This is a genomic window from Nocardia sp. NPDC004068 (assembly GCF_042874315.1).
In the GTDB taxonomy this organism is placed as follows: domain Bacteria; phylum Actinomycetota; class Actinomycetes; order Mycobacteriales; family Mycobacteriaceae; genus Nocardia.
In genome coordinates, this window is the sequence record NZ_JBIAMW010000004.1 from 220,752 (window position 1) to 278,422 (window position 57,671).

General features: G+C 72.0%; 18 protein-coding genes and 1 pseudogene (1 of these 19 only partly in view). 13 read left to right on the plus strand and 6 right to left on the minus strand.

Going from position 1 to position 57,671, the window contains the following annotated elements; translation table 11 throughout:
* Positions 1 to 228: 228 nt before the first annotated feature.
* The 6 genes and pseudogenes from rpsL to ACFYTQ_RS12075 form a co-directional block, all read left to right on the plus strand.
* Complete coding sequence (gene rpsL / locus ACFYTQ_RS12050; protein ID WP_011211612.1) at positions 229 to 603, plus strand: 30S ribosomal protein S12; 375 nt, start codon at positions 229 to 231, stop codon at positions 601 to 603.
* Position 604: 1 nt separating this feature from the next.
* Entirely contained in the window at positions 605 to 1,075 is a 471-nt protein-coding gene (gene rpsG, locus ACFYTQ_RS12055) for a 30S ribosomal protein S7 (RefSeq protein WP_062514302.1), read from the plus strand.
* Between the two features lie 179 nt (positions 1,076 to 1,254).
* Positions 1,255 to 3,357 carry an elongation factor G gene (gene fusA, locus ACFYTQ_RS12060; protein WP_387359668.1) on the plus strand — a complete coding sequence of 701 codons (2,103 nt, stop codon included), beginning with the start codon at positions 1,255 to 1,257 and terminating at the stop codon, positions 3,355 to 3,357.
* 98 nt (positions 3,358 to 3,455) lie between these two features.
* On the plus strand, positions 3,456 to 4,646 hold the full coding sequence (gene tuf / locus ACFYTQ_RS12065) for an elongation factor Tu (RefSeq protein WP_387359670.1): 1,191 nt from the start codon (positions 3,456 to 3,458) through the stop codon (positions 4,644 to 4,646).
* A 75-nt stretch (positions 4,647 to 4,721) separates the two neighbouring features.
* A complete protein-coding gene (locus ACFYTQ_RS12070; RefSeq protein WP_387359672.1) occupies positions 4,722 to 4,940 on the plus strand; it encodes a DUF433 domain-containing protein in 219 nt (72 codons plus the stop codon).
* A pseudogene (locus ACFYTQ_RS12075) lies at positions 4,937 to 5,095 on the plus strand (DUF5615 family PIN-like protein); the annotation flags it as partial. The gene ACFYTQ_RS12070 and the pseudogene ACFYTQ_RS12075, both read left to right, overlap by 4 nt.
* A gap of 203 nt (positions 5,096 to 5,298) precedes the next feature.
* Here ACFYTQ_RS12075 and ACFYTQ_RS12080 read toward each other — a convergent pair.
* The 4 genes from ACFYTQ_RS12080 to ACFYTQ_RS12095 form a co-directional block, all read right to left on the minus strand.
* Positions 5,299 to 6,156: a hypothetical protein gene (locus ACFYTQ_RS12080; RefSeq protein ID WP_387360204.1), complete on the minus strand. Its 858-nt coding sequence runs from the start codon at positions 6,154 to 6,156 to the stop codon at positions 5,299 to 5,301.
* Positions 6,157 to 6,253: 97 nt separating this feature from the next.
* Positions 6,254 to 7,477 (minus strand): lipase family protein, encoded by a 1,224-nt coding sequence (locus ACFYTQ_RS12085; protein WP_387359674.1) that lies wholly within the window; start codon positions 7,475 to 7,477, stop codon positions 6,254 to 6,256.
* A gap of 118 nt (positions 7,478 to 7,595) precedes the next feature.
* On the minus strand, positions 7,596 to 8,219 hold the full coding sequence (locus ACFYTQ_RS12090) for a TetR/AcrR family transcriptional regulator (protein WP_387359676.1): 624 nt from the start codon (positions 8,217 to 8,219) through the stop codon (positions 7,596 to 7,598).
* Positions 8,220 to 8,224: 5 nt separating this feature from the next.
* Complete coding sequence (locus ACFYTQ_RS12095) at positions 8,225 to 8,572, minus strand: SPW repeat protein (RefSeq protein WP_387359679.1); 348 nt, start codon at positions 8,570 to 8,572, stop codon at positions 8,225 to 8,227.
* 156 nt (positions 8,573 to 8,728) lie between these two features.
* Here ACFYTQ_RS12095 and ACFYTQ_RS12100 point away from each other — a divergent pair, with 156 nt between their 5' ends.
* The 3 genes from ACFYTQ_RS12100 to ACFYTQ_RS12110 are packed head-to-tail and all read left to right on the plus strand — an operon-like array spanning position 8,729 to position 11,458.
* On the plus strand, positions 8,729 to 9,916 hold the full coding sequence (locus ACFYTQ_RS12100) for an NAD(P)/FAD-dependent oxidoreductase (protein WP_387359681.1): 1,188 nt from the start codon (positions 8,729 to 8,731) through the stop codon (positions 9,914 to 9,916).
* Between the two features lie 26 nt (positions 9,917 to 9,942).
* Positions 9,943 to 10,722, plus strand: coding sequence for a glutamate racemase (locus ACFYTQ_RS12105; RefSeq protein ID WP_387359683.1), 780 nt, complete (start codon positions 9,943 to 9,945; stop codon positions 10,720 to 10,722).
* Positions 10,703 to 11,458, plus strand: coding sequence for a DNA alkylation repair protein (locus ACFYTQ_RS12110; RefSeq protein WP_387359685.1), 756 nt, complete (start codon positions 10,703 to 10,705; stop codon positions 11,456 to 11,458). The genes ACFYTQ_RS12105 and ACFYTQ_RS12110 overlap by 20 nt, the downstream gene beginning before the upstream one ends.
* A gap of 36 nt (positions 11,459 to 11,494) precedes the next feature.
* Here ACFYTQ_RS12110 and ACFYTQ_RS12115 read toward each other — a convergent pair whose 3' ends face one another.
* The gene (locus tag ACFYTQ_RS12115; RefSeq protein ID WP_387359687.1) at positions 11,495 to 12,550 is read right to left on the minus strand and encodes a 2Fe-2S iron-sulfur cluster-binding protein; all 1,056 of its coding nucleotides are present in this window, start codon (positions 12,548 to 12,550) and stop codon (positions 11,495 to 11,497) included.
* Positions 12,551 to 12,596: 46 nt separating this feature from the next.
* Positions 12,597 to 13,217, minus strand: coding sequence for a mycofactocin system transcriptional regulator MftR2 (mftR2, locus tag ACFYTQ_RS12120; RefSeq protein ID WP_387359689.1), 621 nt, complete (start codon positions 13,215 to 13,217; stop codon positions 12,597 to 12,599).
* Positions 13,218 to 13,590: 373 nt separating this feature from the next.
* Here mftR2 and mftF point away from each other — a divergent pair, with 373 nt between their 5' ends.
* The 4 genes from mftF to ACFYTQ_RS12140 all read left to right on the plus strand — a co-directional run.
* Positions 13,591 to 14,988, plus strand: a complete 1,398-nt coding sequence (gene mftF / locus ACFYTQ_RS12125; protein WP_387359691.1) for a mycofactocin biosynthesis glycosyltransferase MftF — start codon at positions 13,591 to 13,593, stop codon at positions 14,986 to 14,988.
* 116 nt (positions 14,989 to 15,104) lie between these two features.
* A complete protein-coding gene (locus ACFYTQ_RS12130) occupies positions 15,105 to 16,475 on the plus strand; it encodes a GAF domain-containing protein (RefSeq protein WP_387359693.1) in 1,371 nt (456 codons plus the stop codon).
* Positions 16,476 to 16,731: 256 nt separating this feature from the next.
* Complete coding sequence (locus tag ACFYTQ_RS12135; protein WP_387359695.1) at positions 16,732 to 34,077, plus strand: non-ribosomal peptide synthase/polyketide synthase; 17,346 nt, start codon at positions 16,732 to 16,734, stop codon at positions 34,075 to 34,077.
* Positions 34,077 to 57,671, plus strand: partial view of a non-ribosomal peptide synthase/polyketide synthase gene (locus tag ACFYTQ_RS12140; RefSeq protein WP_387359697.1) — the 5' portion only. Its footprint extends 1,395 nt past the window's final position; 23,595 of the gene's 24,990 nt are visible here — the first part of the coding sequence; the start codon lies at positions 34,077 to 34,079; its stop codon lies beyond the right edge, outside the window. Before ACFYTQ_RS12135 ends, ACFYTQ_RS12140 begins: the two co-directional genes overlap by 1 nt.

Here is a 57,671-nt window from a genome sequence, read left to right on the forward strand (position 1 = left end):
TATCGTGGATCGCTGTGCCCGGAAGCATGCGGGCAAGCTTGTGTGCAGGACGTAAGCCAGCGAGAGCGGCCGACCGTTTCAGCGTGCCCGAAATGACCGGTACGCGCTGCGCGCGACACGCCCGACCTCGGGGCGCGAGGAACGCGACTCGGGCCAATGGGTGAAGGCTCGAAAACACAGACATGAAGAGTTCCAGACACCTGGTTACTGAATAAGGAAAGCCGGTATATGCCAACCATCAACCAGCTGGTCCGCAAGGGTCGCCGCGACAAGGTCGCGAAGACGAAGACCGCGGCCCTGAAGGGGAGCCCGCAGCGTCGTGGCGTGTGCACCCGCGTGTACACCACGACCCCGAAGAAGCCGAACTCCGCGCTGCGCAAGGTCGCGCGTGTTCGCCTGACCAGCCAGGTCGAGGTCACGGCCTACATCCCCGGCGAGGGCCACAACCTGCAGGAGCACTCGATGGTGCTCGTCCGCGGCGGTCGTGTGAAGGACCTCCCCGGTGTGCGCTACAAGATCATCCGCGGCTCGCTCGACACGCAGGGCGTGAAGAACCGCAAGCAGGCCCGCAGCCGCTACGGCGCCAAGAAGGAGAAGAGCTGATATGCCGCGCAAGGGCCCCGCACCCAAGCGTCCCCTGATCAACGATCCGGTCTACGGTTCGCCGCTGGTCACCCAGCTGGTCAACAAGGTGCTGCTGGACGGCAAGAAGTCGATCGCCGAGCGCATCGTCTACGGCGCGCTCGAGCAGGCGCGCGAGAAGACGGGCACCGATCCGGTCGTGACCCTCAAGCGCGCGCTGGACAACGTCAAGCCCGCCCTCGAGGTCAAGCCCCGGCGTGTCGGTGGCGCCACCTACCAGGTTCCGGTCGAGGTCCGTCCCGGCCGCGCCAACACCCTGGCCATGCGCTGGCTGGTGAACTTCTCCCGGCAGCGTCGCGAGAAGACCATGGTCGAGCGTCTCGCCAACGAGCTGCTGGACGCCAGCAACGGTCTGGGCGCTTCGGTGAAGCGTCGCGAGGACACCCACAAGATGGCCGAGTCCAACCGGGCGTTCGCGCACTACCGCTGGTGATTGGTCACCCGGCCCGCCGGTGAAGGAACGGCGCCGGGAGGCGAGTCACAGTCGGGCGTGGCACTTCTGGGCCACGCCCGACGTTGAAAAAGTGATGGCCTCGAGCTTCGCAAACGGAGCCAGGGTCGTTCCCGTCAATCCCAACTAGCTGACAACAGAGCAGAGCGGGGAAGATTTCCGTGGCACAGGACGTGCTCACCGACCTCAACAAGGTCCGCAACATCGGCATCATGGCCCACATCGATGCCGGTAAGACCACGACAACCGAACGCATCCTCTTCTACACCGGCATCACCTACAAGATCGGTGAGGTCCACGACGGCGCGGCCACGATGGACTGGATGGCTCAGGAGCAGGAGCGCGGCATCACGATCACGTCGGCCGCGACGACCTGCTTCTGGAAAGACAACCAGATCAACATCATCGACACGCCGGGACACGTCGACTTCACGGTCGAGGTGGAGCGGTCGCTGCGCGTGCTCGACGGCGCGGTCGCGGTCTTCGACGGCAAAGAGGGCGTTGAGCCGCAGTCCGAGCAGGTCTGGCGGCAGGCCGACAAGTACGACGTCCCGCGCATCTGCTTCGTCAACAAGATGGACAAGCTGGGCGCCGACTTCTACTTCACGGTCCAGACCATCAAGGACCGGCTGGGTGCCAAGCCGCTGGTCGTGCAGCTGCCCATCGGCGCCGAGGACACCTTCGAGGGCATCGTCGACCTGGTCGAGAACAACGCCAAGGTGTGGCGTGGCGAGACCAAGCTCGGTGAGCAGTACGAGGTCGTCGAGATCCCCGAGGATCTGAAGGAGCGCGCCGAGCAGTACCGCCAGGAGCTGCTCGAGACCGTCGCGGAGTCCGACGAGGAACTGCTCGAGAAGTTCCTCGGCGGCGAGGAGCTCTCGATCGAGGAGATCAAGGGCGCGATCCGCAAGCTGACCGTCAACTCGGAGCTCTACCCCGTGCTCTGTGGCTCGGCGTTCAAGAACAAGGGCGTGCAGCCCATGCTCGACGCCGTGATCGACTACCTGCCCAACCCGCTGGACGACGGCGGCACCGACGGCCACGTCCCGGGCAAGGAAGAGGAGATCATCCACCGCGACGCCGACGTCACCGCGCCCTTCGCGGCGCTGGCGTTCAAGATCGCGACGCACCCGTTCTTCGGCAAGCTGACCTACGTCCGCGTGTACTCGGGCAAGGTCGACTCCGGCGCCCAGGTCATCAACTCGACCAAGGGCAAGAAGGAGCGTCTGGGCAAGCTGTTCCAGATGCACTCCAACAAGGAGAACCCGGTCGGCGAGGCGCAGGCGGGCCACATCTACGCGGTCATCGGCCTCAAGGACACCACCACGGGCGACACCCTGTGCGATCCGCAGAATCAGATCGTGCTGGAGTCGATGACCTTCCCGGATCCGGTCATCGAGGTGGCCATCGAGCCGAAGACGAAGGCCGACCAGGAGAAGCTGGGCACCGCCATCCAGAAGTTCGCGGAGGAGGACCCCACCTTCAACGTGAAGCTGGATCAGGAGACCGGCCAGACCGTCATCGGCGGCATGGGCGAGCTCCAGCTCGACATCTACGTCGACCGCATGAAGCGCGAGTTCAAGGTCGAGGCCAACATCGGCAAGCCGCAGGTGGCCTACCGCGAGACCATCACCAAGCCGGTCGAGAAGTTCGAGTACACCCACAAGAAGCAGACCGGTGGCTCGGGCCAGTTCGCGCGCGTCATCATCGCCCTCGAGCCGTTCGTCGGCGAGGACGGCGCGACCTACGAGTTCGAGAACAAGGTCACCGGTGGCCGCGTGCCCAAGGAGTACATCCCCTCGGTGGACGCGGGCATCCAGGACGCCATGCAGTACGGTGTCCTCGCCGGCTACCCCCTGGTGAACCTGAAGGCCGCGCTGCTGGACGGCGCCTACCACGAGGTCGACTCCTCGGAGATGGCGTTCAAGATCGCCGGCGCGCAGGCCCTCAAGGAAGCGGCCCGCAAGGCCGGTCCGGTGATCCTCGAGCCGCTCATGGCCGTCGAGGTCACCACGCCCGAGGACTACATGGGCGAAGTGATCGGCGACCTGAACTCCCGCCGTGGTCAGATCCAGGCCATGGAGGAACGCAGTGGTGCCCGTGTCGTCAAGGCGCTGGTTCCGCTCTCGGAGATGTTCGGCTACATCGGTGATCTGCGGTCGAAGACCCAGGGCCGGGCGAACTTCTCCATGGTGTTCGATTCGTACGCGGAGGTTCCGGCCAACGTGTCGAAGGAGATCATCGCCAAGGCGACCGGCGAATAATCCGGGCGCGCTGTACGACCCAATCCCCGCGTACGCGGGGGTGATCCCACAACCGCACTGCTGCTTAGCAAGCACCAACAAGTCCAGGAGGACATCAAGTGGCGAAGGCGAAGTTCGAGCGGACGAAGCCCCACGTCAACATCGGCACCATCGGTCACGTCGACCACGGCAAGACCACGCTGACCGCGGCGATCACCAAGGTGCTGGCTGACAAGTACCCGGACCTGAACGCGGCCTTCGCGTTCGACCAGATCGACAAGGCTCCGGAGGAGAAGGCTCGTGGTATCACGATCAACATCTCCCACGTCGAGTACCAGACCGAGAAGCGGCACTACGCCCACGTCGACGCCCCGGGCCACGCCGACTACATCAAGAACATGATCACCGGTGCGGCCCAGATGGACGGCGCCATCCTGGTCGTGGCGGCCACCGACGGCCCGATGCCGCAGACCCGTGAGCACGTGCTGCTCGCCCGTCAGGTCGGCGTGCCCTACATCCTGGTCGCGCTGAACAAGTCGGACATGGTCGACGACGAGGAGATCCTCGAGCTCGTCGAGATGGAGGTCCGCGAGCTGCTGGCCTCGCAGGAGTTCGATGAGGACGCCCCCGTCGTGCGCGTCTCCGGCCTGAAGGCGCTGGAGGGCGACGAGAAGTGGGCCGAGTCGATCCTCGAGCTCATGAACGCCGTCGACGAGTCGATCCCGGACCCGGTCCGTGAGACCGACAAGCCGTTCCTGATGCCGATCGAGGACGTCTTCACGATCACCGGTCGTGGCACCGTCGTCACCGGTCGTATCGAGCGTGGCGTGATCAACGTCAACGAGGAAGTCGAGATCACCGGCATCCGCGAGAAGACCCAGAAGACCACCGTCACCGGTGTCGAGATGTTCCGCAAGCTGCTCGACCAGGGCCAGGCCGGCGACAACGTCGGTCTGCTGCTGCGCGGCCTCAAGCGTGAGGACGTGGAGCGCGGCCAGGTCGTCATCAAGCCGGGCACCACGACCCCGCACACGGAGTTCGAGGGCCAGGCGTACATCCTGTCGAAGGACGAGGGCGGCCGCCACACCCCGTTCTTCAACAACTACCGCCCGCAGTTCTACTTCCGCACCACCGACGTGACCGGCGTCGTGACCCTCCCCGAGGGCACCGAGATGGTCATGCCGGGCGACAACACCGAGATGAGCGTCAAGCTCATCCAGCCCGTCGCCATGGAAGAGGGCCTGCGCTTCGCCATCCGCGAGGGCGGCCGCACCGTCGGCGCCGGCCGGGTCACCAAGATCATCAAGTGATCTAGCGATTCCCGAAAGGGCCGCTCCCCCAGGGGAGCGGCCCTTTTTCGCGGCCCGCCCCGATATGCTGAAGCAATGTCCCGGATCACCTTCGACCCCGACCAGTTGGGCGGTCGCCCCTGCATCCGCAACCTGCGCATCAGGGTCAAGGACATCCTCGAACTTCTCGCGGCGGGTGAATCCGAGGACTCGATCCTCGAGGACTACCCCTACCTGGAACGCGAGGACATCCGCGCCTGCCTCGCCTTCGCGGCGGCCGAAGCGGATCACCCCATCCTGCGGACCGCCTCTTGAACTTCGTCGTCGACGCGCAACTCCCGCCCGCGCTCGCTCGCGCCCTCACCAACGAAGGCCACGATGCCGTCCATGTCTGCGACATCGAGATGACCGCGGCCACCGATCACGCCGTCTGGGCGGAGGCCGTACGGCGAGACGCCGTGATCATCACCAAGGACGAGGATTCGTCCTCATCGGGCGAACTCGCGGCGAGGCGTCGGCGCCTGCGGTGGTGTGGATCAGGATCGGCAACTGCTCTCGAAAGGCGTTGCTGGACGCTTTTCTCCCAATCGTCCCCACTGTGGTCGAGATGCTTCTGGCAGGGGAGAAACTCATCGAGGTTCGCTGACGTCCGCCCGGCGAATCCGCTTGTAGGTCAGCGCTTCTCACTTGCCGCCAGCAGTGCCCGCGCGAAATCCCGCATCTGCTCCGCCCCGCCGAACCACGCCGAGACCAGGTCGACGGCGGTCGAGCGGGTGTGCCGGGCGGCCCGGACGAACTCCGACAGCACCGCCTCACCCGATTCCGCCTTGGCCGCAACGGTTTCCAGGTTGTGGCTGGCCAGCAGCAGGCGCATCACCAGGTGGATGTCGACGGTGGCGGGGGAGTTGTCGAGCGGGTTCGCCTCCCGTTCGGCGGCCGCGCGGCGGGCGGCGCGGGGCTGGGTGGGGCGAGGGGTTTCCGGGGGCTGGGGCGAGGTCTCCGGCGCGGCGCGGCGGGTCGGTTCCGCGGCGGGGCGGTAGGAGTTCTCCTCCAGACGCCGGGCCAGTTCCGTGGCGGAGCGGTAGCCGTTCTCCTCGGCGCGGTGGCCGCTCTCCGAGCGCGGCGGCGAGTCGGGCATGCGGTGGCCGCTCTCGGAACGCGGTTGCGAATCGGGCATGCGGTGGCCGCCGTCCGAGCGCGGCTGCGAATCGGACACGCGGTGCCCGCTCTCCGAGCGCGTCGAATCGGGCCGGGCCGCAGGGCTTTCCGGGACCGGTGGGCTGGGTTCCGGCCGGGCCGTGGGGGTTTCGGGCCGGGGGGTGGCGCCCGTCGGCCATGGCGAACCCATATCGGGCTGGGTCCACTGCACACCGCTGTCGTGACCGAGGGTGGTCCGGCCCGTCGGATTGTCGTAGCCGGTCAGTCCGCTCGACGATGCCGGGGTGCTGTCGTTCACCGGATTGGTGAGGCGATATCCCTCCGGCCGCGAACGATTGGGCTCGCCGAAGGCGGCGAAATCGGCATCGGTCATAGTGGCCCATGCTAAGCCAGGGCGTCCCGTCGCGCCGGAGGGCATTGGAGTGAGTCCGATCGCGCCAGCGATTTGTCACTGACACCGGCCCGCCGAATCAGCAGTCGCTGGGCGCGGGCTCACCCCGGAAACGCGCGTCGAGCCAGCTCACCATGGCGGGCATCCCGAGCACCGCCGCCGACAGATGCTCCGGCGACGGCGTCAGCTGGGAGTGCAGCCGAACCCCTGCCGCGCAGTACCGCCGATCGGTGTCGACGATGGCGTCCACCGGAATGAGCGGGTCGGTGGGCGAATGCCATTCGAAGATCGGCATGGTCGGCACCCCGTCGAACAGCTGGAGGCTGTTGTCCTCCACCACCTTCCACGCCTCCGGATCGTCCACCAGCGAGGTGCTCGCCGCGTAGTCGAGCACACTGTGCCCGGCCCCGATGCCCAGGATCTCGTTGACGCACCCGTTGGCCATGGCGTCGCGCGCCGCCACCCCGCGCCCGTTCAGATAGTCGCTGATCGGCAGCCGCTCCGGATACTCCCGCTCGAGCCCGATCGCCGCGGCCATCGCCAGCCCGAACGCCGGATGCGGATTGGTCCACAGCGCCCGCACCATCGTCTCCAGATTCATCGGCACCCCGCCGAGCGCCGCGCCCGCGATCTCGAGTTCCGGCGCGTAGGTCGGCTGCAACGCCGCCGCCCACGCCGTCGCCATCCCGCCCCCGGAGTATCCGGCCATGGTCACCGGACTGCGCCCCAGCGTGAGTTCCGGCACCCGCCGCACCGCCCGGATCCCGTCCAGGGTGATCTGCCCGCCCAGACGTGCCGCGCCGTAGGCGAATTGGGGCCCGAGATGATCCGGCAGCGCGATGCTCCAGCCGCGCAGCAACAGCGCGTTGAGCGCGGGCGCCTCCCGCACCGCCTTGTCGGGATCCCCGGTGTAGAGCACGTGCGACACCGCGCACTGCGTCCCCAGCCCGTTGATGATGTGCTGATACGACAGCAGCGGCGCGTCGGCCACATGCGTGAACGGCGTCAGCACGGTCGTGGTCGCCGCGATCGGATCGCCGTGCGAATTCGTGGACCGGAACTTGACCAACGTGACCGAGGTCCCCGGAAAGGCGGGCACCGGCGGCATCGCCCGCACCGCCAGCACGTCACCCGCCGCGTGCGCGGCCAGGTCCGGCGGCGCGGCGTAGAAGGGGTCGGGATCGGGCACGGGATAGATCGGCTGCGCCCCGGCGGGCACGGCCCCGAACAGGCCGAGCAGCACGCCGGTCGTCACGCCCAGGAACCGGCCGATACGGCCGACAACCGAACCCCTACAGGTCACGTCCAAAACCTCCCGGCAATCGATCAGTTACGAAACGGGCCGGTGGGTATTCAAATGGACCGCGCGCCTCCCCGGGCGGACGCGCCGAACCGGAAGCGAAATGGTTATCGAAGAAATTTCAGCCGAGCTGGGTCATCCCCGCCGCGACCACCCGCGAGATGTTGCGGATCTCCTCGGCCGTCGGCAGCGTCAGCCCGTCCAGGGCGTGCAGCCGATCGGTCGTGGCGACGGCCAGTACGGCCGAGACCCACGCCCCCGCGCAGGCGCGCAACGTCCCGTCCCGCACCGGGCCGGGCGCGCTCGCCGCCAGCACCCGCGAGGTGACGTCGAGCAGCTGATCGCGCATGCGCCGCAACTGTTTTCGCACATCGGGATGGGTATCGGCCTCGCGCCACATGATCACCCGCAGCACCGACGAGTGATGATCCCGAAGATTCAGCGCCGCATCGAGATTCACCAGGCTGCCCGCCGGATCGCCCGGCGTGACGAGGTTTTCGATGTCCTGCACCGGCGGGGCCGGGACGCGCTCGGCCATCAGCGCCGACAGGATGGACTCCTTGGTGGGGAAGTAGTAGAACACCAACCCCTTGGGCACGCCCGCGGTGGCCGCGATGGCCGCCGTCGCCGTGGCGTCGAAACCATGTGTGGCGAACAGGCTTTCGGCGGCGTCCAGAATGAGTTGCCGGGCGTCGCCGTCCACCTCGCGGCTGCGGCGGCGCCCGGCCCGGCGGGGCCCGGCCACGTGCGTCAGTGGGCCGTGTGCATGCGCCCCGTCACCTGTGGCAGCGCCGCCACCGCGACCACCACGGTCAGCACTCCCACGATCCACGCCGTCCACGAGGCGCCATTGTAGGCGTGGAAGTCCATCACCCACGGGGAGATGAACAGCAGGACGCCGAGCGCGCCCATCGCGTAGTCGAGGCCGGTCATCGCCGGACGCGACAGCAGCGCCAGACCGGTCAGCGCGATGAGTATGCCCAGCACGATGAGCGTCCACATGCCTCGGTCGTTGTGGTCCACCCAGATGGGGGACAGTGCGGTGAAGACGCCCAGCACGACTGCGATGTAGTCCTGTGCGCGGCTATCGGTGAACATCGGGTGCCTCCTCGATGGGCAGGAAATATGTCCTTCCTTCGGTATATCTCTGATTGACCGCCCGATCAATACCTGATCGGCAACAATCGCCGTCGGCTATCACCGTGTCGGGCATCACGATAGAAATTAGAACGCGTTCTACAATATCGTGGGCTGATGACCACCGATGCGCGTCCGATCGTGATCGTGGGCGCGGGCCTGGCGGGCCTGCGCACCGCGGAGGAACTGCGGCGCGCCGGATACCCCGGCGGGCTGGTGCTGGTCGGCGACGAGCCGCGGCTGCCCTACGATCGCCCCCCGCTGTCCAAGCAGTTCGTGCGCGGCGAGACCGACGACACCACCCTGCGCCCGGCGGAGTTCTTCACCGAGAACGCGATCGAACTGCGCCTCGGCGTCCCCGCCGCGCGGGTGGACACCGCCGCGCGCCGGGTGTGGCTGTCCGACGGCTCCGCCCTCGACTACGACCAGCTCGTTCTCGCGACGGGCCTGCGCCCCAAGCGAATTCCCGGTCTGCCGGACGCGGCGGGCGTGCACGTGCTGCGCCGCCACGAGGACGCGGCCGCGCTGCGCGCCGAGACGGCCCGCGCGACAAGGGCTCTGGTGGTCGGCGCGGGCTTCATCGGCTGCGAACTCACCGCCAGCTTCCGCGCCCTCGGCCTCGAGGTCGTGCTGGTCGAACCCCAGCCCACCCCGCTGGCGGCCGCGCTGGGCGAGCGGGTGGGCGGACTCGTCGGGCGGCTGCACCGCGAGCAGGGCGTGGACCTGCGCTGCGGGGTGGGCCTGGATTCGCTACGCGTACAGGACGGTTCGGCCCGCGGCGCGATCCTGAGCGACGGCGGCGCGGTCGACGCCGATCTGGTGGTGATCGGCGTCGGCTCGGTCCCCGTCACCGAGTGGCTCGCCGATTCGGGCATCCCGCTGGCCGCCCCGGCCGCGGGCGGTGGCGTCCTCGCCGACGAGGTCGGCCGCACCGCCGTGCCGGGCGTGTGGGCGGTCGGCGACGTCGCGGCCTGGCGGCACGCCACCGGCGCCCATCGCCGCGTCGAACACTGGACCAATGCCGGGGAACAGGCGCAACTGCTGGCCGCCGCCCTGCTCGGCGCGGAACCGCCCGCCGCCGCGCGCGTCCCGTACGTGTGGAGCGATCAGTACGACCTGAAGATCCAGGTGCTCGGCACGCCCGCGGCCGCCGACGCGGTGGAGATCGTCGAGGACGACGGCCGCAAGTTCGTGGCGCACTACCACGCCGACGGCGTGCTCACCGCGGTCATCGGCGCGGGACGTTCCGGTCAGGTCATGAAGATGCGCGCGCGGCTCGCCAGCGCCACCCCCGTCGGCCGATAGCGCGGGCCGCTAATACAGTTGGGCGTGTGATCGTCTCGCTCATCGACTCGGGACTGGGCCTGTTGCCCACGGGGGCGTGGCTGCGCACGCTGCGGCCGGATCTGGATCTGCTGCTGCAAACCGATCCCGACGGCGCGCCGTGGGGACCGAAACCCGAGTCGTGGGTGGTCGATCGGGTGCTCGAGGCCGCGCGCCGGGCGCTGCGACTGGGCGCGGAAGTGCTCGTGCTGCCGTGCAATACGGCCAGCGTGACCGCGCTGGAACATGTCCGCGCGGAGGTGGGCCCGGAGGTCCCGGTGATCGGCACGGTCCCGGCTATCAAACCGGCCGCCGCGGTCTGCCGGACGGTGGCGGTCTGGGCCACCGCCGCGACCACCGCGAGCCGCTATCAGGCCGATCTCATCGCCCGGTTCGGCGGCGACGCCGAGGTGATCGGCGTGGCGTGCCACGGCCTGGCCGACGCCATCGACCACGGCGATCTGCCCGCCATCGCCGCCGCGATCGAGAGCGCGGCCGCGCGCACCCCGCCCGAAACCGAGGGCGTCGTCCTCGGCTGCACCCACTATCCGCTCGTCACGGAGTCGATCCTCGCCGCCCTGCCCGACCGGGTCCGCCTGTTCGACAGCGCGGAAGCCGTTGCGGCGCAGACTCTTCGGCGGATGGACGCGCTCGGCCGACCCACCGCCGGAACCGGTACCGTCACCGTCCTGAACTCCGGCCGTCCCGGCGCGCTGCCCCCGGGCGCGGCGGCCTTCGAATCGGGCCGGGTGCTCGGCGCCACCGCCGATGTCGTCGCCCGCGGCTGAGCCGACCGCCGACGCGGTCCGCGACGCTCTGGCCGCCGTGGCCGACCCCGCCGACGCCATCCACCTGCAACGCTTCTTCAAAACCGGTCGCGGCGAATACGGCGAGGGCGACGTCTTCATCGGCGTCCGTGTGCCCGCAACCCGCGCTGTCGCCAAGCGCTTCGCGGGCCTGCCGCTGTCCGAGATCGACCAACTGCTCGACAGTCCGATCCACGAACACCGCCTCGCCGGGTTGATCATCCTCAACGCCGCCATGGCGAGAGCGGTCAAGCCACGCGTGAACGGCCTTGCCGCGCAACGCGATATCGTCGATCTCTACCTGGCGGCCGTGCGCCGCGGCCGGGTGAACAACTGGGACCTCGTCGACGTCTCCGCCGAGAACATCCTCGGCCCCTGGCTCCTGGAGCGCCCGCGCGAGTTGCTGTTCGATCTGGCCGCCGCGGACTCGCTGTGGGAACGTCGCGTGGCCCTGCTGACCACCTTCGCCTTCATCAAATCCGGCGACGCCACCACCACCCTCGCCCTGAGCGAGCGCCTGCTCACCGACCGCCGCGACCTCATCCAGAAGGCCGTCGGCTGGATGCTGCGCGAGGTCGGCAAGCGGGTCGACCGCGCCCTGCTGCTCGACTTCCTCGACCGGCACGCCGCCGAGATGGGCCGCACCGCACTGAGTTACGCCACGGAACATCTCGAAAGCGCGGTGCGCCAACACTATCGAGATGTCCCGCGGCGATAATGGCTGTGCCGCAACGATATCCGGCGACAGCGCCGACTAGAACTGGATCCGCAGATGGTCGGTCACCGGGTGCGCCTGGCAGCCCAGGATGTAGCCCGCCTCGATGTCCTCGGGATCGAGGATGTCGCAGGTGTCCATCTCGACCTTGCCCTCGAGCACCGTGCACGCGCACGAACCGCACTCGCCCTCCTGGCAGGAGTACGGCACGTCGATTCCCTTGGCCAGCATGATGTCCACCAGCGTCTGTCGGCGCGGCCAGCTCAGCTCGTGCACCTCGCCGTCGAGTTCGACCTCCACGGTCGCGGCGTCGGCGGCCTCCTCGGCGCTCACCTCCGCCGGGGCGGTCACCGAGAACGGATCGCCCGCAAGGGAATTGAACACCTCGGCGTGGGTCCGGCCGCGCGGCACGCCGAGCTGGGCCAGCGCGTCGTGCACCCGATCCATGAACGCCTTGGGCCCGCACAGGAACGCCCGGTACCCGGTGTAGGGCCCGGCCAGCGCCGCCAGCCCGTCCACGCTCGGCAGCCCCTGCAACGTCTCCAGCCAGTGCACGACCGTCAGCCGCTGCGGATGCTTGTCGCCCAGCTCGCGCAGTTCGGCCGCGAAGATGACCGACTCCGCGTCGCGATTGGCGTACACCAACACGATTCGCCCGCTCCCACGCGCCAGCGCCGACTTCAGGATCGACATCACCGGGGTGATCCCGCTGCCCGCGGCGAACAACAGCAGATCCTCGTCGAGGTCCTTGGGCGTGAACACCCCCGACGGCGGCAGCACCTCGAGCTCGTGCCCGGCTTTCACGTTGTCGCACACCCAGTTCGACGCGTAGCCGTCGACCGTGCGCTTGACCGTGACCTTGGGCCGGTCGTCGGTGTGCGGCGAACTGGCCAGGGAGTAGCAGCGCGCCACCGATCCGGTCAGCTCGCTGGGGATGCGCAGGGTGAGGAATTGCCCCGGCTGATAGTCGAACCGCTCGCGCAGCTCCTCGGGCACGTCGAAGACCAGCGAGCACGCGTCGGCGGTCTCGGGGATGACCGCGGCGACCCGCAGCACGGCGGAGCGCGAGCCGTGTGGCACTTCAACCGTCGTCATGATGTCCTCTCGGGGGCGGGCAAAAGTAGAACGTGTTCTAGTTTTACTATACGTGGCCGTCCCGCTGCCGGACAAGCTGGGCCTCGAGCCCCGCGATCAGCACCCCGATGCCGAAGTCGTAGGAGTATTTCCCGCGCAGATCGCCGATGTACTTCACGGCCCGCTCGACCGACTCGGGCAGCGCGGCCTCGGTGAGCGCCGCGCGGTCGCGCGGATTCACCCGCGCCCGGCCGAACAGATAGGTGTGGATGGTCGCGTACGCGGCCAGCACATTGCGATCGTCGAAGCCCGCCTCGAACAGGATCTCCATCACCGCGGCGATCAGATCGAGCTGTTTGCCGAGCATCTGCTCGATGAGCACATCGCCGAGTCCCGGGTGTTTGCGCAGCTTTTCGTCGATCTGATCGATGAGTTCGCGCAGACGTTGTTGCCAGGGACCGGATTCCGGCGGCGGTTTGCGGACTCCGGTCAGCGCCGCGCTGGCGACGAGATCGAGCAGTTCGCGTTTGTCGGCGACGTAGTAATAGGGGGCCATCGGGGAGACGCCGAGTTCGCGGGACAGCCGGCGCATGGATAGTTTGTCCACGCCGTCCTCCCGCACCACCCGCAACGCGGCCTCGACGATCTCGGATTCCGACAACGTATTGCCGCCCCCGCTCGTCTGCATCCGTCCGACTCCCATGTCACCTCGAGACCCGTGCCGCAGCCCCAACCGTCCGTCGGCAACCCGTCGTCTACTGTTCAGCGTGCTTTTTCCCGCCACAGTCTAGAGCGCGGGTCCGGCCGCCGGTCCGTGTGTGCTCGGGTTGCCCGTCGCACGCTGAACGGCGGAATTAGCCGATCGTGCGCGGGCGGGTCGGCCGGGGTGATCTTCATCGCAACCAGCTGGAAGTTGCGACATGATTGCCAGCAACTCTCGCGAATGGCGTGTGGCGCGCCGCTCCGGGATGTGGCGGCCCACCGCGGTATTCGCATCGAATTCGATCCTCTTTTTTCGACACGATGTGCCCGAACGGCAATGACCGCATAGCATTCCAGGAATGCGCCATGATCGACTGCCCGACGGGTTCGGGGTGCGAATCGATCCGAGGGTGCGCACCTACTCCGGTGGCCGGTACCTGGTCGGGGGTTCGCCGACGAGGTTGCTACGACTCGCGCCGGAGGCGGCCGCCCTGATCGGTGACGGGTATCTGGAGGTGACCGACCACCGGTCGGCGGTGGTTGCCAGACGGCTGCTCGACTCCGGTGTCGCCAATCCCCGTCCGCGCCTGCTGCCCTCGCCCGAGGACGTCACGGTGGTGGTGCCGCACCACAACGACGCGGCCGGGCTGGAGCGGCTGCTCGGCACCCTGCGCGGGCACAGCGTGGTCGTGGTGGACGACGGGTCGGATCGGCCGGTGCGCATCCCGCGCACCCGCGGGCGCTGCCGGGTGACCGTGCTGCGGCACGACCGCAGGCAGGGCGCCGCGGCCGCGCGCAATGCCGGATTACGCGCCGCGACAACTGAATTCGTCGCCTTCCTCGATTCCGATGTGGTGCCGCGCGCCGGTTGGCTCGAGGTGATGCTGGGCCATTTCAGCGATCCGGAGGTGGCCCTGGTCGCCCCGCGCATCGTGGCCCGCGAACCCGACACCACCGTGCTCGGCCGCTACGAGCACACCCGTTCCTCGCTGGATCGCGGCCGCCGCGAGACGGCCGTCAGCTGGCACGGCGCGGTCTCCTATGTGCCGGGCGCCGCGCTGCTGGTCCGGCGGCAGGCACTGCTGGCCGAGGGCGGTTTCGACGAGCGGATGCGCTCGGCCGCCGATATTGATCTGTGCCGCCGCCTGGAACAGGCGGGCTGGCGGCTGCGCTACGAACCGGCCGCGCACGTCGGCCGCGAATCGCCGGTATCGCTGGGAAAGTGGTTGCGCCGCAAGGCTTCCCACGGTGCGAGCGCCGCACCGCTGGCCCGTCGTCATCCGGGGGTGGTGGCCCCGCTGTCGGTGCCGTTCTGGACCGTGGTGGCCACCGCCCTGCTGGCCGCGGCGACCCGCTGGAGCGTGCTGGGCGGGCTGGCCACGCTGCTGGCCGCGTTGATCCGGTTGCGCCGCGTCTTCGCCGAACTCGACAATCCGACCCGGGTCGCCGCGATCCAGTTGGCGCGCGGCTTCTCCGGCGGCGTGTGGCGGATCGTCTCCGCGCTGTCGCGGCACTACTGGCCGGTGACCGTGCTGGCGATGGTGTTCTCCGCGCGGGTGCGGCGGATCGCGATGACCATGGCGATCGCCGACGGCCTGGCCGACTGGTACACCCATCGCGAGCCCGGCGGCCTGGATCCGCTGCGCTATCTGTGCTGTAAACGGCTCGACGATCTGGCCTACGGCGCGGGTCTATGGTGGGGTGCCGCGCGGGTCCGCAATGTCACCGCGCTGCGCCCGTCGGTGCCCCGTCGATAGGCGCTACCTCACATTTCGCGGTGGTCCCGTCGCCCTGTGACCTGGCGGACAAACGGCAGACTTCCGACGCCTCGCACCATTCCCGCCGGTACAGTTTGGGGCGGGAAGAAAGGCAAATGGTCAGCAATCTCGCCGGCGGCGGTGCCGGACAAGGGGTCGAGCCGGGCACGCAGCTCGGCGCGCTGGAATCCTATGCCGCCCAGGCCCACGGCTATCTGACCGTCGGTGGCGAGCAGTTGGCTCAGCTGCCCGGTCTGCTCCGGCCGCTGGTACTCGAATCGTGGCTGCGCAGTCTGCGCGGCGGCGTCGATCCGATGGACGAGGTCGACGGGCGCGGGCTGCGCGGCGCGGACCTCCAGCGCTATCGCGACAATCATCCGATCGCGGCGGTGATGCCGTTGGTGGACAAGCTGTTACTCCAGGACGCCACGAGCACGGGTCTGATCGTGGTGATCGCCGACCAGTTCGGCCGCGTGCTGTCGGTGCACGGCAACCCCGATCGGGTGAACGCCGCCGCCGAGGCCGGACTGCGCGAGGGCAACGACCTGAGCGAACGCCGCGTGGGCACCAACGCCATCGGGCTCGTCGTCCGCACCGGCCGCGCCGCCTGGATCCACGGCCCCGAACACTATCTGCATCGAATGCACCGGATCACCGGCGCCGCGGCGCCCGTGCACGATCCCGACGGCCGTCCGGTCGGGGTGCTCATGATCGCGGGCGGCGTGCGGGTGGCCCGCCCCGAGATCCTGGCGCTGGTCAAGGCCGCGGCGACCGCGGCGGAGATGGATCTGGTGCTGACCGCGGTCCGCTCCCGCCAGCGCGGCGCGGAACGCCTTGCCGCGGACGGGGATTCGCCGCCACCCGCCCCGGCCGGCCGGCTCGCCCTGGATGTGCTGGGGCTCGGACAGTCCCAGCTGACCGTCTCGGGGGAGCGAGTCCCGTTGTCGCAGCGGCACGCCGAGATCCTGCTGTTGCTCGCCGAACACACCGAGGGCCTGTCGGCCGATCACCTCGCGCTGCTGCTCGACGACACCGATCTCGACAACGGCACCATCCGCGCGGCCATGTCCCGGCTGCGCGCGGTGGTCGGCCCGCAGGTCTTCGGATCGCGGCCGTATCGGCTGCGGGTCCCCCTCGCCACCGATGTCGAGGCGTTGCGCGCGGCCCTCGACTCCGGCGATGTCGACACCGCCGTGCGCCTCTACGCCGGACCGGTACTCCCGCGCTCGACCGCCCCGGGGGTCATAGACATTCGCGATGAACTGCGCGTGCGGCTGCGCACCGCGGTGCTGCGTTCCGGCGATCCGGCCGTGCTCAGCCGGTGGACCGCCGGGGCCGAGGGCCGCGACGACACCGCCGCGTGGATCGCCTATCGCGCCACGGTGGACCGGGATTCCGCCCTGTATGCCCAGATCGAGGCGAAGATCCGGGTGCTCGATCGGCGGATGGGCGCCGATGCAACGCAGATGCAACGTTACGACTCATAGGCTCCGCCCCGAATCGTGTGGTGTCTCACAACGGCACCCCTACGGTTCTCGCGCGCGCCGATTCGGCCGCTCATCGACCGATCGGACGCTTGTCCAGCTTTTTTTGAAGGAAACTATCCCGTTTTATTCTGTCAACGCCTAGTCTTCGCTGCATGGAACGAGGCCCCCGGAAAGTGGGGCCCAGAGGTAGGAGACAGCGCATTGCCGGGGTCGGCCCGGGTCTTGCGCGATTCGTTGAATTCACCATGGTGGGGCGGTGGCCGCTTGGTTCGTGCTGCCCGAAAAACGTTCGGCCACAGGTCGATTCGTGGATTTCGAGGAGGCTCTGGTGCAGATGGTCCCGCTGGCCCCGGCGCAGCTCGGCGTCTGGTACGCCCAGCAGCTCGACCCGGCGACGCCGATCAATATCGCCCAGTACGTGGACGTGCGCGGCGAGGTCGACGCGGCGGTGCTGCAAGAGGTTTCGGTGGCGGCCGCGCGCGAGTTCGGTTCCACCGTGGCGCGCGTGGTGGTTTCGGACGGGGAGCCGTGGCTGTGCGTGGATCCCGGCCTGCCGGTCGAGATTCCGCTGATCGATCTGCGGGCCGAGGCCGATCCGGTCGCGGCCGCGCGGGCGTGGATGCGCGCGGACTACACCGCCCCGATCGATCTCACCGTCGACCGCCTGTTCGCGGGGGCCCTGCTGCGCGTCGCCGACCACCGCTACTTCTGGTATCTGCGCGTCCATCACCTGGTGCTCGACGGGTACGGGGCGCTCACCAACACCCGCCGGGTCGCCGAGCGGTACACCGCGCGGCTGCGCGGGACCGATCCCGGGCCGAACACCGCGGGCGAGCTCTCGGACCTGGTCGAGCGGGAGCTGTCCTATCGCGACAGCACCCGCTTCGCCGCGGACCGCGACTACTGGGCCGAGCGCGTGGCCGGATTGGAGCCGACCACCCTCGACGGCCGCAATGCCCCGCGCGCGGCGGGCAATCTCGTCTTCGGCCGCCGACTACCCGGCCGGGTCGTCGAACGTCTGAACGCGCGCGCCGCGGAACAGGATTCGACCCCGGCCGTCGTCCTGCTCGCCGCCTTCGCCGCGTACCTGGCCCGGATCACCGACCGCGACGAGGCCGTGCTCAGCCTTCCGGTCACCGCCCGCACCACCGCGGTCGCGCGCCGCTCGGCGGGGATGCTGTCCAATATCGTGCCGCTGCGACTGCCCGGGACGGGGAGCTGGGGTGCGCTGTTGCGCGCGGTCCGGGTGGAAGTGGCCGGGGCCCTGCGGCATCAGCGGTATCGGCACGAGGACATCCGCCGCGATCTGGGTCTGGACGGCGGCGCGGGCCGCGCGCTGTTCGGGCCGCTGGCCAATCTCATGCTGTTCCGGAGCGATCTGGCGTTGGGCGACACCGTCGGTCGCTATCACGTGCTGTCCACCGGCCCGGTCGAGGATCTGAGCTTGAACGTCTACTACGGCGACAGCGACCATGTGCACCTCGATCTCGAGGCCAATCCGAATCTCTACGACGCCGACGCTCTCGCCCGTCAGCACGCCCGTTTCGTCGGGTTCCTGGATCGGCTGCTCGATCTCGCCCTCGAACAGCCGGTGACCTCGGTCGAGGTGACCACGGAGCTGGAACGCGAGGTGACCCTGCGGATCTGGAACGACACCGCCGTCGACATCCGCGAGCTGGCGGCGGGCGGCGCCCGCGCCACGCTGGTGTCGATGTTCGAGGCGCAGGTCGCCCGGACCCCGGACGCGGTGGCGCTGCGGTTCGCCGACGCCCCCGACCACACCTACGCCGACCTGGCCGCGCGGGTGAATCGCCTTGCGCGCCATCTCATCTCGCTGGGCGTGGGCCCGGAGTCGCGGGTGGCGCTGCATCTGGACCGCTCCCCGGAGCTGGTGGTGGCGGTGCACGCCGTGCTCGCCGCCGGGGCGGCCTACGTCCCGCTCGATCCGGACCATCCCGCCGACCGCACCGCCTACGTCCTGGCCACGGCCGAGCCGGTCTGCGTGCTCACCACCTCCGGCGGTTTCCCCGAATCGCCCGTCCCCCGGGTGGAACTCGACCGCCTCGACCTGTCGGAGCTGCCCGCGGGTCCGGTGTGGGATCGGGAGCGCACCGCGCCGCTGCGCCCGGACCATCCGGCCTACGTGATCTTCACCTCCGGTTCGACCGGGCGACCCAAGGGCGTCGCGGTCACCCACGCCGCGATCGTCAACCGGCTGGTGTGGATGCAGCGCACCTATCGGCTGGGTCCCGGCGATGTCGTGTTGCAGAAGACCCCGGCCACCTTCGACGTGTCGGTGTGGGAGTTCTGCTGGCCCTTGCAGACCGGCGCGACGCTGGTGCCCGCACTGCCGGACGGCCATCGCGACCCCGCCTACCTGTGCCGGACCATCGCCGAATACGGTGTCACCGCAATCCATTTCGTGCCGTCCATGCTCGAGGTCTTCCTCGCCGAGGCGGAGGTGACCGCGTTGCGGTCGCTGCGGCTGGTCTTCTGTTCCGGGGAGGCGCTGCCCGCGTCGACCGCGCGGCGGCTGCTGGCCGCGACGCGGGCCCGGCTGCACAACCTGTACGGTCCCACCGAGGCCGCGGTCGACGTGACCGCCCACGAGGTGACCGCGGCGGACTCGACCGGGGTGCCGATCGGCGCCCCGGTGTTCAACACCCGGCTGTACGTGCTGGATTCACGGTTGCGGCCGGTGCCGGTCGGGGTCCCGGGTGAGCTGTATCTGTCGGGGGTTCAGCTCGCCCGGGGCTACGTCGGCAGACCGGATCTCACCGCGGGCCGTTTCGTGGCCGACCCCTTCGGGGTACGTGACTCGGGTGGCGCCTCCCGCATGTACCGCACCGGCGATCTGGTGCGCTGGACGGCGTCGGGTGAGCTGGAGTATCTGGGCCGCACCGACTTCCAGGTGAAGCTGCGCGGGCAGCGGATCGAGCCGGGGGAGATCGAGGCCGTACTCACGACGGTGGACGCGGTCGCGCGGGCCGTGGTGGTCGTGCGCGACGACACCGGCCTGGGCGAACAGCTGGTGGCCTATGCCGTCGAATCCGCCTCCGGCACAATCGATCCGCTGATCCTGCGGGCCGCGGTGGCCCGCCGCCTGCCCGCCTACATGATCCCCGCGGCCTTCGTCGTGCTGGACGCGCTGCCGGTGAACTCCTCCGGCAAGCTCGACCGCGCCGCGCTGCCCGCCCCCACCCGCGCCCAGTCCCGCCGCGACCCGGAGACGGCGACCGAACGCGCGATCGCCCGGGTCTTCGCGGAGGTGCTGGGCCGGGACACGGTCGGCGCGGACGACGACTTCTTCGCCCTCGGCGGCAATTCGCTGGTGGCGACGCGGCTCGCGGCCCGGCTCAACGCCGACCTCGGGGCGCGGCTCGGGGTGCGCGAGGTGTTCGCCGCGCCCACGGTCGCGGCCCTCGCCGCGGCCGTCGACACCGCGTTTCTCGACGAGGACTCCGCCGCGACCCGCCCGCTGCGGACGCGTCCGCGCCCGGAGGTGCTGCCGCTCTCGCCCGCGCAGCAGCGGATCTGGTTCCTCAATCGCCTCGAACGTGCGGGCGCGGCGTACAACATGCCGTTCGTGGTGCGGCTGTCCGGCGCCGCCGACCTCGACGCCCTGCGCGCGGCGCTGGCCGATGTGGCGGAGCGGCACGAGGTGCTGCGCACCGTATTCCCCACCCGCGCCGACGGTTCGGCCGAACAGCGGCCGGCCGCCTTCACCGCGCCCGCGATCGAGCCCGTCGACGCGGCCGAGCTCGACGCCGAACTGCGCCGGTTCGCGGCCCGCGGCTTCGACCTCGAACACGAGATTCCCTTGCGCGCCAGACTGTTTCGCGTCACCGAGACGGACTGCGCGCTCGCCGTCGTGCTGCACCACATCGCCGCGGACGGCCTGTCGCTGCCCGTGCTGGCCCGGGAGGTGGCGTTCGCCTACACCGCCCGTCGCGCCGGACACGCGCCCGACTGGCCGCCGCTGCCGGTGCAATACGCCGATTACACGCTGTGGTTGCGGGATCGGCTCGGCGATCCGGCCGATCCGGAATCGCTCGCGGCCGCGCAGCTGGCCCACTGGACCGCGGCCCTGGCCGGTGCGCCCGAACAGCTGGACCTGCCCGCCGATCGGCCGCGCCCGGTGGTCGCCAGCGGGCGCGGCGCGGTGCACGCCTTCGCGATTCCCGACGACCTGTTCCACGCCGCCGCGGCGGCCGCGCGGAATCACGGTGTGTCGCTGTTCATGCTGGTACACACGGCCCTCGCGGTGATGCTGGCCCGGCTGGCGGGCACCGACGACATCGTCATCGGCACCCCGGTATCGGGTCGCGGCGAGCGCGCGCTGGACGACCTGATCGGCATGTTCGTCAACACCCTCGCCCTGCGCACCCGGGTCCCGGCGGAACGCTCGTTCGCCGCGCTGCTCGCCGAGGTCCGGGATGCCGATCTGGCCGCCTTCGCGCACGCCGAACTGCCGTTCGAACAGCTGGTGGAGGCCCTCGAACCGACCCGATCGCGGGCCCGGCACCCGGTGTTCCAGGTGATGCTGTCCTTCGCGGGCGCCGACGCCGCCGCCGTCGAACTCCCCGGCCTGTCGGTGCGCACCGAGACCCTCGACACCGGCGTCACCAAATTCGATCTGCACCTCACCATTACCGAGCGCGCCACCGGCATCGACGCCGAATTCGCCTACACGACCGACCTTTTCGAGCCCGAGACCGTCGCCGGATTCGCGCGCGGATTCGTGCGGCTGCTGAGCGCGGCCCTCGCCGACGACGGCCGGGCCGTCGCCGATCTGCCCCTGCTGGACGCGGCCGAGCAGCGGCGGATCGAGGCGGCCGGACTGGGCGAGCGGTCGCCGCACCCCTACGAATCCGTGGTGGACGCGTTCCGGGCGCAGGCGCGCCGCACACCCGACGCCCTCGCCATCGTCGACGGCGAACACCGGCTCACCTACGCCGACACCGCCGCCCGGGTCGACCGGCTCGCCCGGCATCTGCGTGCCCGCGGCGTCGGCCCCGAGACCACGGTCGTGCTGAACATCGGCCGCTCGGCGGAATTCGTCGTCGCCGCCTGCGCGGTCCTCGCGGCCGGGGGCGCGTACGTGCCGGTCGATCCCGACCAGCCCGAGGCCCGCCTGCGGCACGCGGTCGAGGTGGCCCGTCCGATCCGGGTGCTCACCGCCGAGGACGTGCGCGACCTGGATCGCCGCGAGCCGCCCGCGGCCGGGACGCCGTCGCCGCGGCCCGCCGGGCTCGCCTACGCGATCTTCACCTCCGGATCCACCGGGCAGCCCAAAGGCGTTGCGATCCAGCACGATTCGCTGGCCAATCAGATCTCGTGGATCGCCGACGAATACGACATCACCCCCGCCGATGTGGTGCTGTTCAAGACGCCCACCACCTTCGACGTCTCGGTGTGGGAGATCTTCGCGCCGCTGTGCCGCGGGGCCCGGCTGGTGGTGGCGGCCCCCGGCGCGCACCGCGACACCGCCCAGCTGGCCCGCCTCATCGCCGAGCACGGCGTCACCATGACCTCCTTCGTGCCCGCGCAACTGGCGGTCTTCGCCGAGGAGATCGATCCCGCGCGCCTCGGCTCGCTGCGGCTGGTGTTCGCGGCGGGGGAGGCGCTGACCGGTGAGGTCGCCGCCGCCCTCCCGGAGCGCGTGCGGGTGCACAATCTCTACGGACCCACCGAATTCACCGTGCACGCCACGTATTTCCCGGTCACCGGCGCGCTCTCGGGACCGGTCCCGATCGGCACGCCGGTGCGCGAGGCCCGGGCCCGCGTCCTCGACGCCCGGCTGCGTCCGGTGCCGGATCTCGTGCCCGGCGAGCTGTACCTGTCCGGCGTCCAGCTGGCCCGCGGCTATCTGGGCCGCGCGGGTCTGACCGCCGAACGCTTCGTGGCCGCGCCCGGCGGGGAACGCATGTACCGGACCGGGGATCTGGTGCGCCGCCGCCGCGACGGCGCGCTGGAATACCTGGGCCGCGGCGACTTCCAGGTCAAGGTGCGCGGCCAGCGCGTCGAACTCGGCGAGATCGAGGCCGCGCTGCTGGCCGTGCCGGGCGTGCGCGCGGCGGCCGTCCGCGTCGTCGCGCATCGCGCCGGTGATCTGCTGGCCGCCTACCTCGTCACCGACCTGGCCGACCCGGAAACCGTTGTGGCCGAACGGCTCCGGGCCACGCTGCCGTCGTATCTGGTGCCGACGGTGTACCAGCGGCTCGACGCGCTGCCGCTGACCGCGTCCGGCAAACTCGACCGCAGGGCCCTGCCCGATCCGGTGCTCGCGCCGGTGCGGTTCCGGCCGCCGCGCACCCCCGCGGAGCGGACCGTCGCCGCCGTCTTCCGCCAGGTCCTCGGCGTGGATCGGGTCGGGCTCGACGACGACTTCTTCGCCCTGGGCGGCAATTCCCTGGCCGCCACCCGCATTTCGGGTCGGCTGGGCGGGCTGCTCGCCCGGGAGGTGCCGGTGCGCGCGCTGTTCGAACACCCGACCGTGGCCGCGCTGGCCCGGGGGCTGAGCGGGGAGGTCGCGCGCGCGGTGCCCGCCCCCGCCGCGGGCGTGCGGCCCGCGGTGGTGCCGTTGTCGTACGCCCAGCAGCGCATGTGGTTCCTCAACCAGTTCGACGCCGACGCCGTGCACAATCTGATCGCCGCCATCGCGCTGCGCGGACCGCTGGACACCGCAGCGCTCGGCGCGGCCGTCCTCGACGTGCTGGACCGGCACGAGGCGCTGCGCACCCGCTACCCGGCCGTCGACGGCGTGCCCCGCCAGGAGATCCTCCGCACCGACGAACTGACCCTCGATCCGCGCCCCCAGGACGTACCGGAAAGCGCGGTGCCGGAATACCTTCGGACCCTGTCGGAGACCCCGTTCGCCGTCGCCGAACAGCCCCCGATCCGAATCGAGGTGCTGCGCACCGCGCCCGGCGCGCACGTCCTGATCGTCGCCGTCCATCACATCGCCGCCGACGGCTGGTCCATCGGCCCGCTCACCCGGGACCTCCTGTGCGCCTACGCCGCCCGCGTCGACGGCACCCCGCCCGGCTGGCCCGAACTGCCCGTCCAGTACGCCGACTACGCGCTGTGGCAGCGGGCGGTGCTCGGCGCCGAGGACGATCCGGACTCGCTCATGGCCCGCCAGATCGCCTACTGGACAAGCGAACTCGACGCGCTGCCCGACGTGCTCGCCCTCCCGGCGGACCGGCCGCGCCCCGCGGTCGCCTCCGGCCGGGGCGCGCGCCACGAGTTCGTCCTCGACGCGCGGCGCGTGCACCGGCTGCGCGCGCTCGCCCAGGACGCGCACGCCTCGCTGTTCATGGCGCTGCACGCGGTGCTCGCGACGGTGCTGGCCAAGCTCGCCGCCACCGCCGACATCGCCATCGGCACCCCGGTCGCCGGACGCGGCGCGTCCGAACTCGACGATCTCGTCGGCATGTTCGTCAACACCCTGGTGCTGCGCACCGAGGTCGCACCCGAGCGCTCGTTCACCGACCTGCTGGCGAGTGTGCGGGAGACCGACCTGCGCGCCTTCGCCCACGCCGACCTGCCCTTCGAGCGCCTCGTGGAGATCCTGAACCCGCCCCGCTCGCGGGCGCGGCATCCGCTGTTCCAGGTCATGCTCGACCTGCGCGACGCGCCGCCCGTCGCCCTCGAACTCGCGGGCCTCGCCGCCGAGCGCCTCGACATCGCCTCGGACACCGCCAAATTCGACCTGCACGCGATCCTCACCCCGCGCCCCGACGGCGGCCTGGCGGCCACCCTCGAATACGCGACCGATCTGTTCGACCCCGCGACCGTCGCCGATTTCGCCCGCCGCTTGCCGCTCGCCGTCGACAAGCTCACCGCCCGGCCGCACGACCCGCTCGGCGCGGTGGACCTGCTGACCGACGCCGAACGTTCCCGGCTGCTCACCGCGTGGAACGACACTGCCCGCCCGCTGTCGGACACAGTGTTGGCCGCACTGTTCGCCGAGCGGGTGCGGCGCGCTCCCGACGCGCCCGCGCTCACCTTCGAGGGCACGACGCTCACCTATCGCGCCCTGTCCGATCGGGCCAACGCCCTCGCCCGGTATCTGCTCGACCGGGGCGCGGGCCCGGGAACCTGTGTCGCCCTGGCCCTGCCGCGTTCGCTCGATCTGGTGGTGGCCGTCTACGGGGTGACGCTCAGCGGCGCGGCGTACGTCCCGTTGGACCCGGATCATCCCCGCGCCCGGATCCAGGACATGCTCGCCACCGCGCGCCCGGTGTGCGTACTGACCGAACTGCCGGACCTGTCGGGCATCGACACCGCGCCGGTGACCGACGCCGACCGCCCGCGTCCGTCGCGGCCGTCGGACACCGCGTACATCATCTTCACCTCGGGCTCGACCGGTCGCCCCAAGGGTGTGGCGGTGCCGCAGTCGGCGATCGTGAACCGATTGCTGTGGATGCAGGCGGAATACGGGCTCACCGCGGCCGATGTGGTGTTGCAGAAGACCCCGGCCACCTTCGACGTGTCGGTGTGGGAGTTGTTCTGGCCCTTGCAGATCGGCGCGCGCCTGGTCGTGGCAGAACCCGGCGGGCATCGGGATCCGGCCTATCTCGCGGACCTCATCGCCGTCGAGGGTGTGACGGTCGCCCACTTCGTGCCGTCCATGCTGGCGGTGTTCGTCGCGGAAGAGGCGGCCGCGCAATGCGTCTCGCTACGGATGGTGTTCGCCTCGGGAGAGGCGTTGTCGCCCAGGCCCGCCCATCGCCTGCGCGAGCTGACCGGGGCGGAGCTGCACAACCTGTACGGCCCGACCGAGGCCGCGGTCGACGTCACCTATCACCGGGTCACCGACGCCGACACAGAGTCGGTGCCGATCGGCCGTCCCGTCGCCAATACCCGGGTCTATGTGCTGGACAACCGGTTACGTCCCGTCCCGCCGGGGGTGACGGGCGAGCTGTATCTCGCCGGTGCCCAGCTGGCGCACGGCTATGTCGCGCGCCCGGACCTGACCGCCGAGCGCTTCACCGCCGACCCCTTCGCGGGACCGGAGGGCGGGCGCATGTATCGCACGGGCGACCTCGCCACCTGGACCGCCGACGGCGAGCTGAAGTACCTGGGCCGCACCGACTTCCAGGTGAAACTGCGCGGGCTGCGGATAGAGCTCGGCGAGATCGAGGCCGCGCTCACCGCGATCGACGGCGTCGCCGGGGCGGTCGTCGCCCACCTCGACGAAACCTTGGTCGCCTATCTCGTGGCCGCCCCCGGCGTGGCCCTGGACGTTGATCTCGTCCGTGCCCGGCTCACCGAGCGCGTGCCCGGGTACATGGTCCCGGCCGTCGTCATGGTCCTCGACGAATTCCCGCTCACCGCCTCCGGCAAGCTCGACCGCAGGGCGCTGCCCGCACCGGTGTTCGCGGCCACCGAGTTCCGCGCCCCCACCACCTCGGTGGAGGAGGCCGTGGCGGGGACCTTCGCCGATCTGCTGGGTCTGGAGAAGGTCGGCGCCGACGACGATTTCTTCGCCCTCGGCGGCAACTCCCTGCTGGCCGCGCGCGTGGTGGCCCGGCTCGGCGCGCTGCTGGGCGCCCGGTTCCCCGTCCGGCTGATCTTCGACGCCCCCACCGTCACGGCCCTGGCCGCGCGCGCCGAGGCCGCCGCCCGCCACCACCATCTGCCCGCCCTCACCCCGCGCCCGCGCCCCGCCCGCGTCCCGCTGGCCCCGGCCCAGCACCGGCTCTGGTTCCTCAACCGCTACCGGGCCGATCACCCCGACGGCCCGGCCGCGGCCGTCGACAGCATTCCGCTCGCCATCCGCCTCTCCGGTCCCCTCGACCGCGCGGCCCTGGCGGCGGCCCTGGTCGACCTGGTCACCCGGCACGAGACCCTGCGCACGATCCACCCCGACGGTCCGGACGGCCCCGAACAGGTCGTGGTGGCCCCCGATATCCGCCTCGAGGAGCTCCCCGATTCCGCCACAACGACTTTCGCGAGCCGCGGATTCGATCTCACCCGGCAGACCCCGTTGCGCGCGGCGCTGGTCCCGCTCGCGCCCACCGAACACGTCCTCGTGCTGGTGCTGCACCACATCGCGGCGGACGGGTTCTCCCTCGGCCCGCTGGCCCGGGATCTGGTGACCGCCTACGACGCCCGGCGGCGCGGACACCCGACGCACTGGCGGGAGCTGCCGGTGCGGTACGCGGATTACGCGCTCTGGCAGACCGAAATGCTCGGCGCCGCCGAGGATTTCGGCTCCGAACTGCACCGCCAGCTCACCTACTGGCGCGACGCGCTGGCCGGTGCGCCGGAGGCGCTCGCCCTGCCCACCGATCGCCCGCACCCGGCCGAACCGTCGCACGCGGCGGGCACCCACCGGCTGGGCATCGATTCCGATCTACACGGCGAACTCGCCGAACTGGCCCGCAAATACGACGCCACCCTGTTCAGCACGGTGCACGCCGCGCTCGCGGTGCTGCTGGCCCGATTGTCGGGCGGGTCCGACATCACCATCGGCACACCGGTCGCCGGACGCGGTGACGCCGCCCTGGACGATCTGGTCGGCATGTTCGTCAACACCCTGGTGCTGCGCAGCGAGATCGACTTGCGCGAACGCTTCGACGACCTACTGAGAAAGGTTCGCGCCCAGGATATCTCGGCACTCTCGCACGCCGATGTCCCGTTCGATCGGATCGTCGAGGAACTCGCCCCCGCCCGCGCCGCGCACCGGCATCCGCTGTTCCAGGTCGCGCTGACCTTCCAGAACTTCACCATCCCGGCGGTGCGGCTGGACGGCCTCACGGTGCACCCCGAACCGATGGACGCGCTCGGCGCGAAATTCGATCTCCAGTTCACGGTCACCGAGGCGCGTGGCGGCGACGGCCGGGCCGCCGGGATGGATATCGAGATCACCTACGCCACCGACGTTTTCGACGCCGAGACGGTCGCCGTGCTGGCCCGCCGCTTCGCCCAGGTTCTCGCCGCCGTCGCCGCGGACTCCACCGTCGTGGTCGGCGATATCCAACTGCTCAGCGCCGAGGAGCAGCGCCGCGCCCTGCGCGAATGGGCCACCACGGCCCCGAGCGTCGCCGAAAAAGACACGCTGACAAAGAGATTCGCGGTCGTGGCAGCCGTCCGCCCAGGGGCCGTGGCGGTCCGCGCGGGCGGAACGAGCCTGACCTACCGCGATCTCGACATCCGCTCCGACCGGCTGGCGCGCCGCTTGATCGAGACGGGTGTGGGCCCGGAAACACTGGTGGCCGTGGCCTTGCCGCGTTCGGCCGAACTCGTGGTGGCCCTGCTGGCCGTGCTGAAGGCCGGCGGCGGCTACCTGCCGGTCGATCCGGCCTACCCCGCCGATCGCATCGCCTACGTCCTCGCCGACGCCCGCCCGCTGTGCGCGGTCACGGGGGCCGGGGCGACCCTGCCCGCGGACCGGTTCGCGGGCCCGATCATCGATGTCGACCAGCCGGACGTCCCGGCCGGGGCGATCACCGACGCCGACCGGCAAATGCCTCTGCGGCCGGAACACCCCGCCTACGTCATCTACACCTCCGGCTCCACCGGCCGCCCCAAGGGTGTGCTGGTGCCGCACGCGAATATCGTTGCCTTGCTGGACAACACGAGTCGCCTGTTCGACTTCGGGCCGTCGGATGTGTGGACGCTGTTCCACTCCTACGCCTTCGACTTCTCGGTCTGGGAGCTGTGGGGCGCGCTCCTGCACGGCGGGACGGTCGTGGTCGTGGACTACTTCACCGCCCGCTCGCCGCAGCAGTTCCGGGAGTTGCTGATCACCGAGGGTGTGACGGTTCTCAACCAGACCCCCTCGGCCTTCCATCAATTGGCCGCCGCCGACCTCGCCGAACCGCCCGCCGACCACGCCCTGCGCTACGTGATCTTCGGCGGCGAGGCCCTCGAACCGCGGCGGCTGCGCGACTGGTCGGCCCGCTACGGCGACACCCCGCGACTGATCAATATGTACGGCATCACCGAGACCACGGTGCACGTCTCGCACCGCCCGATCGCGCCGGAGACCGACGCCTCGGGCGTCATCGGCGGCCCGCTGCCGGGACTGACCGTGCGCCTGCTGGATTCGCGGCTGCGTCCGGTTCCGGTCGGCGTGCCCGGCGAGATCTACGTCTCCGGCCCGCAGCTCGCCCGCGGCTACCTCGACCGGCCCGCCCTGACCGCGGCCCGCTTCGTCGCCGACCCGTACGGCGACACCGGCGCGACGGCCTACCGGTCCGGCGACCTGGCCCGCTGGACCCGCGACGGCGAACTCGAATATCTGGGCCGCGCCGACCAGCAGGTGAATCTGCGCGGCTTCCGCGTCGAACTCGGCGAGATCGAGGCCGCCCTGCTCGCCGAGGACGAGGTGCGGGAGGCGGCCGTCGTCGTCCGCTCCGGCGACACCGCCGACCGGCTCGTCGGCTATGTGGTGGCCGCCGCCGCGACCGATCCGCGCGCGCTGCGCCGCCGCCTCGCGCTGCGGCTGCCCGAGCACATGGTGCCCGACGCGGTGGTCGTGGTCGACCGAATCCCATTGACCGGCAACGGGAAACTGGACCGCGCCGCCCTGCCCGCCCCCACCTTCGAGGCCGCCGCCTACCGCCGCCCCGCCACCGTCACCGAACAGCTGGTGGCCGACGCCTACGCCCAGGTTCTCGGCCGCGCGGCGGCGGTCGGCGCGGACGACGACTTCTTCGCCCTCGGCGGCAGCTCCCTGCTGGCCGCCAAGGCCGTCGCCCGCCTCGGCGCGGCCCTCGGCGCCCGGGTGCCGGTGCGCGCGGTCTTCGAGGCGCCCCGGGTGGCCGACCTCGCGGCCCGCCTCCGCGCGGACACCGACGTGCGCCCCGCCCTGATCGCCCGGGAACGGCCCGCCCACGTGCCGCTCTCGCCCGCCCAGCGGCGCATGTGGTTCCTCAACCGCTTCGACCGCGCTACCACCGCCTACAACATCCCCCTCGCCCTGCGCCTCACCGGCCGCCTCGACCTCGCGGCCCTGCGGGCGGCCGTGCGGGACGTCGTCGAACGGCACGAAACCCTGCGCACGGTGTACCCGGAGACCCCGGACGGCCCGGCGCAGGTCGTGCTGCCGACGGACGCGGCCGTGCCCACCCTGCACCCGACGGTCGTCCCGAATGCCGTTCTGGGACAACACCTCCGACAGCTCGCCGCGACCACCTTCGATGTCACCACCCGCGTTCCGGTCCACATCGAACTGCTCGAATGCGGCGGCGACGACCACGTACTCGCCGCGGTGCTGCATCACATCTGCGCCGACGGCTCCTCGATCGTGCCGTTCACCCGGGACCTGATGACCGCCTACACCGCCCGCCGCGACGGCTCGGCGCCCGCCTGGGATCCGCTGCCGGTGCACTACGCCGACTACGCGCTGTGGCAGCGCGAACTGCTGGGCAGCGAACCGGATCCGGCGTCCCTCGCCGCCCGTCAGCTCGGTTTCTGGACCGAGACCCTCGCGGGACTGCCCGATCAGCTGGAGCTGCCCACCGATCTGCCCCGGCCCGCCGTGCGGAGCCTGCGCGGCCGCACCCTGGACCTCACCGTGGACGCCGACCTGCACGCCCGGCTCGTCGCGGTGGCCCGCGCCCACGGGGCCACGCTGTTCATGGTGGTGCATGCCGCCTTCGCCGCCTGGCTGGCCCGGCTGTCCGGCACCGGCGACATCGCGGTCGGCACGCCGGTCGACGGTCGCGGGGACGCCGCGCTCGACGACGTCATCGGCATGTTCGTCAATACCGTGGTGCTGCGCACCGCCGTCGCCGAGGACGAACGGTTCATCGATCTGCTCACCCGGGTCCGCGCCGCCGACATCGCGGCCCTGTCGCACTCCGACATCCCCTTCGAACGCCTGGTGGAGGTGCTCAATCCGAACCGCTCCACCGCCCGGCACCCGCTGGTCCAGGTGGGCTTGTCGTTCCACAACCACGAGCGCGCGGACCTCCGGCTGCCCGGTCTCACCGTCGCGCCGATCGAAACCGCCCCGGACACGGCGCAATTCGATCTGCACCTGTTCGCCGTCGACAACTACACCGCCACCGGCGACCCGACCGGCATGGACCTCACCCTCGGCTGGGCCACCGACCTGTTCACCGAGCCGACCGCGCACCGGCTGCTCACCCAGCTGCGCGATGTGCTGGAAACCGTTGCCGCCCAACCGGGTATCACGATCGGCGACTTGGATCTGCTCGGCGCGCAACGCGAGCTGCTTGCCGGATGGAACGACACCGATCACCCGCTGCCGCCCGCGACCCTGGCCGAACTGTTCGACCGGCAGGCCGCGGCCACCCCGGCCGCCGTCGCCCTCGTCGACGAGACCGGCGCCACCCTCACCTACGCCGAATTCGACGCCCGCGCAAACCGTCTCGCCCGCCATCTGATCGCCGCCGGGGTGCACCCGGAGACCACGGTCGCGCTGACCCTGCGCCGCTCGGCGGATCTCGTCGTCGCCATGTACGCGGTGGTCAAGGCGGGCGGCGCCTACGTGCCCCTCGACCCCGACCACCCCGCCGACCGCATCCGCCACATCCTCGACACCGCCGCCCCGATCCGCGTGCTCGACACCCTCGACGGGCTGGACCTGTCGGACCACTCGCCGCTCCCGGTGACCGACGCCGACCGGCTCGCGCCCCTGCGTCCGGAGAACCCGGCGTATGTCATCTTCACCTCCGGATCCACCGGCACCCCCAAGGGCGTCGCGGTGCCGCACGCCGCCGTGACCAACCAATTGCGCTGGCTGCGAGAGCGTTTCGGCCTCGACGGCGACCAATGCGCCCTGCTGAAGACGCCCGCCACCTTCGATCTGTCGGTATGGGAGTTCTGGTCGCCCCTCACCAGCGGCGGCCGGATCGTGGTGACCGCCCCCGGGGACGAACGCGATCCGGACCGGTTGCGGGAGGCGATGATTCGCCACGGCGTGACCGTTCTGCACGCGGTGCCCTCGCTGCTCGGCCTGCTGACCGCGACCGACGCCCCGCTGCCCGCCACGCTCCGCACGGTGCTCGCCATCGGCGAGGCGCTGCCGCCGTCGCTGGCCGCCGAGGTCCGCCGCCGCGGCGACGCCCGGCTGTACAACCTGTACGGACCCACCGAAACCGCCGTCTCCGTCACCGCTTTCGAGGTGACCGCCGACCACGAGCACACCGTCCCCATCGGCACACCGGTGTGGAACAGCCGCGCCCACGTCCTCGACCACCGGCTGCGGCCGGTCCCGATCGGGGTGCCGGGCGAGTTGTACCTGTCGGGCGCGCAACTCGCGCGCGGCTACCAGGGCCGCGCCGCGCTCACCGCCGCCCGCTTCGTGGCCGATCCCTCCGGTGACGGGACGCGCGTGTACCGCACGGGCGATATCGTGCGCCGCCGCGCGGACGGCGGCCTCGAATACCTGGACCGCGCCGACTTCCAGGTCAAGGTCGGCGGGTTCCGCATCGAACTCGGCGAGATCGAGACCGCCCTGCTGCGCCGCCCCGGCGTGACCGCCGCCGTCGCGGTGGCCCATGCGAACCCCGACGCCGGAACGCGGCTCATCGCCTATGCCGCTGTGCCGCAGGGCGATTCGACCGGCGAACGACTACGCGCGGCGCTGCTGCGGGAACTGCCCCGCTATATGGTCCCCGCGGCCGTCGTGGTGCTGAAGACGCTGCCGCTCAACGCCAATGGCAAGATCGACCGCGCCCGGCTGCCCCGCCCGGTGTTCACCGAGGCCGTCTTCCGCGCCCCGGTCGGCGCGACCGAGAACCGGATCGCCGCGGCCTTCGCCGAGCTGACCGGTGTCGCCGCCGCGGGCCGCGACGACGACTTCTTCGCCTTGGGCGGCAATTCGCTGCTCGCCACCCGGCTCGCGGCGCGGCTGGCCGCCGACCTAAGCGTCGGCGTCCCGGTGTCGGCGGTGTTCGCGGCACCCACCGTGGAAAGCCTTGCCGCCCTGGTCGATTCGGCCGAAACCGCCGCCGAACCGGCCCTCGTCCGCCGCCCCGGCGCCGAGCCCGCGCCGCTGTCCCCGGCCCAGCGGCGCATGTGGGTGCTCAACCGGCTGACCCCGGATTCGGCCGCCTACCACGTCCCGATCGCCCTGCGGCTGCGCGGCGACCTCGATGTCGACGCCCTCGCGGCCGCCGCCGCCGACCTGCTCGACCGGCACGAGATCCTGCGCACCCGCTATCCCGAACTCCACGACGAACCGGTGCAACAGGTGTGCCCGGCCGCCGAGGTCGACCTCGACCTCACCCCGCGACCGATCAACCCCGACGAAACCGCGACGCACATAGCCGAATTCGTCTCCCGTGGTTTCGACGTCACCGCCGCCCCGCCGATCCGGACGACGCTGCTGCGCCTCGGCCCCACCGAGCACATCGTGGTGGTGGTCGTGCATCACATCAGCGCCGACGGCTACTCCATGCTGCCCCTCGCCCAGGACCTCATGACCGCCTACACCAGCCGCCGCGCGGGCCGCGCCCCCGGCTGGCCGCCGCTCGCGGTCCAGTACGCCGACTACAGCCGGTGGCAGCACGAACTCCTCGGCTCCGACACCGACCCCGACAGCCGCGCGGGCCGCCAGCTCGACTACTGGACCCGGCGGCTCGCCGACGCGCCCGACGTGCTGGACCTGCCCACCGACCGCCCCCGTCCGGCCCGCCGCGACACCCGCTGCGCCACCGTCGAATCGGAGCTCGACGCGGCCACCGCCGCCGCGCTGGGCGAGCTGGCCCGCGACCACGGCACCACCCTGTTCACCGTGCTGCACAGCGCCTTCGCGGTGCTGCTGGCCAAGCTGTCCGGAGCCCGCGACCTCACCATCGGCGCCCCGGTCGCGGGCCGGGGACGGCGCGAACTCGACGGCATGATCGGCATGTTCGTCAACACGGTCGCGCTGCGCACCGAGATCGATCCGCGCGCGAGCTTCGCGGAACTGGTGCGGCACACCGGCGCCGGGAATCTGGCCGCGCTGCACCACACCGAGGTGCCCTTCGAGCGCGTGGTCGAGGCCACCGGCCGCCGCCGCGCGAGTTCCCACACCCCGCTGTTCCAGGTGCTGTTCACCTTCCAGAACCTGCCGCGGGTCGAGCTCGAACTGCCCGGCCTGACCGTCGAGGCCCTCGACCTCGGGGTGGGGGAGGCGAAATACGATCTGCACCTGACCGTGGTCGACCGGGACGACGCGGGCCTGGGCCTGCGATTCGACTACGCCACCGACATCTTCGACCACGACACCGTCGCGCGGCACGCCGAACGCCTGCTGCGCGTGCTCGCCGAGGTTGCCGCGAACCCGTCGATTCCCGTGCGCGCCATCGACATTCGCACCGCCGCCGAACGCGGCGCACCCCCCGACCCGGACCGGCTCGACGACCTCCCCGACGTGATCGCCGCCGCCCCGCCGGCCGCGGTGGCCGTGCGGCACGACGGGCGCGAGATCACCTTCGCCGAACTGCACACCACCCTCACCGCCGTCCGCCGCGCGCTGGGCGCCGCCGCCACCGCCGAGGCCGTCCTGCACGTCGCCCTCGCGCGACTGGTCCCCGGCCTGCCCGCCGCCGTGGGGGCCGACGGCCTCACCCGAATCCTGCGTTCCCTGCGCGACCACGCGCGGGGACCGATCCGCTCGGAAGGAACTCTCTGATGTCGCACGCCGAGTACATCGCCTCCCTCCGGCCCAGCCGTCCCCGGCCGCCGCGCGACGCCTACGGACTCGCCGACCTGCCGGACCTCGTCGCCACCGTCGCCGGACTCGACCCCGGCCGCGTCGCGCTGCGGCACGACGGCCACGCCCTCGCCTACGGTGAGCTCGCCGCCGAACTGGCCGCGCTCGGCGCGGCGCTGGGCGGCGCGCTCGGTCCCGACGCGCTCGTCTCGATGGCCGTCTCCACCCGCCTGCCCGGCCTGCTGGACGCGGCCGAGGGCGCGCTGGCCGCCGCGCTCGACGACCTGCTCACCGACGCCCTCGACGCGGCCGCCGACGTGCTCGAGCCCAACCTCGCCCCGCCCGACACCCTCGCCACGCTGTTCGCCGAGCAGGTGCGCCGCACCCCCGACGCCGTCGCCCTCGAATTCCGGGGCGACACCCTCACCTACGCCGAAGTGGACGCGCGCGCAACGGCTCTCGCGCATCGCCTGGTCGATCTCGGCGTCGGCCCGGACGCGCTGGTCGGCATCGCGCTGCGGCGCTCGCTCGAGCTGCCGATCGCGCTGCACGCCGTGCACAAGTCGGGCGGCGCGTACGTGCCCCTCGATCCGGATCACCCGGCCGAACGCCTCGCCCACGTCCTCGAGGTGGCCGCGCCCGTCGTCGTGCTGACCGCCGCGGATGAACCGGCCCTACCGCCCGGCACCCCGGTGCTGCGCGTCGACGCGGCCGGGGGCGAGAGCGGCGGCGACGCACCGCTGCCGACCTCGCTGCCGGACAATCTCGCCTACGTCATCTTCACCTCCGGCTCCACCGGCCGCCCCAAAGGCGTTGCGGTGTCGCATCGTTCGATCGTGGCGAACCTGCGCTGGCGGCAGCGCCGCTATCCGCTGCTGCCCACCGATGTGGTGGTACAGAAGACCCCGGCCACCTTCGACGTGTCGGTGTGGGAGTTGTTCTGGCCCTTGCAGATCGGCGCCCGCCTCGTCGTCGCCGAACCCGACGGGCACCGCGACCCGGCCTATCTGATCCGCGTGATCACCGAGAAACGCGTCACCGTCGCCCATTTCGTGCCGTCCATGCTGGCCGTATTCGCCGACGCGGCCCGCGACCGGTCGGCCGGACTCGACTCGCTGCGTACCGTCTTCGCCTCCGGTGAGGCGCTGCCCGCCGAAACGGCCGCCGCCTTCCGCGAGATCAGCGGCGCCACCCTGCACAACCTGTACGGGCCGACCGAGGCGGCGGTGGACGTCACCGGCCACGAGGTGACCGGCGAGGATCGGCTGAGCGTGCCGATCGGCGCGGCCGCCGACGACGTCGAGCTGCTGATCCTCGACGACGCCCTGCGGCCGGTGCCGCCCGGCGTGGTGGGGGAGCTGTATCTGGCCGGGGTGCAGCTGGCGCGCGGCTACACCGCCCGTCCCGCCCTGACCGCGGAGCGTTTCGTCGCCGCCCCGGACGGCGCGCCCGGCGACCGCATGTACCGCACCGGCGACCTCGTGCGCCGCCGCCCGGCCCGCGACGGCGGACCGGGCGAACTGGAGTACCTGGGCCGCATCGACTTCCAGGTCAAACTGCGCGGCCTGCGCATCGAACTCGGCGATGTCGAGGCCGCGCTGCTGCGGCAGCACACGGTCTCGCAGGCCGCGGTGGTGCTGCGTCCCGGAACCGCGGGCGATCGGCTCATCGGGTACGTGGTCGCCGCCGCGGGCGAGACCGTCGATCGGGCCGCCGTGCTCGCCGACGCGCGGACGCGACTGCCCGACTACATGGTGCCGGCGGTGCTGGTCGAACTGGACGCCATGCCGGTGAACCCGAGTGGGAAACTGGATCGCCGCGCCCTGCCCGACCCCGAGATCGATACCGGGACAACCGAATTCCGTGAACCCGGCACGGACGCGGAACGCGCGGTCGCGGAGATCTTCGCCGACCTGCTGGCCGTCGACCGGGTGGGCGCCGACGACGACTTCTTCGCCCTCGGCGGCAACTCCCTCATCGCCACCCGGGCCATCGCCCGCATCGGCGCGGCGCTCGGCGTCGATCTCGATGTGCGCGACTTCTTCGACCGGCCCACCCCCGCCGGGCTGGCCGCCCGGTCCGCTGCCACCCCGGCCCGCCCGCCGCTGGTCGCCGGACCGCGCCCCGACCGGATCCCGCTGTCCCCGGCGCAACGGCGCATGTGGTTCCTCAACCGCCTCGCGCACGACGAATCCGGTTCCGGCGCGGCCGCGGTCGACAACATCCCCGTCGCGCTGCGGCTGCGCGGCGCGCTGGACGTTCCCGCGCTGGCGGCCGCCGTCGCCGATGTGCTCGCCCGGCACGAGGTGCTGCGCACGGTCTACCCGGAGACGCCCGACGGCCCGGCGCAGCTGATCACCGCTGCCGGAGCGGTCGAACTCGACCCGATCGACGTGCCGGAGCACGAACTCGCCGAGGTCGTCAGCGCCGTCGCCACGACGGACTTCGACGTCACCCGCGAGGTGCCGGTCCGAATCCGGCTGCTGCGCACCGGAATAGACGACCACACGGTGGTCCTGGTCGTGCACCACATCGCCGCCGACGGCGTCTCGCTGGGCCCGCTGCTGCGCGATCTCGGCGCCGCCTACGCGGCCCGCCGGTCCGGGCGCGCGCCGGAGTGGACGCCGCTCCCCGTGCAGTACGCCGACTACGCGCTGTGGCAGCGCCGCGTGCTCGGCGCGGAGAGCGATCCCCGTTCGGAGGCGGCCCGCCAGATCGCCTTCTGGACAATGGAATTGGCCGAGCTGCCCGCCCAGCTCGATCTGCCCGCCGACCGTCCCCGGCCCGCGGTGTCGAGCTATCGCGGCGCGACCACCGAATTCGGTATCGACACCGCGACGCGCGCGGCGGTCGAGCGGCTCGCCGCGCGCCTGCGGGCGACGCCGTTCATGGTGCTGCACACCGCGCTCGCGGTGCTCGCCGCCCGCCTGTCCGGCACCGGCGATATCGCCATCGGCACGCCGGTCGCCGGGCGCGGCGAACGCGGACTCGACGACCTCGTGGGCATGTTCGTCAATACGGTCGTGTTGCGCACCGAGATTCGGGGCGAGCGCGGTTTCGCCGACCTCGTGGCCGCCGTCCGCGAGACCGACCTGCGCGCGTTCGCCCACCGCGACATCCCCTTCGAACGCCTGGTGGAGGTGCTCGATCCCGCGCGTTCCCGGGCCCGGCATCCGCTGTTCCAGCTGGCGTTGTTCATGCAGGACCTCGGCCTTCCGGCGGCCGCGTTCCCCGGGGCCGAGGCCGAACCGGTCGACTTCGATCCCGGTTTCGCCAAATTCGATCTGCAACTGACCGTTTCGCCCGCCGCGACCGGGTATCGCGCCGAATTCACCTACGCCACCGACCTTTTCGATCCCGCGACCGTGGACGAGTTCACGGCGAAGTTCCTGCGCCTGCTCACCGCGGCCCTCGCCGACCCCGACCGCCCGGTGGGCGATCTGGAACTGCTCGACCCGGGCGAACTCGACTACGTCACCGGCACCTGGAACGCCAGCGGCCGCCGGGTGCCCGACCGCTTCCTGCACGAGGGCTTCGACGCCCAGGTACGCCGCACCCCCGCCGCGCGGGCGCTCGTGTACGGCGACACCGAACTGACCTACGCCGACCTGTCCGAACGGGCCAACCGGCTGGCCCGCCTGCTCATCGAGACCGGGGTGGGCCCCGAGACGCTCGTGGTGCTGGCCCTGCCGCGGTCGATCGATCTGATGGTCGCCATGTACGCGGTGCTGCGGGCGGGCGCGACCTATGTGCCGGTCGATCCCGCGCACCCGGCCGAGCGCATCGCGCACGTCCTCGCGGTCGCGCGCCCGCACACCGTGCTCACCACCTCGGCAGTGACCGTCGACCTGCCGCACGCGGGGCCCACGCACCGCCTCGACGAACTCGACCTGTCGGACCGGTCCGGCGCGCGCATCGAGGACCGGGACCGCCGCGCCGCCCTGCACCCCGACCATCCGGCCTACGTCATCTTCACCTCCGGTTCGACCGGCGCCCCCAAGGGGGTGGCCGTGCCGCATCGCGCCATCGCCAATCAGCTGGCCTGGATGCGGGAGTGGTACGACGTGCGCGCGGACGACGTCTACCTCCAGAAGACCGCGACCACCTTCGACGTGTCGCTGTGGGGATACTTCCTGCCGCATCGCGTCGGCGCGACCGTGGTCCTCGCCGATCCCGAGGGTCACCGGGACGTGGCCTATCTCGCGGAAACCATTGCGCGCCACCGCGTCACGCTCACCGATTTCGTGCCGTCCATGCTGGCGGTGTTCGCCGCGCATGTCCGCCGCGACGACATCGCCTCGCTGCGCGACGTGTTCGTCATCGGCGAGGCCCTGCCGCCGGAGGTCGTCGCGGCCTTCCGGGCGGCGAGCGACGCCGGACTGCACAATCTGTACGGTCCGACCGAGGCGGCGGTGTCCATCACCGCGCACGAGGCCACCGACGCCGATACGCGCGGCGTGCCGATCGGTGAGCCGGAATGGAATTCGCGCGTCTACGTGTTGGACGCGCGCCTGCATCCGGTTCCGATCGGGGTGCCCGGCGAACTGTATCTGGCGGGCGTGCAGCTGGCCCGGGGTTATCACGGCCGCGCGGACCTCACGGCACAGCGTTTCGTGGCCGACCCCTTCGGGGTCTATAGGAGCGCCGCTGGCAATCACAAGAGCGCCGCTGGCGAGACCGGCGCGCGCCTGTACCGCACCGGCGATCTGGTGCGCTGGACCTCCGAAGGCGAGCTGGAGTACCTGGGCCGCACCGATTTCCAGATCAAGTTCCGCGGGCAGCGGCTGGAACCGGCGGAGATCGAATCCGCGCTGCTGCGCTCGCCCGCGGTGAGCCAGGCCGTGGTCCGGCTCGTCGACGGCGATCACCTCGTCGCCTACGTCATCCGCTGTCCCGGAACCGAACTCGACACCGAGCGGCTGCGCGCGGATCTGGCGGCGCTGCTGCCGTCCGCGCTCGTGCCCACGGCCGTGCTGGAACTCGACGCGTTCCCGCTCAACACCAGCGGTAAACTCGATCGCGCCGCACTGCCGGTACCGGTATTGCGCGCCAACGCCTTCCGTGACCCCGCGACCCCCACCGAACGGCTGGTGGCGCGCGTGTTCGCGGAGGTGGTGCGGGCCGAACGCGTCGGCGCGGACGACGACTTCTTCGCCCTGGGCGGCGGCTCCCTGGCCGCCACCCAGGTCACCGCGCGGCTCGGCGCCGAACTCGGCACCCGGATCCCGGTGCGGCTCCTGTTCGACGCCCCCACGGTGGCGGCCCTCGCCCACGCCCTGGACGCCCGCGGCGCGGACACCCCCCGGCCGCCGCTCACGACACAGCCACGGCCCCAACGGATTCCGCTCTCCCCGGCGCAACGGCGGCTGTGGTTCCTCAACCGGGTCGAGGTCCAGGAGGGAGCCGCCCCCGCCTACAACCTGCCGGTCGCGTTCCGCCTCACCGGGCCGCTGCGGGTGGCCGCCCTCGAACAGGCCCTGCGGGATGTCATTGCGCGCCAAGAGGTTCTGCGCACCCACTACCCGGACGACGGGGACGGCCCGTACCAGCACATCGCCGCCCCCGGCGAGATCGCCCTCGAGCTGACCCCGATGCCGGTCACCGAAGCCGAACTGCCCGCCGCGCTCGCGGCCGTGGCCGGTCGCACCTTCGACGTCACCCGCGCCGCGCCGGTCGCCGTCGCCCTGTTCCGGATCACCGCCACCGACCACGTTCTGATCGTGGTCCTGCACCACATCGCCGCGGACGCCCTGTCGGCGGCCCCCTTCGCCGCGGACCTGTTGCGCGCCTACCGCGATCGCCGCGCCGACACCGAACCCGGCTGGGACGCACTGCCCGTGCAGTACGCCGATTACAGCTTGTGGCAGCACGACCTGCTCGGCCCCGACACCGCGCCGAGCCCCTGGGCGCGCGAACAACTGCGCTATTGGCGAGACGCCCTCGCGGACCTGCCTGCCCAACTCCCCCTGCCCACCGACCGTCCTCGCCCCGCCCGGCCGACCGGCGCGGCCGCGGCCGTGGACTTCCCGCTCGATGCCGACCTCGAGGCCCGGCTGCGCGATCTGGGCGTTCGGCACGGCGCCACCCTGTTCATGGTGCTGCACGCCGCCTTCGCGGTCGTCCTGGCCCGCACCTGCGCCACCACGGATATCGCGGTGGGCACCCCCGTCGCTGGTCGCGGCGAGCGCGAAACCCGGGATCTGGTCGGCATGTTCGTCAACACGCTCGTCCTCCGCACCCCGGTCGCGGGCCACGACTCGTTCGCCGATCTGCTGAACCGGGTGCGTGACACCGATCTCGACGCCCTCGCCCACGCCGAACTCCCCTTCGAACGCCTGGTGGACGAGTTGGCCGTGGACCGCACCACCGGCGCCCACCCGCTGTTCCAGGTCATGTTCAGCGTCTTCGAGTCCGAGGACACCGCCCTGCCCGCGCTCGGGACGACCGACCTCACCCTCACCCCGCTCGACCTGCCCGACCCCACCGCCAAGGCCGACCTGCACCTGATCCTGCGCGCCGGGAACGGCATCGCCGGGAGCCTCCGCTTCGCGACCGACCTGTTCGACCCGGCCACCGCCGCCGCGCTGGCCGACCGCCTCACCCGCGTCCTCCGCGCCGTCGCCGCCGATCCCGGTGTGCCCGTGGGCGATATCGATCTGCTGAGCGCGGACGACCGCGCCCGGCTCGCACCCGTCCGGCACGTCGAGGCGTCGGCGGAGACGCTGGTGTCGTTGTTCGAGGCGCAGGTGACGCGGACGCCGTCGCGGCCCGCCGTCTCGTTCGAGGACGTCACGCTGTCGTACGCCGAGTTCGCGGCCCGGGTGCATCGACTCGCGCATCATCTGGTCGAGCGGGGCGTGGGGCCGGATTCGGTGGTGGCGCTGCGATTCCCGCGCTCGATCGATCTGGTGGTGGGGATGTACGCGGTGGTGGCGGCGGGCGGGGCGTATCTGCCGCTCGATCCCGAGCATCCGGCCGAGCGGATCGCGCACATCCTCGCGGTCGCGCGGCCGGTGTGCGTGCTGTCGGCCGACGACGTGCCGGATCTGTCGGGCTATCCGGAAACGCCGCTGCCGCATCGTGATCCGCGACCGGACAGCCTCGCCTACGTCCTGTTCACCTCCGGATCGACCGGCCGCCCCAAGGGCGTCGCGGTCACCCATCGCGCGATCGTGAACCGGCTGCGCTGGATGCAGGAGGAGTGCGTCACCCTGGACGGCGCCGACGCCGTCCTCCAGAAGACGCCCGCGACCTTCGATGTGTCGGTCCCCGAGTTCTTCTGGCCCTTGCAGGCCGGGGCCCGGCTGGTGCTGGCGCGTCCCGACGGGCACCGCGATCCGGGGTATCTGGCCGAGGTGATCCGCCGGGAGGCCATCACGGTCGCGCATTTCGTGCCGTCCATGCTCACCGCGTTCCTCGCCGAAGACGCTGCCGCGCAGTGCGTTTCGCTGCGGCACTTGCTCTGCTCCGGGGAAGCGCTGCCCGCCCCCGCCGCGCGCCGCGCGCGGGAGCTGCTCGGGGCCCGCGTCCACAACCTCTACGGGCCGACCGAGGCCGCCGTGGAGGTCACCTGGCACGAGGTCACCGACGCCGACACCGAGACCGTCCCCATCGGCCGCCCGATCCGCGCCACCGGCTGCCACGTGCTGGACGCCCGGCTGCACCCGGTGCCCGTCGGCGTCGCCGGTGAGCTGTATCTGACCGGGCCGCAGCTGGCCCGCGGTTACCTCGGCCGTCCCGACCTCACCGCCGACCGTTTCGTCGCCGACCCCTTCGTGGCGACCGGCTCCCGCATGTATCGCACGGGCGACCTGGTGAAGCGGACCCGCGCGGGTGACCTGGAGTACCTGGGCCGCACCGACTTCCAGGTGAAGCTGCGCGGCCTGCGCATCGAACTCGGCGAGATCGAGGCCGCCCTCACCGCCCACGACACCGTGACCCACGCGGTGGTGACCGTGCGCGAGGACCGCCTCGTCGCCTACGTCGTCCCCGCCGGTCCGGACGAGGTCCACCCCGAAGACTTGAAAGCCACGCTCGCGCAACAGCTTCCGTCCTACATGGTCCCGGTCGACTGGATGGTGCTCGACCGGCTCCCGGTCACCGCGTCCGGCAAACTGGACCGCGCCGCGCTCCCGGCCCCCGCCCGCCCCGACACCGCCTTCCGCGCACCGGAGACGGATGCGGAAATCCTGGTGGCCGAGACCTTCTCGGCCCTCCTCGGCATCGAACGAGTCGGCGCCGACGACGACTTCTTCGCCCTCGGCGGCAATTCCCTCGTCGCCACCCGGCTCATGGCCCGCCTCGCCGCGGCCACCCACATTGAACTGCCCGTCCGCGCCGTCTTCGACGACCCGACCGTGGCGGGTCTGGCCCGCGCCCTCGAGGCCGCCGAAACACACACCGCGCCAATCCCCTTGGAGCCGCAGGAGCGCGGCGAGCACGCGCCGCTCTCGATCGCCCAGCGGCGCATGTGGTTCCTCAACCGCTTCGACACCCGGGCGGGCGGCTACAACATCCCCTTCGCCCTGCGCCTCACCGGTGTCCTGCACGTTCCCGCCCTGCGCGCGGCCGTCGCCGATGTCATCGCCCGCCACGAAACCCTGCGCACCGTCTACCCCGACCGCGGCGGCGAACCGGCCCAGCTGATCCTGCCCGCCCCCGCGGTCGACCTCGCGGCAGAGGATGTGACCGCCGCCACCGCGGCCCGCCTCGTCGAGGACCTCGCCACCACCGCCTTCGACGTCACCGCCGAGGTTCCGTTGCGCGTCCGGCTACTGCGCGTCACCGACGACCCGGACGCCGCGCACCTCCTGCTGTTCGTCGTCCACCACATCGCCGCCGACGGTTGGTCCTTCGCCCCGCTGGCCCGCGATCTGGCCGCCGCCTACGCCGCCCGCGCGGCCGGGACCGCGCCCCACTGGCCCGAATTGCCCGTCCAGTACGCCGATTTCGCCCTCTGGCAGCGGCGAACCCTGGGCCGCGCCGACGATCCCGCCTCGCCCCTGGCCCGCCAGCTGCGCTACTGGATCGACCGGCTCGACGGCATCCCGGACGTGGTCGAACTGCCCGCCGACCGCCCCCGCCCCGCCGTGGCCAGCGCCCGCGCCGGAGCCGTCACCGCCCGCCTGGACCGCGAAACGCACCGGGCCATAACGGAACTCGCCGCGACCCGGCGGGCCACCCCGTTCATGGTGCTGCACGCCGCGCTGGCCGCGGTGCTGGCCCGGCTCACCGGTTCCGAGGACATCGTGATCGGCACCCCCGTCGCCGGACGCGGCGCGGCGGCGCTGGACGAGCTGGTCGGCATGTTCGTCAACACCGTCGTCCTGCGCACCCGCGTCGATCCCGCCGGGGATCTGCTCGGCCTGCTCGACCGCGTGCGCGCCGACGACCTCGCCGCCTTCGACCACGCCGCCGTCCCCTTCGAGCAACTGGTCGACGCGCTGAATCCGGTGCGCTCCCAGGCGCATTCGCCGCTCTACCAGGTCTCGCTCACCCTCCAGAACCAGACCGAGCCGGAGTTCCGCCTGGGCGATCTCGCCCTCGAGGCCGTCGATCCGGGCGTCACCCCGACCACCCTCGATCTGGACTGGACCTGCACCGACCGCTACGACGCCACCGGCGCGCCGGACGGCATCGACGTGCACGTCCAGTACGCCCGCGACCTGTTCGACGAGGCGACCGTCCTCGGCTTCCTCGCCGCCGTCGAACGCATGGTGCGGGCCCTGGTCCACGCGCCGCACACCCCCGTCGGCGACGTCGACCTGCTCACCCCCGCCGAGCGCGAGCTGGTGCTGTCCCGCCCCAACGCCACCGCCCACCCCGTGCCGCGCGAAACCCTGGGCGATCTCCTCGACCGCCGCGCCGCCGCCACCCCGCACGCCGTCGCGGCGGTGTTCGAGGGCGCGTCGCTGACCTACGCCGAACTGGATGCCCGCTCGAACCGCTTGGCGCGCGGCCTGATCCGCGCGGGCGTCGGCCCCGACACCATTGTCGGCCTCGCCGCGCACCGCTCCCTCGACATGCTGGTGGCCCTGTTCGCCGTCGTGAAGGCGGGCGGCGCCTACCTGCCCGTCGACCCCGCGCACCCGGTGGAACGCATCATCCAGGTGCTCGGCACCGCCGAGGCGGAACTGGTCCTGCTGGCCGGGGGCGCGACGCTTCCGCCGCTTCCCGGGATACGGCTGCTCACGATCGACGAAAGTGTCTGCGGTGCAGGCGATTCCGCGACCGTCACCGATGCCGATCGGCGCGCCCCGCTGCGCCCCGACAACCTCGCCTACGTCCTGTTCACCTCCGGCTCGACCGGCGCGCCCAAGGGCGTCGCCACCAGCCACCGCGCCATCGTCAACCAATTGCACTGGCTGCGTGCGCGGTACGACGTCACCGCCGCCGACCGCGTCATGCAACGCGCCCCGCTGACCTTCGACGTCTCGGTGTGGGAATGCTTCCTGCCCGCCCTGGTCGGCGCGACCCTGGTGATTCCCAAGCCCGGCGGACACCTGGATCTGGACTATCTGGCCGGGCTGATCCGCGACCACGAGATCAGCTTCGCCGAACACGTGCCGTCGGTGCTGGCCGCCCTCGTGGCCGAGGGCCGCGGCGAGGTGCTGCGCTCGTTCCGGCACCTGCACTGCGGCGGCGAAGCGCTGCCGCCGGAACTGCTGACCGCCCTGCGGCGCTACGTCGGTGGGGCCGTCCACAATGCCTACGGCCCCACCGAGGCCGCCATCTCCACGATCTTCCACGAATTCGGCGACGGCGACGCGGGCGGCCTCGAGGTCCCCATCGGGCGGCCCTGCTGGAACACCCGCGCCTACGTGCTCGACGCCCGGCTGCGGCCGGTGCCGTTGGGCGTGACGGGTGAGCTGTATCTGGCGGGCGATCAACTGGCCCGCGGTTATCAGGGCCGCGGCGCGCTCACCGCGGAACGGTTCGTCGCCGACCCCTTCGGGGTTCGAGACGGCGGCCGCATGTACCGCACCGGCGATCTGGCCCGCTGGAACCGCGCCGGGGAGCTGGTGTACCTGGGCCGCAACGACTTCCAGGTCAAGGTGCGCGGTCAGCGCATCGAACTCGGCGAGATCGAGGCCGCCCTCACCACCGTGCCCGGCGTCACCCACGCCGCCGTCGTCGTGGCCGCCGACAGCACCGGGACCGACTGCCTCGTCGGCTACGTCAGCGGCGCCGAGACCGCGTCGCGCGTGCTCGCGCGGCTGCGGGACCTGTTGCCCGGCTACATGATTCCCGCGCATCTGGTGGTGCTCGACGAGATGCCGCGCACTGCGGTCGGCAAACTGGACCGCAAGGCCCTGCCCGCCGTCGAATTCACCCGCGCCGCCGACGATTTCCGCGCCCCTGCCGAGGGCGCCGAAGCCGTGCTCGCCGCGATCGTCGCCGAACTGCTCGGCGGCGCGACCCCGGTCGGCGCGACCGACGACTTCTTCGCGCTCGGCGGCAACTCGCTACTCGCCATGCGCCTGATCGCCCGCGCCAACGCCGCCCTCGGCGCCGACCTGAGCGTGCGCGAGGTGTTCGAGACCCCGGCCGTCGCCGGACTCGCCGCCCGCGCGCTGCGCTCCGCGTCCGCACCGGCCCCCGCCCTCGTGCCCGTCGCCCGCCCCGCGCGAATCCCGTTGGCCCCGGCCCAGACCCGGATCTGGCTGCTGAACCGGCTCGACCCCGCCTCCCCGGTCTACAACATCCCCCTCGCGTTGCGCCTGACCGGCAACCTCGACGAGGACGCGCTGCGGGCGGCCGTGCACGACATCCTGGAACGGCACGAATCGCTGCGCACGATCTTCCCCGACGACGCGGAGGGGCCATACCAGGTGGTGCTCGCCACCGCGGACCTGCCGCCGCTCGCCCCCCACGCCCGGCCCGCCGGATCGGCACCGGCCGACGCCGCCGCCGAGGTCGCCGCGCGCGGATTCGACCTGCGCGTCGAACCGCCCGTCCGGGTCGCGCTGCTCCGCGTCGACCGCGACGACCACATCCTGGTCGTCGTCGTGCACCACATCGCCGCCGACGGCGTGTCGACCGGCCCGCTGGCCCGGGACCTCATGACCGCCTACGTCGCCCGCGCCGCGGGCCACGCCCCCGACTGGGCGCCGCTGCCGGTGCAGTACGCCGACTTCACGCTGTGGCAACGCGACCTGCTGGACTCCGTGCTGGCCGACCAACTCGCCCACTGGCGCACCACCCTCGCCGGACTTCCCCCGGTCCTGGAACTACCCGCCGACCGCCCGCGCCCACCGGTGGCCTCCGGGCGCGGCGCGGGCGTCGAATTCGATCTGGACGCCGAGATCACCACAGCCCTGGGCGAATCGGCGCGGCGCGACGGCACCTCGGTGTTCATGGTCGTGCACGCCGCCTTCGCGGCCCTGCTGGCCCGGCTGGCCGGAACCGAGGACATCGCCGTCGGCACCCCCATCGCCGGGCGCGCCCACGCCGAACTCGACGATCTGGTCGGCATGTTCGTCAACACCCTCGTGCTGCGCACCGCCGTGCCGCTCGCGGCCACCTTCACCGAACTGCTCACCGCGGTGCGCGCCGCCGACGTGCGCGCCTTCGCCCACGCCGACATTCCGTTCGACGTGCTGGTCGAGGACCTGAATCCGGTACGCTCCCCGGCCTATTCGCCGCTGGTGCAGGTGCTGCTCACCTTCGAACACCGCGACGACACCGTGCTGCGGCTGCCCGGCCTCGCGGTGAGCGGCGTGCCGATGCCGAACACCACGGCCCAGTTCGACCTGTCGCTGGCCCTCGCCGAATACGCCACCCCCGACGGCGACGCCCTGCACGCCGTGCTGCGCTACGCCACCGACCTGTTCGACGCCCCGACCGCGCGCGCCTTCGCCCGCCGCTTCACCCGCGTGCTGCGCGCGGCCGTGGCCGACCCCGAGATCCGGATCGGCGATATCGACCTGCTCGACGACGACGAACGGGTCCGGGTGCTGCACACCTGGAACGACACCCGCCACCCGATCGACGGAAACCCCACGCTCGCTTCGATGTTCGCCACCCGCGCCGCCGACAGCCCGGACGCCCCCGCGGTGACATTCGACGGCGAGACGCTGACCTACGCGCGATTCGCCGCGCGCGTGCACCGGCTCGCCCGCCACCTGATCGCGCTCGGCGTGGGGCCGGGCGATGTGGTCGCCCTGCCGCTGCGCCGCTCCCTGGACCTGGTGCTCGGCGTGTACGCGGTGATCACCGCGGGCGCGGCCTATCTGCCGCTCGACCCCGACCACCCGCGGGAGCGCAACCGGCACGTCCTCGCGACCGCGCGCCCCGCGCACATCCTCGCCGACCTCGATATCGACCTGTCCGGGTATTCCGCCGAACCGGTCACCGACGCCGACCGCCGCACCTCGCTGCGACCCGCCCACCCCGCCTACGTCATCTTCACCTCCGGTTCGACCGGCAGGCCGAAGGGCGTGGTCGTCCCGCACGCGGCCATCGTGAACCGGCTGGTGTGGATGCAGTCCGCCTACGGCCTCACCGCCGCCGACGTCGTCCTGCACAAGACCCCCGCCACCTTCGACGTGTCGGTGTGGGAACTGTTCTGGCCCTTGCAGATCGGCGCGCGCCTCGTCGTGGCGGCCCACGACGGCCATCGTGATCCGGCCTACCTGGCCCGGCTCATCGCCGCCGAACGGGTGACCACCCTGCATTTCGTGCCCGCCATGCTCGCCGCCTTCCTCCAGACCGGCCACGCCCACGCCGACACCACGCTGCGGCAGGTGTTCTGCTCGGGTGAGGCGCTGCCCGCCGACACCGCCCGGCGACTGCGGGCGGCCACCGGCTGTCGCCTGCACAACCTGTACGGCCCGACCGAGGCGGCCGTGGACGTCACCTGCCACGAGGTCACCGACGCCGACACCGACTCGGTGCCGATCGGCGCGCCGGTCTTCAATACCGCTGTGCGCGTGCTGGATTCGCGGTTACGGCCGGTGCCGGTCGGCGTGGCGGGCGAGTTGTACCTCGCGGGCGTCCAGCTGGCCACCGGCTACCTCGGCCGCCCCGAGCTGACCGCCGAACGGTTCGTGGCCGACCCCTTCGGCGACTCCGAAAGGCTCTACCGCACCGGCGATCTCGCGCGCTGGACCGACGCGGGGGAGCTGGAGTATCTGGGCCGCACCGACTTCCAGCTGAAGCTGCGCGGCCTGCGCATCGAACCCGGCGAGATCGAGGCCGCGCTCACCGCCACCGACGCCGTCACCCAGGCGATCGTGACCGTCTCCGGCGATCGGCTCGTCGCCCATGTGGTCGGCGCGGCAGCCGATCCGGCCGCGCTGCGCGACCACCTCGCCACCGTGCTGCCCGAGTACATGGTCCCGGCCGCGATCGTCGTCCTCGACGCCCTCCCGCTCGGCCCCACCGGCAAGATCGATCGCCGCGCCCTGCCCGAACCGCCCGCCGAGACCCGCGCCTACCGGCCCCCGGCCACCGCCCTCGAACGTCTCGTCGCCGAAACCGTCGCCGACCTGCTGGGACTCGACCGCGTGGGCCGCGACGACGACTTCTTCGCGCTCGGCGGCAACTCCCTGCTCGCCACCCGGCTCATCGCCCGTCTCGGCGCGGATCTGCCCGTGCGCATCGTCTTCGAGGCGAGGACCGTCGCCGCGCTGGCTGAACGAATCCCGTTGGCGCACAACGAGACCGTGCCCGGACCCAGCGCCCGGCCGCCCGCCGACCTGGAACCGCTCGCACCCGCCCAGCAGCGCCTGTGGTTCCTCAACCGCCTCGATCCGGACGAGACCGCGCACCTCGTCCCGGTCGTGCTGCGCCTGACCGGCGATCTCGACCGGGCCGCGCTGCGCGCCGCCGTCGCCGATGTCGTCGCCCGCCACGACACCCTGCGCACGGTCTATCCGGACGTCGACGGCGTCGGATACCAGCGCGTCCTACACGCCACCACCGTGCCCGACATCGTCGCGGTCCCCGCCGCCGAACTCGTCGCATTCGTCGCCGCCCCCTTCGACGTCACCGCCGCGGTGCCGCTGCGGATCGGCCTCGTCACCGTGCGCGCCGACGAGCACCTGCTGGCCCTGGCGGTGCACCACATCGCCGCGGACGGCTTCTCCCTCGGCCCGCTCGCCCGCGACCTCGCCGCCGCCTACGCCGCCCGCCGCACCGGCGCCGCGCCGCACTGGCCCGCCCTGCCCGTCCGCTACGCCGACTACGCGCACTGGCGGCGCGAAACCCTCGGCGAGGAAACCGATTCCGGCACTCCCGCGGCGCGGCAGCTGGCCTACTGGCGAGAGGCGTTGCGCGGCTTGCCCGCTCATCTGGATCTGCCCACCGACCGTCCCCGCCCGGCCGTGGCGAGCCACGCCGCCGCGGCGGTCACCGTCCCGCTCGAACCCGGCCTGCGCGCCGGAATCGACGCGCTCGCGGCCTCGTTCGCGGTCACCCCGTTCATGGTCCTGCACGCGGCCCTCGCCGCGCTGCTGGCCCGGCTGTCGGGCAGCGCCGACATCGCGATCGGCACGCCGATCGCCGGGCGCGGCCGCCCCGAACTCGACGATCTGGTCGGCATGTTCGTCAACACCCTCGTGCTGCGCACCCCCGTCGCCGAGACCGGGACCTTCGCCGCCCTGCTCGACGCCGTCCGCACCACCGATCTGGACGCCTTCGCCCACGCCGACCTCCCCTTCGAACGGCTCGTCGAGGCCCTGGACCCGCCGCGCTCCCAGGCCCACCATCCGCTGTTCCAGGTGGCGCTGTTCTTCCAGAACCTCACCCCCGTGGCGATCGAACTGCCCGGCCTCACCGTGACCGAGGCCGAATTCGACCGGGAGACAACCCGATTCGACCTCCAGGTGACCGTGGACGATCGGACGCTGCGCTGCACCTACGCCACCGACCTGTTCGACGAACCCACCGTGGCCCTGCTGGCGGTCCGGCTCGTGCGGACACTGCGCGCCGCCGTCGCCGACCCGGACCGCGTCGTCGGCGACATCGACCTGTTCGACACCGGCGAACGTCACCGCGTCGTGGTCGACTGGAACGACTCCGCGCACCTCGCGTTCGCCCCCGAAACCCTGCTCGACGAATTCGAGGCCCAGGCCGCCGCCACCCCCGACCGCGTCGCCGTGCGCTACGCGGACACGCTGCTCACCTACGGACAACTCGAGCGCCGCGCCCACCGGCTCGCCCGGCACCTCATCGACCTCGGGGTCGGCCCGGAAACGCTGGTGGCCCTGGCCCTGCCGCGCTCGATCGACCTGGTCGTCGCCCTCTACGCCGTCCTCGCCGCGGGCGGGGCGTACGTGCCGATCGACCCCGACCACCCCGCCGCGCGCATCGCCCACATCCTCGGCGTCGCCCGCCCGCTGCGCGTGCTCACTACCACCGCCGCCGCGCCCGCGGGCGTCGCCGATCCGCTGTATCTCGATCGGCTCGACCTGTCGGACCGCTCCGACGCCCCGATCACCGACGCCGACCGGCGCGCGCCGCTGCGGCCCGCGCATCCGGCCTACGTGATCTTCACCTCCGGTTCGACCGGAAAACCCAAGGGCGTCAGCGTGTCCCACGCGGCCATCGTCAACCAGATGACCTGGATGCAGGCGCACTACGGGCTGACCGAGGACGACGTCTACCTCCAGAAGACCGCCACCACCTTCGACGTGTCGCTGTGGGGCTGGTTCCTGCCGCTGCGCGTCGGGGCGACGCTGGTCCTCGCCACCCCCGACGGCCACCGCGACCCCGCCTACCTGGCCGAGCTCATCGCCCGGCACCGCGTCACCACCACCGATTTCGTGCCGTCCATGCTCAGCGCCTTCGCCGCCGTGGCGGACCCCGCCGCGCTCGGATCGCTGCGGCGGGTCTTCGTGATCGGCGAGGCCCTTCCCGCCGAGACCGTGCGCGCCTTCGCCGCCCTGACACCCGCCCGCCTGCACAACCTGTACGGGCCCACCGAGGCCGCGGTCAGCATCACCTACCGCGACGTCACCGGCGACACCGCGCGGCCCGTCGCGCCGATCGGGCGGCCGGAGTGGAACAGCCGGGTCTACGTGCTGGATTCGCGGCTGCGGCCCACGCTGCCCGGGGTGCCGGGCGAACTGTATCTGGCGGGCGCGCAACTGGCCCGCGGCTACCACGGCCGACCCGATCTCACCGCGGACCGCTTCGTGGCGAATCCCTTCGGCGCGCCCGGGGAGCGCATGTACCGGACCGGCGACGTCGTGCGCTGGGGCCACGACGGCGACCGGCCCGAACTGATCTATCTGGGCCGCACCGACTTCCAGGTGAAACTGCGCGGCCAGCGCATCGAACTCGGTGAGATCGAGGCCGCGCTCGGCGCCGCGCCCGGCGTCACCCAGGCCGCCGCCCGGGTCGTCGCCACCGCCACCGGCGACCGGCTCGTCGGCTACCTCACCGGCACCGGCGTCGACCTCGCCGAGGTGCGGACCACTGCCGCGCGGCTGCTGCCGTCCTACATGATCCCCGCCGCCTACGTGGTGCTGGACGCCTTCCCGCTCAACGCCTCCGGCAAGCTCGACCGCGCGGCGCTGCCCGATCCGGTGCTCGACCGGACCGCCTACCGCGCGCCGGACACGCCCGCCGAGATCGCGGTGGCCGAGGTCTACGCCGAGGTGCTCGGCGTCGAACCGGTCGGGGCCGACGACGACTTCTTCGATCTGGGCGGCAACTCCCTCATCGCCACCCGGGTGCTCGCCCGGCTGGGGGAGCGGCTGGGCCGCCGCATCCCCGTACGACGGCTGTTCGAGACGCCCGTGGTGCACGCGCTGGCCGCTGCGATCGCCGCCGACGCCACCGAAACCCTGCCGCCGTTGACGAGTGGCCCACGGCCGCAACGCATTCCGCTGGCACCGGCGCAGCACGGCATGTGGGTGGCCAATCGCCTCGACCCCACCTCCCCGGCGCACAACATCCCCGTCGCCGTCCGCGTCCTCGGCGAAATCGACCACGCCGCACTGGGTTCCGCGTTCCTGGACGTGGTGGCCAGGCACGAGCCGCTGCGCACGATCTATCCGGCGGACGCCGACGGCACACCCCGGCAGGTGATCCTCGCCCCCGGCGACACCGGCCTCACCCTCGAGCTCGAGACCGTCGCATCCGTGGAGGACCGGATCGCCGAATTCCTCGCCGACGGATTCGACGTGGCCGCGGCGGTGCCCGTCCGCGCGGTGCTGCTGCGCGAATCGGAGACCAGCCACGTCCTCGTCGCGGTGCTGCATCACATCGCCGCCGACGGCTACTCGATGAATCCGCTGCTGCGCGACCTGATCTCGGCCTACCTGGCGCGCCGCACGGGCGCCGCCCCGGCCTGGTCGCCGCCGCCCGTGCAGTACGCCGACTACACCCTGTGGCGGCATCGCGTGCTCGACACCCTCGCCGAGACGCAACTCGCCTTCTGGCGCGAGCGCCTGCGCGACCTGCCCGAGGACGTCGCGCCGCCCGCCGACCGCCCCCGCCCGCCCGTCGCGAGCAAACGCGGCGCGGTCGTGCGCGGCCGCGTCGGCGGCGACCTCGGCGCGCGGATCCACGACCTCGCGCGCACCCACCGGGCCACCCCGTTCATGGTGCTGCACGCCGCGCTGGCCGTCCTGCTGGCCCGGCTAACCGGCTCCGGCGACATCGTCATCGGCACTCCCGTCGCCGGGCGCGGCGCGGCCGCCCTGGACGAGCTGGTCGGCATGTTCGTCAACACGGTCGTGCTGCGCGGCCGGGTCGACGGCGCAGAGTCGTTCGCGGCGCTGCTGGACCGGGTGCGCGACGAGGACGTGGCCGCGCTCGCCCACGCCGAGGTGCCCTTCGATCGCGTGGTCGAGGCGCTCGGCGTCGCGCCCGATCCGGCCCGGCATCCGCTGTTCACCGTCGCGCTGAGCTATCTGGAATCGGCCGGATCCGGCGCGCATCCGCTCGCGCACGCCCACGCCGTCCCGGGCCTGGTGCTGGAACCGGTGCCCTTCGACGAACCGGTGGCACGGTTCGACCTCCAGTTCACCGTCGGCGGCGAACCGGACGGCGACGGCCATCTGACGGTCGAATTGGCCTACGCCACCGACCTTTACGACGCCGCCACCGCCGCGGCCCTGCTGCGCCGCTTCGGCCGCGTCCTCGGCGCGGTCACCGCCGATCCGGACGCCGCCGTGGCCGGGATCGACATCCTCGCCCCCGTCGAACGCGCCCGCGTCCTGGGTCGCCGGGGCCCGGCCCCGGTTCCGCCGCGCACGCTGGCCGAACTCATGGCCGCCGCCGTCGCGCGGAATCCGCTGGGCGTGGCCGTCGTCGACGGCGACCGCGAACTCACCTACCGTGAGCTGGACGAGCGCTCCGCGGCGCTGGCCCGGCTGCTGGCCGCGCGCGGCGTCGGCCCGGAGGACTTCGTCGCGGTGGCCGTGCCCCGCTCGGCCGAATCGCTGCTCGCCGTGTGGGCCGTCGCCAAGGCCGGGGCCGCGTTCGTCCCCGTCGACCCGACCTATCCGCGCGACCGGATCGCGCACATGCTCACCGATTCCGGTGCGCCGCTGGGCATCACGGTCCCGCACTGCCGCGCCGCGCTCCCCGGCGACATCGACTGGATCATCCTGGACGAGACCGTGGGCGACGTCGCGGGACCGGACCCGAAACCCGTTGTGCGCCTGCGCAATCCTGCCTGGATGGTGTACACCTCCGGCTCCACCGGCGTCCCGAAGGGCGTCGTCGCCACCCACGCCGGAATCGCGGGCGTCGCCGCGGCCCAACGGGACCGCTACGCGGTGACCGCCGACTCGCGCGTATTGCACGTGGCCTCACCGAGTTTCGACGCCGCCATGCTGGAACTGCTGCTCGCGCTGGCGGCGGGCGCCACCCTCGTGGTCGCCCCGCCCGGCGGCTACGGCGGCGACGAACTCACCGCGCTGCTGCGCGATCGGCGGGTCACCCACGCCTTCCTCACCCCGGCCGTGCTGCGCACCCTCGACCCCGCCGCCGTGCCCGAACTGCGCCGCCTCACCGTCGGCGGCGAGTCCTACGGCCCGGACCTGGTCGAGCGCTGGGCACCCGGCCGCCGCTTCCACAACACCTACGGACCCACCGAGACCACGATCATCACCACGATCAGCGCCGCGCTGACCCCCGGCGGCGACTTCGACATGGGCGCACCCATTCCCGGCATGTCCGCGGTGATCCTCGACGACCGGCTGCGGCCGGTGCCCGACGGGGTGACCGGCGAACTGTATCTGCGCGGCCCCGGCGTGGCGCGCGGCTATCACGCCCGGCCCGGACTGACCGCGGCGCGCTTCGTCGCCGATCCCTTCGGCGGCCCCGACTCCCGGCTGTACCGGACCGGCGATCTGGCCCGCTGGGCGCCGCGCCCGGACGGTCCGGTCCTCGAATACGCGGGCCGCGGCGACGATCAGGTGAAGGTGCGCGGCCTGCGCATCGAACTCGGCGAGATCGACGCGGTCCTCACCGCGCACGACGCCGTCGGCTTCGCGGTGACCGTCGGCCACGCCGATGCCGCGGGCGCGACCGCCCTGGTGTCGTATGTCGTTCCCGCCGAGGGGAAGACGATCGACACCGACGAACTCACCGCGTTCGCCGCCCGCTCGCTGGCCGCCTACATGGTGCCCGCCGCGATCACCGTGCTCGACGCCGTACCGCTGACCCCCGTGGGCAAGGTGGACCGGAGGGCATTGCCGGAACCGGTGTTCCGCGCCGCCGAATTCCGCGCGCCCGCACCGGGACCCGAACGCGTCGTGGCCGATGTCGTCGCCGAGGTGCTCGGCCGCGCACCCGATCGCGTTGGGGCGGCCGACGACTTCTTCGCCCTCGGCGGGAACTCGCTCACCGCGACCCGGGTGGCGGCCCGGCTCACGGCCCGTCTCGGCGTCGCGGTCGGTGTGCGCGTGATCTTCGAACACCCCACGGTGGCGGCCCTGGCGGCGGCCGTGGGCGCGGACGCCACCGCGGCGCGCCCGCCCCTGACCCGGCGGACGCACCCCGGACCGGTGCCGCTGTCGCTGGCGCAGCAGCGCATGTGGCTGCTCAATCGGATCGATCGCCACTCCGACGCCTATCACATCCCGCTGGCCGTGCGGCTGGTCGGCGACCTCGACGTGGCCGCGCTCGACGCCGCCCTGGGCGATGTCGTCGCCCGGCACGAGGTGCTGCGCACCACCTACCCGATGACCGACGACGGACCGGTGCAGGTCGTGCTGCCGCCCGCCGCCGCGGGCACGCCCACCCTCACCGCCGTCGAGATCCCCGCCGCCGATCTGCCGGTGGCCGTCGCCGATCTCGTCGCCGAGGGTTTCGACGTGACGGCCGGAGTTCCGTTGCGCGCCAGGCTGTTCGCGCCCGTCGCCGCCGACGCCGCGCACGAACACGTGCTGGTGGTGGTGATCCACCACATCGCCGCCGACGGGTCCTCGCTGGCTCCGCTGGCCCGCGACGTGATGACCGCCTACACGGCCCGCCTGCACGGCCGCGCGCCGGACTGGGCGCCGCTGCCGGTGCAGTACCGCGACTACAGTGTCTGGCAGCGCGAGATCCTCGGCGCCGAGGAGGACCCCGATTCCCTCGTCGCCCGCCAGATCGCCTTCTGGCGAACCGAATTGGCGGATCTGCCCACCCAGCTCGAGCTGCCCGCGGATCGACCGCGCCCCGTCGTATTGTCCACGCGCGGAAAGCATCTCGACTTCACCGTCGACGCCGAACTGCACGCGGGACTGACCGAGCTGGCGCGGGCGCACGGGGTCACGCTGTTCATGGTGGTGCAGGCGGCCTTCGCGGTGCTGTTGGCGCGGCTGTCCGGCGGCACCGACATCGCGGTCGGCACCCCGGTCGCCGGGCGCGGGGACGCCCAACTCGACGATGTGGTCGGCATGTTCGTCAACACCCTGGTGCTGCGCACCCCGGTCGATCCCGCCGCCGATTTCACCGCCCTGCTCGACCGGGTGCGCCGCGCCGACGTGGCCGCCTTCGAACACGCCGACGTTCCCTTCGAGCGGCTCGTCGAGGTGCTCAACCCGGAACGCTCCACCGCCCGGCACCCGCTGTTCCAGGTCGGCTACTCCTTCCACAACCAGACCGCGGTCGATTTCACGCTCGCCGGACTCACCGCGACCGCGGCCGATTTCGACTCCGAGGTGTCCCAGGTCGATCTGCATCTGGTGGTCACCGATCGGTATGGCGAGGACGGGACCCCGGCGGGTCTGGCCGCCTCCTTCACCTACGCCACCGCCCTGTTCGACGAATCCACCGTCGCCGGATTCGCCGGGCGGCTGCACCGCCTGCTCGCCGCGGTCCGCGCGAATCCCGCTGTGCTCGTGGGCGATCTGCCGATCCTCGACGCCGCCGAGGCCGAGCGGTTGCTGACGGTCTGGAATCCGCCCGCACCGGTTGCGCCGCCGCAGACGCTGCCCGCCGCCTTCGAGGCGCAGGCCGCGCGGACCCCGGGGGCGATCGTGGTCGAGGACGGCGCGACCGCGCTCACCTACGCGGAGTTCGCGGCCCGCGTGCACCGGCTCGCCCGCGTCCTCGTCGAATTCGGCGTTGCCCCGGAAACGCGTGTGGCGCTGGCGATTCCGCGCAGCGCCGACCTGTTGGTGGCCATGTACGCGGTGGTGTCGGCGGGCGGCGCGTACGTGCCGCTCGACCCGGACCATCCGGCCGACCGCACCGCCGCGGTACTCGCGGCCGCCCGGCCCGCACTGGTGTTGACCGCCGCGGCGCATCCCATGCCGCTGCCCGCGGAACACCCTGCGACACTGGATATCTCGTCCGTCCCGGGCGGTGCCGATCCGGGTCCGCTGACGGACGCGGATCGGCGCGCGCCGCTGCGCCCGGACCACACCGCCTACGTCATCTTCACCTCCGGTTCGACCGGCACCCCGAAGGGCGTGGCCGTCCCCCATGCCGCCGTCACCCACGAATTGACCTGGATGCAGGACGAATACGCGCTCGACGCCGACGACGCCGTGCTGCTGGCGACCTCGGCGGCGTTCGACCTGTCGATCTGGGAGTACTGGTGGGCCCCGCGCACCGGCGCGCGCGTGGTGGCCGCACCCGCTGGCGCGCAACGGGATCCGCGAGGTCTGCTGAGCCTTGTGGATCGGGCCGGGGTCACCACCCTCACCCTGGTGCCGTCGCTGCTCGCCATGCTCGCGGAGGTCGCGGGGGAGCGGCTGCCGGAGAGCCTGCGCCGCGTCCTGGTGATCGGCGAGGCGCTGCCCGCCGCCACCGCCGACCGGGTGCGCGCTCTGACCGACGCGCGGCTGGACAACCTCTACGGCCCCACCGAGGCGGCCGTCTCGGTGACCCGCCACCGCGTCACCGCGGCCACCCCGTATCCGACCGTCCCCATCGGCACCCCGCAGACCGGGGTCCGGGTGTACGTGCTCGACGACCGCCTGCATCCGGTCCCGGCCGGGGTGATCGGCGAACTGTATCTCGGTGGGCCGCAACTGGCCCGCGGCTACCTCGGCCGGTCCGCCGCCACCGCCGAACGGTTCGTGGCCGACCCCTTCGGGGTTCAGGAGAGCGCCGCTGGCGACCAGGAAAGCGCCGCTGGCGAGCACAAGAGCGCCGCCGGTGAGATCGGCGGACGGCTCTAC

Excerpts from the sequence above, each read along its gene's own strand:
- rpsL (WP_011211612.1), top strand. The coding sequence starts at position 229 with ATGCCAACCATCAACCAGCTGGTCCGCAAGGGTCGCCGCGACAAGGTC.
- rpsG (WP_062514302.1), top strand. The coding sequence starts at position 605 with ATGCCGCGCAAGGGCCCCGCACCCAAGCGTCCCCTGATCAACGATCCG.
- ACFYTQ_RS12070 (WP_387359672.1), top strand. The coding sequence starts at position 4,722 with ATGTCCCGGATCACCTTCGACCCCGACCAGTTGGGCGGTCGCCCCTGC.
- ACFYTQ_RS12080 (WP_387360204.1), bottom strand. The coding sequence starts at position 6,156 with ATGACCGATGCCGATTTCGCCGCCTTCGGCGAGCCCAATCGTTCGCGG.
- ACFYTQ_RS12095 (WP_387359679.1), bottom strand. The coding sequence starts at position 8,572 with ATGTTCACCGATAGCCGCGCACAGGACTACATCGCAGTCGTGCTGGGC.
- ACFYTQ_RS12100 (WP_387359681.1), top strand. The coding sequence starts at position 8,729 with ATGACCACCGATGCGCGTCCGATCGTGATCGTGGGCGCGGGCCTGGCG.
- ACFYTQ_RS12110 (WP_387359685.1), top strand. The coding sequence starts at position 10,703 with ATGTCGTCGCCCGCGGCTGAGCCGACCGCCGACGCGGTCCGCGACGCT.
- ACFYTQ_RS12115 (WP_387359687.1), bottom strand. The coding sequence starts at position 12,550 with ATGACGACGGTTGAAGTGCCACACGGCTCGCGCTCCGCCGTGCTGCGG.
- mftR2 (WP_387359689.1), bottom strand. The coding sequence starts at position 13,217 with ATGCAGACGAGCGGGGGCGGCAATACGTTGTCGGAATCCGAGATCGTC.
- mftF (WP_387359691.1), top strand. The coding sequence starts at position 13,591 with ATGCGCCATGATCGACTGCCCGACGGGTTCGGGGTGCGAATCGATCCG.
- ACFYTQ_RS12130 (WP_387359693.1), top strand. The coding sequence starts at position 15,105 with ATGGTCAGCAATCTCGCCGGCGGCGGTGCCGGACAAGGGGTCGAGCCG.